Source organism: Enterobacter sp. DC4, assembly GCF_000568095.1.
In the GTDB taxonomy this organism is placed as follows: Bacteria; Pseudomonadota; Gammaproteobacteria; order Enterobacterales; family Enterobacteriaceae; genus Enterobacter; species Enterobacter pseudoroggenkampii.
The window spans coordinates 172,515-229,567 of record NZ_AZUB01000007.1; the positions used below are offsets into that span (position 1 = coordinate 172,515).

General features: G+C 53.5%; 53 protein-coding genes (1 of these 53 only partly in view). 22 read left to right on the top strand and 31 right to left on the bottom strand.

The features are described from left to right. Together sbcD and sbcC are read left to right on the top strand one after the other, a co-directional pair. Nucleotides 1–971: the 3' portion of an exonuclease subunit SbcD gene (gene sbcD, locus P349_RS05175; protein ID WP_032646141.1), read on the top strand. Its footprint begins 235 nt before the window's first position; only the last 971 of its 1,206 coding nucleotides appear in the window; its start codon lies beyond the left edge, outside the window; it ends in the stop codon at nucleotides 969–971. Further along, entirely contained in the window at nucleotides 968–4,099 is a 3,132-nt protein-coding gene (gene sbcC, locus P349_RS05170; RefSeq protein WP_032646140.1) for an exonuclease subunit SbcC, read from the top strand. Before sbcD ends, sbcC begins: the two co-directional genes overlap by 4 nt. Before the next feature lie 146 nt (nucleotides 4,100–4,245). Here the strand turns inward: sbcC and mak are convergent, their stop codons facing one another. Then, nucleotides 4,246–5,151, bottom strand: a complete 906-nt coding sequence (mak, locus tag P349_RS05165; protein ID WP_032646139.1) for a fructokinase — start codon at nucleotides 5,149–5,151, stop codon at nucleotides 4,246–4,248. 123 nt (nucleotides 5,152–5,274) lie between these two features. Here mak and rdgC point away from each other — a divergent pair, with 123 nt between their 5' ends. Next, complete coding sequence (gene rdgC / locus P349_RS05160; protein WP_023310540.1) at nucleotides 5,275–6,189, top strand: recombination-associated protein RdgC; 915 nt, start codon at nucleotides 5,275–5,277, stop codon at nucleotides 6,187–6,189. Nucleotides 6,190–6,237: 48 nt separating this feature from the next. On the opposite strand, the gene ppnP is transcribed toward rdgC, so the two are convergent. From ppnP to P349_RS05135, 5 genes are all read right to left on the bottom strand, one after another. Next, nucleotides 6,238–6,525 carry a pyrimidine/purine nucleoside phosphorylase gene (ppnP, locus tag P349_RS05155; protein ID WP_008503270.1) on the bottom strand — a complete coding sequence of 96 codons (288 nt, stop codon included), beginning with the start codon at nucleotides 6,523–6,525 and terminating at the stop codon, nucleotides 6,238–6,240. A 71-nt stretch (nucleotides 6,526–6,596) separates the two neighbouring features. After that, nucleotides 6,597–7,274 (bottom strand): AroM family protein, encoded by a 678-nt coding sequence (locus tag P349_RS05150; RefSeq protein WP_024906791.1) that lies wholly within the window; start codon nucleotides 7,272–7,274, stop codon nucleotides 6,597–6,599. A gap of 237 nt (nucleotides 7,275–7,511) precedes the next feature. Further along, nucleotides 7,512–7,703, bottom strand: a complete 192-nt coding sequence (gene yaiA, locus P349_RS05145; protein WP_023334675.1) for a protein YaiA — start codon at nucleotides 7,701–7,703, stop codon at nucleotides 7,512–7,514. Between the two features lie 44 nt (nucleotides 7,704–7,747). Further along, nucleotides 7,748–8,272, bottom strand: coding sequence for a shikimate kinase AroL (aroL, locus tag P349_RS05140; RefSeq protein ID WP_032646138.1), 525 nt, complete (start codon nucleotides 8,270–8,272; stop codon nucleotides 7,748–7,750). 143 nt (nucleotides 8,273–8,415) lie between these two features. Continuing rightward, nucleotides 8,416–8,874, bottom strand: a complete 459-nt coding sequence (locus P349_RS05135) for a YaiI/YqxD family protein (RefSeq protein ID WP_010428006.1) — start codon at nucleotides 8,872–8,874, stop codon at nucleotides 8,416–8,418. Between the two features lie 97 nt (nucleotides 8,875–8,971). On the opposite strand from P349_RS05135, the gene proC reads away from it, so the two are divergent. Further along, entirely contained in the window at nucleotides 8,972–9,781 is an 810-nt protein-coding gene (proC, locus tag P349_RS05130; RefSeq protein ID WP_032646136.1) for a pyrroline-5-carboxylate reductase, read from the top strand. 16 nt (nucleotides 9,782–9,797) lie between these two features. Here the strand turns inward: proC and adrA are convergent, their stop codons facing one another. The 6 genes from adrA to P349_RS05100 all read right to left on the bottom strand — a co-directional run bounded on the left by adrA (nucleotide 9,798) and on the right by P349_RS05100 (nucleotide 15,466). Next, entirely contained in the window at nucleotides 9,798–10,901 is a 1,104-nt protein-coding gene (gene adrA, locus P349_RS05125) for a diguanylate cyclase AdrA (RefSeq protein ID WP_032646135.1), read from the bottom strand. 102 nt (nucleotides 10,902–11,003) lie between these two features. After that, on the bottom strand, nucleotides 11,004–11,324 hold the full coding sequence (psiF, locus tag P349_RS05120) for a phosphate starvation-inducible protein PsiF (RefSeq protein WP_023334671.1): 321 nt from the start codon (nucleotides 11,322–11,324) through the stop codon (nucleotides 11,004–11,006). A gap of 89 nt (nucleotides 11,325–11,413) precedes the next feature. Beyond that, nucleotides 11,414–12,829, bottom strand: coding sequence for an alkaline phosphatase (phoA, locus tag P349_RS05115; protein ID WP_032646134.1), 1,416 nt, complete (start codon nucleotides 12,827–12,829; stop codon nucleotides 11,414–11,416). A gap of 99 nt (nucleotides 12,830–12,928) precedes the next feature. Further along, complete coding sequence (iraP, locus tag P349_RS05110; RefSeq protein WP_024906786.1) at nucleotides 12,929–13,189, bottom strand: anti-adapter protein IraP; 261 nt, start codon at nucleotides 13,187–13,189, stop codon at nucleotides 12,929–12,931. Between the two features lie 210 nt (nucleotides 13,190–13,399). Beyond that, nucleotides 13,400–14,614: a multidrug efflux MFS transporter gene (locus tag P349_RS05105; protein WP_024906785.1), complete on the bottom strand. Its 1,215-nt coding sequence runs from the start codon at nucleotides 14,612–14,614 to the stop codon at nucleotides 13,400–13,402. A gap of 168 nt (nucleotides 14,615–14,782) precedes the next feature. After that, nucleotides 14,783–15,466, bottom strand: a complete 684-nt coding sequence (locus tag P349_RS05100) for an extensin-like domain-containing protein (RefSeq protein ID WP_032646133.1) — start codon at nucleotides 15,464–15,466, stop codon at nucleotides 14,783–14,785. A 103-nt stretch (nucleotides 15,467–15,569) separates the two neighbouring features. On the opposite strand from P349_RS05100, the gene ddlA reads away from it, so the two are divergent. Continuing rightward, entirely contained in the window at nucleotides 15,570–16,670 is a 1,101-nt protein-coding gene (ddlA, locus tag P349_RS05095) for a D-alanine--D-alanine ligase (RefSeq protein WP_032646132.1), read from the top strand. On the opposite strand, the gene P349_RS05090 is transcribed toward ddlA, so the two are convergent. After that, nucleotides 16,667–16,903: a DUF2754 domain-containing protein gene (locus P349_RS05090; protein ID WP_032646131.1), complete on the bottom strand. Its 237-nt coding sequence runs from the start codon at nucleotides 16,901–16,903 to the stop codon at nucleotides 16,667–16,669. The two genes, ddlA and P349_RS05090, sit on opposite strands and share 4 nt — an antisense overlap. 247 nt (nucleotides 16,904–17,150) lie before the next feature. Here P349_RS05090 and P349_RS05085 point away from each other — a divergent pair, with 247 nt between their 5' ends. After that, nucleotides 17,151–17,456 carry a DUF2755 family protein gene (locus P349_RS05085; RefSeq protein ID WP_032646130.1) on the top strand — a complete coding sequence of 102 codons (306 nt, stop codon included), beginning with the start codon at nucleotides 17,151–17,153 and terminating at the stop codon, nucleotides 17,454–17,456. Here the strand turns inward: P349_RS05085 and P349_RS05080 are convergent. From P349_RS05080 to P349_RS05070, 3 genes are all read right to left on the bottom strand, one after another. Next, on the bottom strand, nucleotides 17,453–18,550 hold the full coding sequence (locus P349_RS05080; protein ID WP_032646129.1) for a DUF1615 domain-containing protein: 1,098 nt from the start codon (nucleotides 18,548–18,550) through the stop codon (nucleotides 17,453–17,455). The genes P349_RS05085 and P349_RS05080 overlap by 4 nt on opposite strands. Before the next feature lie 14 nt (nucleotides 18,551–18,564). Next, the gene (gene sbmA, locus P349_RS05075; protein WP_032646127.1) at nucleotides 18,565–19,785 is read right to left on the bottom strand and encodes a peptide antibiotic transporter SbmA; all 1,221 of its coding nucleotides are present in this window, start codon (nucleotides 19,783–19,785) and stop codon (nucleotides 18,565–18,567) included. Between the two features lie 114 nt (nucleotides 19,786–19,899). Further along, entirely contained in the window at nucleotides 19,900–20,433 is a 534-nt protein-coding gene (locus P349_RS05070) for an isochorismatase family protein (protein ID WP_032646126.1), read from the bottom strand. Nucleotides 20,434–20,637: 204 nt separating this feature from the next. Here P349_RS05070 and ampH point away from each other — a divergent pair, with 204 nt between their 5' ends. Continuing rightward, nucleotides 20,638–21,798 carry a D-alanyl-D-alanine-carboxypeptidase/endopeptidase AmpH gene (ampH, locus tag P349_RS05065; protein WP_024906778.1) on the top strand — a complete coding sequence of 387 codons (1,161 nt, stop codon included), beginning with the start codon at nucleotides 20,638–20,640 and terminating at the stop codon, nucleotides 21,796–21,798. Nucleotides 21,799–21,800: 2 nt separating this feature from the next. Here ampH and P349_RS05060 read toward each other — a convergent pair whose 3' ends face one another. Then, entirely contained in the window at nucleotides 21,801–22,424 is a 624-nt protein-coding gene (locus P349_RS05060) for a helix-turn-helix domain-containing protein (protein ID WP_032646125.1), read from the bottom strand. 96 nt (nucleotides 22,425–22,520) lie between these two features. Further along, nucleotides 22,521–25,295, bottom strand: a complete 2,775-nt coding sequence (locus P349_RS05055) for an autotransporter outer membrane beta-barrel domain-containing protein (RefSeq protein WP_032646123.1) — start codon at nucleotides 25,293–25,295, stop codon at nucleotides 22,521–22,523. Between the two features lie 451 nt (nucleotides 25,296–25,746). Here P349_RS05055 and hemB point away from each other — a divergent pair, with 451 nt between their 5' ends. Together hemB and P349_RS05045 are read left to right on the top strand one after the other, a co-directional pair. Then, nucleotides 25,747–26,721, top strand: a complete 975-nt coding sequence (hemB, locus tag P349_RS05050) for a porphobilinogen synthase (protein ID WP_024906774.1) — start codon at nucleotides 25,747–25,749, stop codon at nucleotides 26,719–26,721. A 127-nt stretch (nucleotides 26,722–26,848) separates the two neighbouring features. Beyond that, complete coding sequence (locus P349_RS05045; protein ID WP_032646121.1) at nucleotides 26,849–28,549, top strand: lysophospholipid acyltransferase family protein; 1,701 nt, start codon at nucleotides 26,849–26,851, stop codon at nucleotides 28,547–28,549. A 105-nt stretch (nucleotides 28,550–28,654) separates the two neighbouring features. On the opposite strand, the gene tauD is transcribed toward P349_RS05045, so the two are convergent. From tauD to mmuP, 6 genes are all read right to left on the bottom strand, one after another. Continuing rightward, nucleotides 28,655–29,503, bottom strand: coding sequence for a taurine dioxygenase (gene tauD / locus P349_RS05040; RefSeq protein WP_032646120.1), 849 nt, complete (start codon nucleotides 29,501–29,503; stop codon nucleotides 28,655–28,657). Next, nucleotides 29,500–30,327 carry a taurine ABC transporter permease TauC gene (gene tauC / locus P349_RS05035; protein WP_032646119.1) on the bottom strand — a complete coding sequence of 276 codons (828 nt, stop codon included), beginning with the start codon at nucleotides 30,325–30,327 and terminating at the stop codon, nucleotides 29,500–29,502. Before tauC ends, tauD begins: the two co-directional genes overlap by 4 nt. Next, a complete protein-coding gene (gene tauB / locus P349_RS05030) occupies nucleotides 30,324–31,091 on the bottom strand; it encodes a taurine ABC transporter ATP-binding subunit (protein WP_032646117.1) in 768 nt (255 codons plus the stop codon). Before tauB ends, tauC begins: the two co-directional genes overlap by 4 nt. Nucleotides 31,092–31,101: 10 nt before the next feature. Continuing rightward, nucleotides 31,102–32,064, bottom strand: coding sequence for a taurine ABC transporter substrate-binding protein (gene tauA, locus P349_RS05025; RefSeq protein ID WP_001018397.1), 963 nt, complete (start codon nucleotides 32,062–32,064; stop codon nucleotides 31,102–31,104). A 226-nt stretch (nucleotides 32,065–32,290) separates the two neighbouring features. Beyond that, complete coding sequence (gene mmuM, locus P349_RS05020; RefSeq protein WP_032646116.1) at nucleotides 32,291–33,223, bottom strand: homocysteine S-methyltransferase; 933 nt, start codon at nucleotides 33,221–33,223, stop codon at nucleotides 32,291–32,293. Beyond that, nucleotides 33,210–34,610 (bottom strand): S-methylmethionine permease, encoded by a 1,401-nt coding sequence (mmuP, locus tag P349_RS05015; RefSeq protein ID WP_008503244.1) that lies wholly within the window; start codon nucleotides 34,608–34,610, stop codon nucleotides 33,210–33,212. Before mmuP ends, mmuM begins: the two co-directional genes overlap by 14 nt. Nucleotides 34,611–34,962: 352 nt before the next feature. Between mmuP and P349_RS05010 the strand changes: the two genes are divergently transcribed. Continuing rightward, entirely contained in the window at nucleotides 34,963–36,072 is a 1,110-nt protein-coding gene (locus P349_RS05010) for an AI-2E family transporter (protein WP_024906767.1), read from the top strand. A gap of 120 nt (nucleotides 36,073–36,192) precedes the next feature. Next, on the top strand, nucleotides 36,193–37,977 hold the full coding sequence (locus P349_RS05005; protein WP_024906766.1) for a diguanylate cyclase: 1,785 nt from the start codon (nucleotides 36,193–36,195) through the stop codon (nucleotides 37,975–37,977). 31 nt (nucleotides 37,978–38,008) lie between these two features. Here the strand turns inward: P349_RS05005 and P349_RS05000 are convergent, their stop codons facing one another. Next, on the bottom strand, nucleotides 38,009–38,518 hold the full coding sequence (locus P349_RS05000) for a hypothetical protein (protein ID WP_032646115.1): 510 nt from the start codon (nucleotides 38,516–38,518) through the stop codon (nucleotides 38,009–38,011). A 16-nt stretch (nucleotides 38,519–38,534) separates the two neighbouring features. Continuing rightward, nucleotides 38,535–39,434: a LysR family transcriptional regulator gene (locus P349_RS04995; RefSeq protein WP_032646113.1), complete on the bottom strand. Its 900-nt coding sequence runs from the start codon at nucleotides 39,432–39,434 to the stop codon at nucleotides 38,535–38,537. Between the two features lie 109 nt (nucleotides 39,435–39,543). Here P349_RS04995 and P349_RS04990 point away from each other — a divergent pair, with 109 nt between their 5' ends. Further along, nucleotides 39,544–40,749, top strand: a complete 1,206-nt coding sequence (locus tag P349_RS04990) for an L-dopachrome tautomerase-related protein (protein WP_032646112.1) — start codon at nucleotides 39,544–39,546, stop codon at nucleotides 40,747–40,749. On the opposite strand, the gene P349_RS04985 is transcribed toward P349_RS04990, so the two are convergent. Together P349_RS04985 and P349_RS04980 are read right to left on the bottom strand one after the other, a co-directional pair. Further along, nucleotides 40,746–41,150 (bottom strand): helix-turn-helix domain-containing protein, encoded by a 405-nt coding sequence (locus P349_RS04985; protein ID WP_023326759.1) that lies wholly within the window; start codon nucleotides 41,148–41,150, stop codon nucleotides 40,746–40,748. The genes P349_RS04990 and P349_RS04985 overlap by 4 nt on opposite strands. A gap of 123 nt (nucleotides 41,151–41,273) precedes the next feature. Further along, nucleotides 41,274–41,918, bottom strand: coding sequence for a TetR/AcrR family transcriptional regulator (locus tag P349_RS04980; RefSeq protein ID WP_032646111.1), 645 nt, complete (start codon nucleotides 41,916–41,918; stop codon nucleotides 41,274–41,276). A gap of 179 nt (nucleotides 41,919–42,097) precedes the next feature. Between P349_RS04980 and P349_RS04975 the strand changes: the two genes are divergently transcribed. From P349_RS04975 to P349_RS04935, 9 genes are all read left to right on the top strand, one after another. Further along, the gene (locus tag P349_RS04975; protein WP_152540052.1) at nucleotides 42,098–43,594 is read left to right on the top strand and encodes an efflux transporter outer membrane subunit; all 1,497 of its coding nucleotides are present in this window, start codon (nucleotides 42,098–42,100) and stop codon (nucleotides 43,592–43,594) included. Between the two features lie 48 nt (nucleotides 43,595–43,642). Beyond that, nucleotides 43,643–44,785 carry an HlyD family secretion protein gene (locus P349_RS04970; RefSeq protein WP_032646109.1) on the top strand — a complete coding sequence of 381 codons (1,143 nt, stop codon included), beginning with the start codon at nucleotides 43,643–43,645 and terminating at the stop codon, nucleotides 44,783–44,785. A 13-nt stretch (nucleotides 44,786–44,798) separates the two neighbouring features. Beyond that, on the top strand, nucleotides 44,799–46,343 hold the full coding sequence (locus P349_RS04965; protein WP_032646108.1) for a DHA2 family efflux MFS transporter permease subunit: 1,545 nt from the start codon (nucleotides 44,799–44,801) through the stop codon (nucleotides 46,341–46,343). Between the two features lie 488 nt (nucleotides 46,344–46,831). Beyond that, nucleotides 46,832–47,905, top strand: a complete 1,074-nt coding sequence (locus P349_RS04960; protein WP_032646107.1) for a catalase family peroxidase — start codon at nucleotides 46,832–46,834, stop codon at nucleotides 47,903–47,905. After that, on the top strand, nucleotides 47,902–48,489 hold the full coding sequence (locus P349_RS04955; protein ID WP_050597516.1) for a cytochrome b: 588 nt from the start codon (nucleotides 47,902–47,904) through the stop codon (nucleotides 48,487–48,489). Before P349_RS04960 ends, P349_RS04955 begins: the two co-directional genes overlap by 4 nt. Nucleotides 48,490–48,889: 400 nt before the next feature. Next, complete coding sequence (locus P349_RS04950; protein ID WP_024909477.1) at nucleotides 48,890–49,384, top strand: molybdopterin-dependent oxidoreductase; 495 nt, start codon at nucleotides 48,890–48,892, stop codon at nucleotides 49,382–49,384. A 17-nt stretch (nucleotides 49,385–49,401) separates the two neighbouring features. Beyond that, on the top strand, nucleotides 49,402–51,333 hold the full coding sequence (locus tag P349_RS04945) for a putative bifunctional diguanylate cyclase/phosphodiesterase (RefSeq protein ID WP_032646104.1): 1,932 nt from the start codon (nucleotides 49,402–49,404) through the stop codon (nucleotides 51,331–51,333). 63 nt (nucleotides 51,334–51,396) lie between these two features. Beyond that, on the top strand, nucleotides 51,397–52,065 hold the full coding sequence (gene catA, locus P349_RS04940) for a type A chloramphenicol O-acetyltransferase (protein ID WP_032646103.1): 669 nt from the start codon (nucleotides 51,397–51,399) through the stop codon (nucleotides 52,063–52,065). A gap of 122 nt (nucleotides 52,066–52,187) precedes the next feature. Continuing rightward, complete coding sequence (locus P349_RS04935; protein ID WP_032646239.1) at nucleotides 52,188–53,006, top strand: DUF4225 domain-containing protein; 819 nt, start codon at nucleotides 52,188–52,190, stop codon at nucleotides 53,004–53,006. A 5-nt stretch (nucleotides 53,007–53,011) separates the two neighbouring features. On the opposite strand, the gene P349_RS04930 is transcribed toward P349_RS04935, so the two are convergent. Continuing rightward, on the bottom strand, nucleotides 53,012–53,368 hold the full coding sequence (locus tag P349_RS04930; protein ID WP_238550714.1) for a hypothetical protein: 357 nt from the start codon (nucleotides 53,366–53,368) through the stop codon (nucleotides 53,012–53,014). Nucleotides 53,369–53,779: 411 nt separating this feature from the next. On the opposite strand from P349_RS04930, the gene P349_RS0124585 reads away from it, so the two are divergent. Continuing rightward, the gene (locus tag P349_RS0124585; protein ID WP_050597517.1) at nucleotides 53,780–54,250 is read left to right on the top strand and encodes a hypothetical protein; all 471 of its coding nucleotides are present in this window, start codon (nucleotides 53,780–53,782) and stop codon (nucleotides 54,248–54,250) included. A gap of 599 nt (nucleotides 54,251–54,849) precedes the next feature. Here P349_RS0124585 and drt3b read toward each other — a convergent pair. Together drt3b and P349_RS26885 are read right to left on the bottom strand one after the other, a co-directional pair. After that, entirely contained in the window at nucleotides 54,850–56,850 is a 2,001-nt protein-coding gene (drt3b, locus tag P349_RS04925; RefSeq protein ID WP_032646102.1) for an antiviral reverse transcriptase Drt3b, read from the bottom strand. Beyond that, nucleotides 56,851–57,053, bottom strand: a 203-nt coding sequence (locus P349_RS26885; protein ID WP_238552260.1) for a hypothetical protein, incomplete at its 5' end; no start/stop codon positions are given. It abuts the gene before it with no gap.

Consider the following 57,053-nt stretch of genomic DNA (forward strand, 5'->3'; position numbering starts at 1 on the left):
TTGTCGCCGGCAACCATGATTCCGTCGCGACGCTCAATGAATCCCGCGATATCCTGGCATTTCTCAATACCACCGTGGTCGCCAGCGCCGGGCACGCCCCACAGATCCTGAAAAAACGCGACGGGTCGCCGGGGGCTGTGCTGTGTCCGATACCGTTTTTACGTCCGCGGGACATCGTGCAAAGCCAGGCGGGGCTGTCGGGTGCAGAAAAGCAGCAACATCTCTTACAGGCCATCACCGACTATTACCACCAGCAGCACGCCGAAGCCTGTGCCCTGCGGGGTGACCAGTCTATTCCGGTGATTGCAACCGGGCATCTCACCACCGTCGGGGCCAGTAAAAGTGACGCCGTGCGTGACATCTATATCGGCACGCTGGATGCCTTTCCGGCGCAGAACTTCCCGCCAGCCGACTACATTGCGCTCGGGCATATCCACCGCGCGCAGGTTATTGGCGGCAGTGAGCACATCCGCTACTGCGGCTCCCCCATTTCGCTCAGCTTTGACGAAACGGGCAAAGCCAAATCCGTGCATCTGGTGAGCTTCAGCGAGGGAAAACTCCGCGCCGTCGAGACGCTGGAAGTACCGGTCACCCAGCCGCTGGCGGTGCTGAAAGGCGATCTCGATGCCATCACCGCCCAGCTGGAACAGTGGCGCGGTGCTGAACAAGCTCCCCCCGTCTGGCTGGATATCGAAATCACCACCGATGACTACCTGCACGATATGCAGCGCAAAATCCAGGCGCTGACGGAGGATTTGCCCGTCGAAGTCTTACTGGTCCGCCGCAGCCGCGAGCAGCGCGAGAAAATTCTGTTAAGCGCTCAACGTGAAACGCTCAGTGAACTGCGGGTTGAAGAGGTGTTTGAACGCAGGCTCTCGCAGGAAGAGATTGACGACGCGAAGCGCGCAAGACTCAGCGAACTGTTCAGCCATACCCTGCATGCGCTCAATGATGAGGAAGAAAACGCATGAAAATTTTGAGCCTGCGCCTGAAAAATCTCAACTCACTCAAGGGCGAGTGGAAAATTGACTTTACCGCGGAGCCGTTTGCCAGCAACGGGCTGTTTGCCATCACCGGCGCGACCGGAGCAGGAAAAACTACCCTACTCGACGCCATCTGTCTGGCGCTTTATCACGAAACGCCGCGACTGCAGAAGGTCTCTCAGGCGCAAAACGATCTTATGACGCGCGACACCGCCGAATGCCTGGCAGAAGTGGAGTTCGAGGTAAAAGGCACCGCCTATCGCGCCTTCTGGAGCCAGAACCGGGCGCGCAACCAGCCGGACGGGAACCTGCAGGCGCCGCGCGTGGAGCTGGCGCGCTGTGAAGATGGCAAAATCCTGGCCGACAAAGTGTCGGATAAGCTGGAGCAAACCGCCGCGCTTACCGGGCTGGACTACGGGCGCTTTACCCGCTCGATGCTGCTCTCACAGGGGCAGTTTGCCGCCTTCCTTAATGCCAAACCGAGCGATCGTGCCGAGCTGCTGGAAGAGCTGACCGGCACCGAGATCTACGGCCAGATTTCCGCCATGGTGTTTGAAAAACATAAAGCCGCCCGCAGCGTGCTTGAAAAGTGCGAGGCGCAGGCGGCGGGCGTCGTGCTGTTGAGCGAAGAGCAACAGCAGCAGTTACAGCAAAGTTTGCAGGCACTTACTGACGAAGAGAAAACCCTGCTGGTTCAGCAGCAAAGCCAGCAGAAAGATTTTCAGTGGCTTACGCGTCATGATGAGCTCGTGCGCGAGCAACAGCGCGTCACCGCGACGCAGCAGCAGGCGCAACAGGCGCTGACGAACGCTGCGCCAGAGCTGGCAAAGCTCCAGCTTGCTCTGCCCGCCGCCCAGCTTCGACCACTCTGGGAACATCAGCAGGAGCAAACCGCGCGTCTGGCACAGACACAGCAGCGAATTATCGAAGTAAATACTCGCTTACAAGCCAGAACCGCGCTGCGCTCACGTATCCGCAATACCGCCCTGCGTAACCACGAGCAGCTTCAGACCGAACTGACGGCGCTGGCGCAGTGGCTGGCGGAGCACGAGCGCTATCGGCTGCTGGGCCAGGAGATTGCCGGCTGGCGCGCCCAGTTCTCGCAGCTTAACCGCGATAAAACGCAGTTAGCCTCGCTTGCTGCGCGGATGAGTGAATTACGCAACAGGCTGGCCGAGATGCCGGAAAATGCGCTGACCCTGACGGCGGATGAGGTCAGCGCGGCCATGGAGCAGCAGTCCCGGTCACGCACGCTGCGCCAGCGGCTAACGTCGCTGCATGCCCGCTATCAGCCGCTGCAAAAGCGCCTGCGCCAGAGCGGTGAAAGCGTGCAGAAGGCCCAGGCCGAACAAAATAAACTCAATGAAACGCTGACGCTGCGCCGCCAGCAGTACAAAGAGAAACACCAGCACTATCTGGACCTGAAGGCCCTGTGCGAACGCGAAGCGACGATTAAAGACCTGGAAAGCTATCGTGCCCGGCTTGAGGCCGGCAAACCCTGTCCGCTGTGCGGTTCCAGCGAGCATCCCGCCGTTGAGCAATACCAGTCGCTTGAGCTGACGGATAACCAGCGCCGCCGTGATGCCCTGGAAAAAGAGGTCGCCGCCCTTAAAGAGGAAGGCCTGCTGGTGCTGGGACAGGTTAATGCCCTGGCTCAGCAGATCCAGCGCGAGACAGACGAAGTTCAGACGCTCTCTCAGGAAGAGCAAGCACTCACAAAAGAGTGGATAGAGGCCTGTGCTTCCCTGAATATAGCGTTGAATATTCAGGAAGATATCGCGCCATGGCTGAACGAGCAGGAACAGTACGAGCGCCAGCTTTATCAGCTCAGCCAGCGTCTGACCCTGCAAAACCAGTTGAACGAGCAGGAAGCGCAGGAGCGACAGTATCAGCAGCAGCTGACTACCGCGCGCCAGGCGCTGGAACACGCCCTGCTCTCGCTATCACTCAACGTACCTGAAAACGGTAATGAAGCCGCCTGGCTGCACGCCCGCGAAGCGGAATTCTCGCAGTGGCAGGAGAAGCAAACGCAGCACGGCGTGCTTCAGGAACGCATAAACGCCCTGAAGCCGCTGCTCGACGCGCTTCCGGCAACGAACAGCGCAGACGCCGAACCGGTTATTCCTGATAACTGGCGCGACATCCACGACGAGTGCGTGTCGCTACAGAGCCAGCTGACCGCGCAACAGCAGCAGGAGACGCTGGAGCAAGAGCGTCTGCAGCAGTCGCAGACGCAGTTCACCGCGGCGCTCTCGGCAAGCTGCTTTGCCGATCGGGACGCGTTCCTTGCCGCGCTGTTGGATGACGACGCTATTCGCCACCTCGAACAGCTGAAACAGTCGCTGGAAAGCCAGATACAGCAAGCCGCGGCCCTTTCTGGCCAGGCTAACCAGCAACTGCAGGCTCATCTGGCGCTGCGGCCGGAAGGGCTCGACGCCGATGCACCTGCGCTGCAAAGCCAGCTGCAGCAGCTGGCGCAGCGGCTGCGCGAGAACACGACGCATCAGGGCGAGATCCGCCAGCAGCTTAAGCAGGACAGCGATAACCGTCAGCACCAGCTGGCGTTGATGCAGCAAATTGAAGAGGCCGCGCGCCAGGCGGACGACTGGGGGTACCTGAACGCGCTGATCGGCTCCAGCACCGGCGACAAGTTCCGTAAGTTCGCCCAAGGGCTGACGCTGGACAATCTTGTCTGGCTCGCAAACCAGCAGCTTAACCGTCTGCACGGGCGTTATCTGCTGCAGCGTAAGGCCAGTGACGCGCTGGAGCTAGAAGTGGTCGATACCTGGCAGGCGGATGCGGTTCGCGATACCCGTACGCTCTCGGGCGGTGAAAGCTTCCTGGTCAGCCTGGCGCTGGCGCTGGCCCTTTCCGATCTGGTGAGTCATAAGACGCGGATCGATTCTCTGTTCCTGGATGAAGGGTTCGGCACGCTCGACAGTGAGACGCTGGATACCGCGCTGGATGCGCTCGACGCGCTGAACGCCACCGGGAAAACCATCGGCGTGATCAGCCACGTTGAGGCGATGAAAGAGCGCATTCCGGTGCAGATCAAGGTGAAGAAGATCAACGGCCTGGGGTATAGCAGGCTGGATAAGGTGTTTGCGGTGGAATGAATGGGGGTGGGTGCGGTCTGATGCCCTCACCCTAGCCCTCTCCCACAGGGAGAGGGTACAAACACCAAAAACAGCAACTTGAGTTGCTGTTTTGCTTTTACCTTGCCTCACCCTGGCCCTCTCCCACAGGGAGAGGGAATAAACGTTTATTCTGGCCATAACCACGCCGCGCCGCGCACGCCGCTGGAGTCCCCGTGCAGCGCTTTGCGGATCGGGGTTTCGCATTCACCGCCGAAGACCCACTGTTTCACCAGGTTCGGCACCGTGGTGTACAGCCGATCGACGTTGCTCATGCCGCCACCCAGCACTATCACGTCAGGATCGAGAATATTCACCACGTGAGCCAGCGATTTCGCCAGCCGCATTTCGTAGCGGCTAAGCGCCAGTTCGGCGACAGGATCCTGTTCTTCGACCAGACGCATGATTTCGTTGCCCTTGAGCGGCTGGCCGCTCAGACGGCGGTAGTCGGTCGCAAACCCGGTGCCGGAGATAAACGTCTCGATACAGCCCTGTTTTCCGCAGTAGCACGGGACTTCAGCGCGGTATTTAAGCTCGTCTTCATCCATCCACGGCAGCGGGTTGTGTCCCCACTCGCCCGCCGTGCCGTTGCCGCCGATATGGGCGCGCCCCCCGAATGCCACCCCCGCGCCGCAGCCGGTGCCGATAATAACGGCAAACACGGTCTGGGCACCCGCTGCCGCGCCGTCGATGGCCTCAGAGACCGCCAGGCAGTTGGCGTCGTTGGCCAGACGCACGTCCCGGTTCAGACGCGCGCTTAAATCTTTATCAAACGGCTGGCCGTTGAGCCAGGTGGAGTTAGCATTTTTAACCACGCCGGTATACGGCGAGATCGACCCCGGGATCCCCATCCCGACGCTGCCGGTTTGCCCAGTCGCCTGCTCTGCCATCTCAACCAGCCTGGCAATCGTCTCGATAGTCTGGTGATAATCATCGCGCGGCGTCGGCAGACGATGGCGGAACAGCTGTTCCCCCTGCTCGCTCAGTGCGATAACTTCTGTTTTGGTGCCGCCCAAATCGATCCCAATACGCACAAGACTCTCCTCATTATTTTGATTATCAACAGAGTAGAAGCACGCTTCCCGATTAGCAATGCAAGCGATGCGACAATTCGTTATCATGCCCGCTGATTTAACGACAAGGCCGTGGAAATTATCATGCTGTGGTTCAAAAATTTGATGGTTTACCGTCTCAGCCGCGACGTTTCGCTGCGTGCAGAAGAGATGGAAAAACAGTTAGCCGCTTATACCTTTTCCCCTTGCGGTAGCCAGGATATGGCGAAAACCGGTTGGGTTCCGCCAATGGGTTCACAAAGCGATGCACTGACCCACGCCAGCAGCACGGGTCAAATCATCGTCTGCGCCCGTAAAGAAGAGAAAATCCTGCCGACGCCGGTGGTTAAGCAGGCGCTCGAAGCGAAAATTTTCAAGCTGGAAGCCGAACAGGGCCGCAAGCTGAAAAAGACCGAAAAAGATTCGCTGAAAGACGAAGTGCTGCACTCCCTGCTGCCGCGCGCCTTCAGCCGCTTTAGCCAGACCATGATGTGGATCGACACCGTCAACGGGCTGATCATGGTGGACTGCGCCAGCGCCAAGAAAGCAGAAGATACGCTGGCCCTGCTGCGCAAAAGCATCGGCTCGTTACCGGTCGTGCCGCTGGCGCTGGAAACGCCAATTGAGTTAACGCTGACCGAGTGGGTACGCAGCGGTGCTGCGGCACAGGGTTTCCAGATCCTTGATGAAGCCGAGCTGAAAGCCCTGCTGGAAGACGGTGGCGTGATCCGCGCGAAGAAGCAGGATCTGGTGAGCGACGAGATCGCCGTACACATCGAGGCGGGTAAAGTGGTCACCAAACTGGCGCTCGACTGGCAGCAGCGTATTCAGTTCGTGATGTGCGACGACGGCTCGGTGAAGCGTCTGAAGTTCTGCGATGAGCTGCGCGATCAGAACGAAGATATCGACAGGGAAGATTACGCCCAGCGTTTTGACGCGGACTTCATCCTGATGACCGGCGAGCTGGCCGCGTTGATTCAGAATCTGGTGGAAGGTCTCGGCGGCGAAGCGCAGAGATAACGGGCAAAACGTAGGCCGGGTAAGCGTTAGCGCCACCCGGCTAATTTTTTATTTCAGGTAGCGGCACAGATAAGAGGTAGGCTCAGCCACCTGCAAATGAAATTCGCTGTGGCCAGGGACGTTGAAAACTTGTCCGGCAGCGTAAACTTTCCATTCCGTTTCACCCGGCAGCAGGACGTTCAGCGCGCCGCTGACCACCGTCATTTCTTCCGCTTCCGCGGTGCCAAAGGTGTATTCCCCTTCCGCCATTACGCCGACACTGGCGCGGCCAGTGCTGCTGCTGGTAAAACCAATGGATTTCACTTTACCGGAAAAGTATTCGTTACTCTGAAGCATGAACTGGCCCTTATATTTTTAGATAAAAATTCACTATAGGGGCCATGCTCATCACCTGTCACGCAAAATCATTACATGAGGAGTTCCGAGGCCAGGCGAGCCATCAGAACGTTGGATAACAGCACCGGCACATCCAGCGCTTTTTGCAGCAAATCACGATGATGCTGGTGGAACCCCAGGCAGTCCAGGATCAAGACATCTGCCCCTCTCTCCAGCAGTTCCTTCCCGGCAGCAATGAGTTTAGCGTCACTGTCCCAGAACGGATTTGCCAGCGCATACAAGGGCACTTTTTCCAGCACGTGCCATTTTGCCTCCTGGTTATCCATGAGCTCCTCAATGGGAACAATCACCCCCACCTGATGACCATCAACGATAGAGGCCACCAGCGGTGGAATGATCCGCATCGGCTCCAGCAAAATCGCATTACGCGCCGTGAGACCTTTAATGGGGGCAGTACTCATCAGCAAAATAACGTCATAACCTTGATTATCGAGAACTTCTATCACGCCCTGCAGCGAGCGCTCGATTTTCTGGCGTGAAACGTGCGCCAGTTTACCGTCACTTAATAACGTCGCCAGGGGATCCTCCCCCGCCTCGACAGCGTAGTCTTCCATGACCTCTTCCCGACTCATCTTCCCCAGCAGGCTGAGATGCGTTATCTGTTGTTCAGATACGTGCTCGGTTAAGAGCGGTAACACTTCGCTTACAGGGACCACACCAATGGTGAGGATCGCCAACGTTGCCTTCATTTTTATCGCCTTCCATTACTCCAACATCGTGTACACAGGTACAGGCTCACTACGCTGCACAGTTCATTTTTTCAACAAAACAGCACCAAGCGTAGCAGGTGATCCCGACATCGAAATGTAAAGATCGCCTGCCAATACCGGAGTTACTTGTAATAACTAAATATTAACTCCTGCTTAACTTTCCCGATGAGTAAAAAGTGTGATTCAGGCACGATCCTGGAGCGTTTAGGAAAACATTCAGGTTATGTCGGGATCTTCATAGCGCCGTTTCGCATCCAGCGCTTCCTGCTCAGTCTCGTGTTCACTGATCAGCGAGTCCGGTTTTGGGTGATCCGCACGCAGTTGATACCAGGTCACGGTATGACCCGTATGGCCTTTTTCAACGGTAACAATGCGCGCTTCACGCGGATAGGGAGGTCTGGTTGGCATAGCTCATCCTTTTTTTATGTCTGAGCTATAAGTATAGACGCCGCTTAGCTGGCACACGCCAAACGCAGGGCGGTAATAATCTGAATCACAACGTCTTCGGGAGTGGCTGACGCATCCACCACGTGGTGAGCCGCTTCGCGGTATAACGCATCGCGTTCGGCCAGCACTTCACTCACCTCTTCGTTGAGTGGCCTGGAGGTCAGCGCAGGGCGTTGCCCCTCTTCCGGAAAAGCTTCCAGACGCCCTACCAGAGCCGACACCGGCGCGCTGAGATAAATCACGATCCCCTTTTCGCGCATAAAGTGACGATTACACTCCGCCAGAACAATGCCACCCCCGGTGGCGATCACGGCAGACGGGGAAGTGACCGCTTTTAGTGCGGCGGTTTCGCGTGCGCGAAAGCTTTCCCATCCCTCTTGCTCAACGATCTCAGCGATGGTTTTTCCGGCCTCGGTTTGCAGCCAGTGGTCGGTATCAACAAACTGGCGATGACACACGCGTGCCAGCTCCAGGCCAACGGTGGTTTTCCCACAGCCGCGGGGGCCAACTAAAAAGATGGGTTGGGTCATGCCAGGTGTTCCCCTTGATGCCGAATGGCTGAAGAGTGTAAAGAAATAATTGCAGAAGATGTTTCGATTACTTTACTGCAAAGCGGTACGGGATGACAACCCTGTGGAGGCCACACTGTACCACAAATTGACAATAATTATCATTACGCTGTGCGGCGCTTCACTTCCAGCAGCCATTTATCCAGTTCGGCAGCGAACTGCTGGCGATCGCGCTGGGACAAGCTGTCCGGTCCACCGGTCTGCACGCCGCTGGCCCGCATCGTATCCATAAAATCGCGCATGGTGAGCTTTTCCCGAATGGTCGAAGGCGAGTAACGCTCCCCGCGCGGATTGAGCGCCGCCGCCCCTTTCTCGAGCACTTCAGCGGCCAGCGGAATATCCGCCGTGATCACCAGATCCTCCGCACTGCACAGGCGAACAATTTCGTTATCCGCCACGTCGAACCCGGCCGGCACGCGCAAAGAGCGGATGAACCGCGAAGGCGGCACGCGAATGTTCTGGTTTGCCACCAGCGTCAGCGGCATCTGAACGCGCTCGGCGGCGCGAAATAAAATCTCTTTAATCACATTCGGACACGCGTCCGCATCAACCCAAATCGCCATATTGTCTCCCCATAATGACTCTGTCGACTATTGTCGCCTGCATTTCGTTGTTAAGCTATCAATCAGAGAAAACAACGCATAATGACGGAGAATCGTGATGGACAAGAAAATCGGGTTTATCGGCTGCGGTAACATGGGCAAAGCCATCCTGGGCGGTCTGATCGCCAGCGGGCAGGTGCTGCCGGGTCAGATTTGGGTCTATACCCCGTCACCGGACAAGGTCGCCGCATTGCGCGATCAGTACGGGATCAACGCTGCCGAAAGCGCGCAGGAAGTGGCCCAGGTCGCCGATATCGTCTTTGGCGCCGTCAAGCCGAACATCATGATCAAAGTGCTGAGCGATATCACCTCCAGCCTGAACAAAGAGACGCTGGTCGTGTCGATTGCCGCGGGCGTCACGCTCGATCAATTGGCGCGCGCGCTGGGTCACGATCGTAAAATCATCCGCGCGATGCCCAACACCCCTTCGCTGGTCAACGCCGGCATGACCTCCGTCACGCCTAACGCGCTGGTAACCACAGAAGAAGTGGCCGATGTGCTGAATATTTTCCGCTGCTTCGGTGAAGCTGAAGTGATTGCCGAATCGATGATCCATCCGGTGGTCGGCGTGAGTGGCTCAGCCCCTGCCTATGTTTTCATGTTTTTAGAAGCGATGGCCGACGCCGCCGTGCTTGGCGGAATGCCGCGCGCGCAGGCGTATAAGTTCGCCGCGCAGGCCGTCATGGGCTCCGCCAAAATGGTGCTGGAAACCGGCAAACACCCGGGTGAACTGAAAGATATGGTCTGCTCCCCGGGCGGTACCACCATCGAAGCGGTGCGGGTGCTGGAAGAGCGCGGGTTCCGCTCGGCGGTCATTGAAGCGATGGCAAAATGCATGGAAAAATCAGAGAAGCTGAGTAAATCTTGATACTCTCCATCGGGCGTCAGGCCGCCACTTCGGTGCGGCCGCGCCCGGCATTTTTCGCCCTGTACAGCGCCACGTCAGCCGCCTTCAGCCATTCCCGATAATGTCCAAACTGCGGTCCCCAGGGGGCAACGCCTACGCTGATGCGCAGCGCTTCTTTTGGCGCGCACGGTAACGTCAGGTTTTCCAGCCGCTCATGCAACCGCGACATCACGGCGATGGCGCTTTCCGCTGCTGTCTGGGACATGATCACCGCAAACTCATCCCCACCAAACCGGCCGATAGCATCGCCTGACCGTACTGACCGCTGGAGCTGGCGCGTAATAGCAATGATCGCCTCGTCGCCCACGTCGTGCCCCCAGGTGTCGTTGATGTTTTTAAAGTGGTCGATATCAATCAGCAGTATCGTGGCGGTGCTGTGGTCGCGCCGACAATGCTCAAATTCATTTCGCAACAGCATTTCCCAGTGTCGGCGGTTAAAGACCCCGGTCATGCCGTCGCGGGTGCTCATCATTTCCAGCCGCAGCTTGTGCTCCGCAAGCCTGACGGCAGTGCGGTGGCTGAGCCAGGCAAACAGCATAGGATAAAATACGAGAACAGGCAGCGTTAAGCCCCACTCCAAGGGGTCGGGGTTGAAGACGGCCACCTTCCCGACGAGTGGCAGGGTCACCAGCGCGGAGAGCAGGGTCAACAGGATCCCCGGAATAAACAGACGACAGCCCCCGGAGCCCATCATATTCATCCCCACCATCATCACCAGCGCTGCCGTGGGTAACGCATTCATCCCCATCACGCCGATCCAGAGCCCGGCAATAATGGCATCTATTTTAAGATTGAAAGTTTCCTGCTGATGAGGTGACGTGGCCCGGCAGGATAGCTGCCAGGCGAAATGGGGCCAGACGAACGCCCAGCCCACCAGTAAAAGCCACCAGCCTCCGGGTAAAAAATGGGTGACCAGCATTCCCGCAACCGGGAAAAACATCGCCGCCAGCCCCACGGCGCGCGCCAGCCTAACTCGCCGGGCAAACTGAATGCCGGCGCGGTGAGGGTCATCCTGAGAAAGGGTTAAATTCCACTCTTCCCGAATGCGCTTTTTGTTGTAATACGTTTCATCATTCATCATTTTTGGGAATATTCTGAAACATTTTCCCAAATTATAGAGAGGGGGTCTGCGGGGAAAGTATGAAATTTCGGGTGAGCCGCCGGAGCCGCTCACCCGTTAGAACTACACTTTTTTCTTCAGGCAGGCACTCATGAACTTGCTGCGGTCGTCCCCTTTCAGGGACTGTTCGGTTGCCTTCGCATTACACTCGCGCATTTTTTGCTGCTGCGGGGTCAGGCTTTTTTCAGCTGGCTTCGCAGCGCCGTTTTTGAGGCAGTCGCTCATGTAGGTCTTGCGAGCATCGCCCTTCAGACTCTGAGACGTCGCCTGTTGATTACAGGTGGTCATACGCTGCTGCTGCGGCGTTAACGTTTTCTCTTCCGCGTTCGCCGAGGCGACCAGGAACAGGCCGGAGAGCAGAGTAACCAGTAATGTTGTTTTCATTGCACCATCCTTTTGTGAACATTCCCTGTAAGTCTGGTTCTTGACAGGAAAAAAACCAGCCGACAGATGTGATTTCCGCCGGGATTTTATCATTTCAGACCCAGCGCCGCCTTCATGGTGTAGAACAGATCCGTTTGATCGGTCAGGCCTACCACGTTGGCCGCATGCGGACCGTAGGCGGCAATGCGCAGCTGGGTGCCCGTGTGCTCCATGGACTCTTCTTCAGAGTTGCCGTAGCTCATCACCATGACGGAGCCATCTTTGGTGTTCAGCGCCTGCGTCAGGCCAGGGGCTTTGGTATCTGGCGGAATGATCTGGCTGGCGTGCGCGTGGTCCGCGGTGACGATCACCAGGGTGTTACCGTCTTTTTTCGCGAACGCGAGCGCCTTCTGCACCGCTTCGTCCAGATCGACGGTTTCACCAATCTGACCGCACGGATTCGCAGCATGATCCTGTTTATCAATCGACGCGCCCTCAACCTGCAGGAAGAACCCTTTTTCGCTCTTGCTCAAAAGAGAGATCGCTTTATCGGTCATCGCCGCCAGCGTCGGTATGCTGTCCGTACGTTTCGGGTTCGGCGTACAGGTCACCGCAGGCTTATCAATATTACCGTGATACGAGGCTTTTGGTCCTTCCCAGCGCACGGGCATGTTGCCGTCAGAGAACAGCCCCAACAGCGGTTTGTCCTGGCTCGCCTCGCTTATCGCCGCCAGAGCATTTGCATCACTCACCAGCTGATAGCCGCGAGCCTGCGCCTGCTCGCGCAGCGTTTTGCCCTGCCACTCGCCCGCCGTCGCGGTTTCCGCGAAGGTTTTCGCGCCGCCGCCCAGGGTCACGTCAGGACGCGCGTTCAGCAGCTGTTCCGTAATCGAGCCTTTGCCGCCTTTTTCCAGCGCATTCGTTGGGCATTTTTCGCTGGTCACTGACGGGCCGTAGCATTTACGCGATGTAACGTGCGCCACCAGCGCCGCGGGCGTTGCATCCTGGAGTTCAGCAGTGGAGACGTTGCCGGTCGCCAGGCCCGCCGCTTTTGCTATCTCCAGAAGGGTTTGATGATCTTTTTCGTGAATATCCACGCCCAGCGCACCATTATAGGTTTTCACGCCGGTGGACCACGCCGTGGCAGAGGCCGCGGAGTCCGTTACGTAATCCGGTTTACCGGTTTTTTTATCCAGCGCGTAATGGGTATATTGTCCGGTCAGCGGTAAGGCATCGATACCTTTAAAAAAGCCGCCCGCTCCCTCGGCATAATTTCGCGCCGCCGTGATTTCGGAATCGCCCATTCCATCGCCAATCAGCAGAATAATATTTTTCGCCGGCTTATCATTCAGCGAAGCGCGAATAGCGGCAGTTTGATCTTCTGATAAACGGCGCGCGCCGCCAGGCTGGGTGATATCCCCTTTTGCCGCACGATTATCCAGCACGCTGGTTTGCGTCGTATCAGCATAAATGGCAGGGGTAATTAACAGGGGAAGTAATGCAATGAAAAGTGCGCTCTGTTTCAATTTATTTTCTCCATGTACAAATACATAAAAATAAAAACAGAGCGACTATAGGCATCCTGCATGACAATTCTATGACACGTCGTTACGTCCTGTGACGGTTTAGCTGCGCGGATGCCTTAACAGCTTCTTTACGTACTGGTGGAGCATCTCGGCATCCTCAACCGGAACCTGCGATTCAGGCCTGACGCTGTCCAGCGCACCTTCCACGCTCTCTATCAACGCCTGTTGATCGGTTTTTGCCATTTGTCGCAGCAGCGCGGTGACGACAATTTCAAGCGCTTCGACCTGAGCCACCAGCTCTTTTGACTCTTCTTCCTTTTGTGCCAGCTTAACCAGCAATTCAGCAATGAGGTTTTTCATCGTGCCAGTTCCTTTTTCAGTTTTGTCTGACGTTATCACTCTGAATCCATATTGCAAAGAGAAGAAATTAATTATGGTATGCAAAAGTGACACAGGAACAGAAATAAAGAGGTAGCGCCGTGATCGAAACGTTTTTCTATAAAAAGACGCCGCATTTTGTTATATAAAAATGCGGCGACCATAAGAATATATAATACATCTGCGAAAGTGTTATCTCGCCGATTTGGCCTCCGCCATTTGTCTGCGGCGTCGCAGCGCAATAGCCAGCTGGATAATATTGATTAAAACAACAATCGCTGTCGCCGCAAATACCCAGCGAAAACCGGCCATCGCGGAAACGGATGCGCCAATAAGCGGACCGGCAACATTCCCCAGATACATAAATGACTGGTTATATCCAAAAATACGCCCCGTCACCTGGTCGCTGGAATATTTAACCAGCAAGGTCTGCACCGCAGGCAACATGGCGCCATCAGCAAACCCGAGCAGAAATCGCAATACGCCAAGCTGAAGCGGAGAGGTGACAAACGACATCGCGAAGAAGAGTACCACCGCAAAGATCAGCGTCGCCATCAGGATGCGCGCCGTGCCGATCCTGTCACCCAGCTTGCCCAGACGCGGCGCGGAAATCAGGGCGGATACGCCCGGCACGGCGGCAATCATGCCGCTCAGAAAAGCGATATTGGTGCTATCCGGCTCCATCGACTTGATAAACAGCGCCAGAATCGGACCGACCGAACCGTTACAGAGCTGGATCACCATGGTGGTCACAAACAGGCTGATCATCAGTCCCGGATAGGGCAGCGAGGCGAAGACGGCCTTGCCGCTGAGGCGTTCAGATTTACTGATAACCGGACGGCCGCCCTCTTTAATAAGAAAGAGCGTCACCAGAAAACTGACCACCAGCAGAACCGCAGTGATGATAAATACCGCGCGCAGTCCGACGTGGTCCGCCAGAAAGCCCCCCAGCAGCGGACCGCCGATGACGCCGCTGATCTGTGCCGTGGAAAGCGTACTCAGCGCCCAGCCGCTACGCTCGCGCGGCACCTGAGAGGCGACCAGTGCCATGGCATTCGGAATGTACCCGGATGTCAGCCCCATCACCGCGCGCAGGAAAAACAGCTGCCAGACGTTAGTGGCGAAGGCCTGCAGCAGAATGGCAATCGCCATCCCGAGCGAGGCGCGCAGCAGCATCAGTTTTCGGCCTTTCCGATCCGCCAGGCTGCCCCACATCGGTGACACAATGGCGGAGACCAGAAACGTGACGCTGAACGTCAGACCGGACCACATGGAGAGCGCTTCATGCGAAGTCACCCCCAGCTGCGAGACGTACAGCGGCAGGAACGGCAGGATCTGGCTGATGGCCAACCCGGTGAAGAAGCAGCCGAACCAGACCGAGATGAGATTAACTTTCCAGGATTCCATAAAGAAATAGTCTTCATTTTTAGGCGAATTCGCCGTCAGATTAGCAAGTTACGCGTTTTGACGTCGCACCAGAGATGCGGCTTGACTGACTTTGGTGTTTTATCTTCCCAGTCATCATATTTGTGAAATAAGTCACAATTTATCCATTTTCTGGCGGAATATTATGCTTCACCGACAGAGTCCGAAACCGCGCATGCCCAGATGAAAATGGTTGGCATGCGCCGCGTTATACTCCGGCCCCAGGCCGTTTCCGTAGTAGCCGCAGCTCGCCGCCAGCATGGCCTTCAGCCATGGCTGCGTTGTTGCCGCCTTCCAGCCGTTCAGCACCGTGACGCGTTCACCGTTCGCCAGACGAAAAGCGGCAATATCCAGCGCCTCAGCCGTAGCATGTTCACTGCGTCGCGCGTCAGGGCGGTGGTAAATATTGCGGCAGGCAAAGCTGCCGAGATGATCGATACGCGCCAGGTCGCTGCCCGTATAGCGTTTTGTCAGCGGCCGGGCCTGCTGGCTGATAAAGAGGGCTGAGCTGAGCGCCAGCGGACAGCTGGCGAGAAAACTGCTGTTCAGGCCGACCGGACCGAAGTCACGCACGCGTACAACGTTATTAAGCGGACACGCGCCGCCACTGTCAGCCACCGGCTGGGTGCGGATGAGATCTCTTTGGTTAGCCTGCGAAAGCAGGCTCGCGCACGCCTCGGGGGTTAAGCGCCGAAGCTTATACTGGGTGATTCGACCCGGCGGGTCGTCAAGCGTCAGCGGCATGAAAGGGTTGTAGTAAGGCGGCAACCAGCGGTAACCCACCGTTGCGATGGCCAAAATGATAAATACGGTCAGCAGCGTTTTTCCTTTCACTCTCCCCCCTCAACATTCCCCAAAACATTATGGCAGAAGGCCGCGAAACCCGCCGGGCATCGTGGTATGTTATTGGCTTTTCGTCAGACTGGAAGAGAGTGAGATGGCTAAGCAGCGCGTAGGTATTGTCTTTGGGGGAAAATCAGCGGAGCACGAAGTGTCATTGCAATCGGCCAAAAATATCGTTGATGCGATCGATAAAAGCCGCTTCGACGTGGTGCTGCTGGGCATTGATAAACAGGGCCAGTGGCACGTTAACGATGCCAGCCAGTATCTGCTGAATGCTCACGATCCGGCACACATCGCCCTTAATCCTTCGGAAGTGAGCGTCGCCACCGTACCCGGCGTCGTGAAGGGGCAGCTTATCGACGCCGGCAATGCACAGGCTCTCGCCCAGATCGACGTTGTCTTCCCTATCGTTCACGGCACACTGGGGGAAGATGGTTCCCTGCAGGGAATGCTGCGCATGGCCAACCTGCCGTTCGTCGGCTCGGACGTCCTCGGCTCTGCCGCATGCATGGACAAAGACGTCACCAAACGCCTGCTGCGCGATGCCGGGCTGAACATTGCACCATTCGTGACCCTCACCCGCGCCAACCGCGACAAACACAGCTTCGCGCAAATTAGCGGAGAGCTGGGTCTGCCGCTGTTTGTGAAGCCTGCAAACCAGGGCTCCTCCGTGGGCGTCAGCAAAGTGACCAGCGAAGCTGAGTTCACGCAGGCCGTCCGCCTGGCGTTTGAGTTCGACCATAAAGTGGTGGTTGAACAGGGTATTAAAGGCCGTGAAATTGAGTGCGCCGTGCTGGGCAACGATTTTCCACAGGCGAGCACCTGCGGAGAGGTGGTCTTAAACAGCGACTTCTACTCGTACGACACCAAATACATTGATGACAAAGGTGCGCAGGTTGTCGTGCCTGCGGATATCGATCCGGCGGTTAACGATAAGATCCGGGCGATCGCCATACATGCTTATCAGACGCTCGGCTGCTGCGGCATGGCGCGCGTGGATGTGTTCCTGACGGCGGAAAACGAGGTGGTGATCAATGAAATCAACACGCTGCCGGGGTTCACTAACATCAGCATGTATCCGAAACTGTGGCAGGCAAGTGGCCTGAGCTACCCGGAATTGATCACCCGCCTGATCGAACTGGCGCTGGAGCGTCACGCCGCCGACAGCGCGCTTAAAAGTTCCGTAAACGGTTAATCGGCGCTCTTCGCCGACTCCGCCTCATCCGCTGTCGTCTCTTCAGGACGACGGCGGATAATCAACCCCGCCAGCCAGAAACTGATCACCCAGGTCACCAGCCCAACGGCATACGTTTGCCAGCCTTTTGCCTCAAACCCCAACAGGCCCACAACACCGTTAAGAATAAAGATCAGCCCGATAGCGAAGGCGTAGTAGTGCCAGTCTCGGCGTAGTTTGGACGTGAGCTTCATAACAACTCCGGCAGGAAAAAAAGACATCCTCTCACAGATTTACGGCCAGGTCTGTGGCAGATACGGAAATTCTGAAACGCGACGCAATTTCAGTTAAGTCATGAAATTGTGATGTGCTGCAGAAATCAACAATCCAGGAGGATTCCGGCGCGTAAATTACCACGATTCTGATATTGACAAATGCGATGACCTGTCAAACTCACCCTGTACGAAGCGTATTAACAGAGCGATTTATCCGGAGGTCATCATGGCTGACTTTACATTGTCGAAACCGATTTTTGGCGGAAAACCAAAAACCTCCACGGCGGGTAATATCGCGTATGCCCTGTTTGTCCTGTTCTGCTTCTGGGCTGGCTCACAGCTGCTCAATATGCTGGTCCATGCGCCAGGCGTTTATGAACACCTGATGCAGGTACAGGATAACGGACGCCCGCGAGTTGAGATTGGCTTTGGCGTCAGCACACTGTTCGGCCTGATTCCCTTCCTCGCGGGATGTATGATTCTGGGCGTGGTGGCATTAGCGCTGCGCTTTCGCCGTCGCCGTCGCCGTTAAAGCCCCATACAGCGAGCCCGGCGATCGTCCACGCGTTTTGCGAACCACGCGGTGGTCAGGTTACGCGTGATCTTCGGGCTTTCCAGCTGGATCCCCGGCAGGATAGCCCTCGGTAACGTTTTCCCGCTTTTCTGCTCTGCGAGCGCAAACACCTTCTTGTACAGATCCGTTTTCTCAAAGGCCAGGCTATCGCCTTTCTCTAGCTGGCGGCGAATGTCGCTGTTGCTCAAGCCAAGTGTTGTCGATAATTTCCGTACGGCAAGCTCAGTGCTTCCCGCCTCGCTGCTGCCGTAAGCGATGAGATCGCCGTCCAGCGCGAGCTTAACGCCGCTTGCGCGGCTGACCGCACTCTGGAATGCCGCATTACGGCTGGCATACCAGCCGGCGTTAAAGTCGGCAAAGCGGTACAGCGGCTCATCGTAGTTCGCCGGGTAGTTCAGCAGGTGATACGTGCCGAACCACAGCCCGCCGCGCAGGGAGAAGACCTCCTGACGCACCGTGCCGTCGATTTTCCACGGGTAGCCGTCGGTATGCTTCTCCGCGAACGCGATGCTTACCTGCATTGGGCCTCCGGTGTGGACCGGGTTCAGTGAGCCAAACAGCTTCTGCCCCATCGGGACCATACTGATGAAATCATCAAAGATGGCGCTAAGCTGTTTTTCGGTTTTCACCGTATCCAGCCGCTCGCTGTAACTTTTGCCGTTCGGTGAGGTGATTTTAAGCGCGGTATGCACGAGGAACACCGGGATGTGCAGGGACTCCGCGCGGCGGTCGATCTCTTTCCAGGCGATTTTATTCAGCCCCGGCACAGCCGGGTCTGACTGGTACATCGACTCCTGCTGCGCCACCGCCAGCACCGAACAAATGTTCTCCTCGGTCGGCGCGATCTTTTGGCTTTCAAAGGTTTTTGCCAGCGCGTCTGCCCACGCATTGCGATCCTTCACGCTGGCGGGCATTTTCTGCCGCACAACGCTTGCCACATCGACGGGCTTCTCCCCCTTTTTGAGCGGAGCGGCCCCTTTTTCGGCACAGCCTGCCAGCACAAGAGCGGCCAGCAAGGACAACGGTAACGCGCGCGGTACGGCAAAAGACATAGCAACGTCCTGTATTAGCTAAATGTGTTGGTGACTTCCTGCAGGTCACGATCGTCCAGCTCGCGTTCAAAGCTGCGCAGACGTTTGTAGATAGACATCAATTCTACCAGCGTGGTCCAGGAGCTGATCAGGTACTGGAATGAACTTCTGACCTGATCAAACACGTTGGTAATTTGGGTCATCAGTCCCAGGGTAATTGTCCCTGCAACTATTGACGGGAACAACAGGACTATTCCAAAAACAGTATCGGCCTGAAGATATAAAATACGAGCTATGTTGAAATACATGTAGTGGAAGTAGAGCTTAAAGTAGTTAAAACGGACGTTCTGAAATAACTCTTTTACCGTTGGTGGCGCCGCTCGTGATGGGTCATCCTCACCGTAAACAAGTTCTTTACGGTAAGCCGCTTCCACGCGCTGATTTTTAAATTGTAACCCCGGCAATTTGATCCCCACCACAGCAAGAAGCCCCGTTCCCATAAGAGACCAGACCAGTGCGGCAATAACCAAACCATAGGGTAAATGACCAACAACTGGAAGTTCAGGCACATGGGGTGAAAGTGCAATCAGAATCGGTAAAAAAGCGATAAGTTTCATCACAGCATTAAGCAAGCTGACCCCCATGTCCTCCAGCGTTGAGGCAAAACGCATGGTGTCTTCCTGCACACGCTGTGCAGCACCTTCGATGTGCCGCAGTCGTTGCCAATTTGCCATGTAATATTCGTTCATAGCAGTACGCCAACGGAAAACGTAATGGCTAACGAAGAAATTGTTCAGCACTGCCACTGTTACTGCAATCATGGCAATGCCGGTAAAACTAACGAGACTGGCATAGAGTTCACCAATCGGAACCTTATTCGGGGCGCTTAGTGCTTTTTGGATCAAATCGTAGAAGGGTGCATACCATGCATTAATTGCAACGCTCACTTCCACCATGAACCAGGTAACGAAAATGATCAGTGCAGATCCCAAAATCGACCAAAACTGCCAACGATGCGGAGAATACTTGAACCAGAAGAGTGCAAACAGCCCCACACATACCGTGTAGTAGGCATAAAATACGATAAAGCTCAGCGACCAGAAGCGCGCCGCGCTAATCGGCACCTCGCCTGTTGCCCCCGTGATGCGCGTCAGCCATGCGCCGCCGCCCGCCTGCCAGAAAATGACAGCGATCAGTGCCCAAATAAATGCCGACAGGAAAAAAGGCCCCGGCTTTGGGAAAAAAGACTTAAACATAATGCTTCCTTCTTGTTGTTATGGCTGTTGCTGTGTACAACACGTCACCACACGAAAACCTGCCCGAGCCAGCCTCCCGGCTCCGGCAAAAAGGTCAGACCCGAGCGTTAATTATTAGTTCGCTTTCCAGTTTTCAAGAATTGTTTCGGTGCGTTTCACCGCGAGAGGATTCGCCGGCGCAATGAAGTTACGCCAGACGTCGTTGTGATGGTTAATCAGGATCTGCGCATCTGCCGCCGGGCGATTGGCTGTAGTATGGGCATCTTCCGCCACGGTGATGTGATAACCCCGGCTGACGCCGTTCTTAACCGTCGCATCGACGCAGTAATCGGTGGCGCAGCCGCAGATGACAAACTCGCGAATACCCTGCTCACGCAGCAGCGCCTCAAGCGCGGTGTTGTAGAAGGCATCACAGGCGGTTTTGGTCACATAAAGCGCGTCAGCAGGCTGATGGAGTTCAGGCAGTAGTGCAAACCCCTCACTCCCCTCTTCCAGGCCACCAGCCTCAGTATGCTGAATAAAAATCACCGTGTCGGCTGCCTGCGTAAGCTGGTTGATCAGAGAGACACACTTTTCACGCTGATGACGAGGGGTTTCAAATACCCCGTTCTGCATATCGACAACCATAACCACACGCTTCTCAGACATACCGTTCTCCGTAAGATTGAGTGAAACTGGTGCCTATCATAAGCCCGATGTCACAAAATGGGAGATGGCTCGTAAGTAAATTGTTCATATTTACCCATGGTTACGTTTTTCTCGCTATCGTTATGCAATTCGGGGCATTGCGCGGTTCCGATTAGTAGTATAAATACCCATTACTTTCCTCATTCACTTCATGGATGCTTTTCGTTGAAACGTTGTCTGCTCTCTTTTGCCGCGCTGTGTGCGGTGAGCTTTTCTACCGCCCAGGCAGCCCAACCGCTGACGGCACCCGTTTTAGCTTCAGATATTGCCGATCGCTACGCGAACCTTATCTATTACGGCAGCGGCGCGACCGGGATGGCGATGGTCGTCATCGACGGCAACCAGCGTGTGTTCCGCAGCTTTGGCGAAACGCGTCCGGGAAATAACGTTCACCCGCAGCTGGATTCCGTTATCCGCATCGCGTCCTTAACCAAGCTGATGACCAGCGAAATGCTGGTGAAACTGCTCGACCAGGGCGTGGTGAAGCTTGACGATCCGCTCAGCAAATACGCGCCGCCAGGTGCCCGGGTCCCCACGTATCAGGGGACGCCGATCCGGCTTGTGAACCTTGCAACCCACACCAGCGCCCTGCCGCGTGAGCAGCCAGGCGGAGCGGCGCATCGTGACGTATTTGTCTGGCCAACGCGCGACCAGCGCTGGAGCTATCTGAGTACCGCCACGCTGAAAGCGGCACCGGGCTCGCAGGCCTCTTATTCAAACCTGGCGTTCGACCTGCTGGCGGATGCCCTCTCAACGGCGGCTGGCAAACCCTATACGCAGCTGTTTGAAGAGCAGATCACCCGTCCGCTCGGCATGAAAGACACCACGTTTACTCCGTCCCCGGATCAGTGCCGTCGCCTGATGGTGGCAGAGAAAGGCGCCAGCCCCTGTAATAACACGCTCGCGGCTGTGGGCAGCGGCGGGGTTTACTCCACGCCTGGCGACATGATGCGCTGGATGCAGCAGTTCCTTTCTTCAGATTTCTACGCTCGCACCAGCCAGGCCGATCGCATGCAGACTCTGATTTATCAGCGTACTCAGCTGCACCGCGTCATCGGGATGGACGTGCCGGGTAAAGCCGATGCGCTCGGCATGGGGTGGGTCTATATGGCGCCGAAAAATGGGCGTCCGGGTATTATTCAGAAAACCGGCGGCGGCGGTGGATTCATCACCTATATGGCCATGATCCCGCAGTCAAACGTGGGCGCGTTTGTGGTGGTCACCCGCTCCCCGCATACGCGTTTCGTCAATATGAGTGACGGGATTAATAACCTGGTGGCAGAACTGAGCGCCAATAAAGCCCAGGTGCTCACCGCGTCTAACTGATCTTAATATTCCGTGGGCAAGCGGTTGATGCTGACCAGCTTGCCCCGGCTCATATTGATGTAGTTACCTTGCCGCAGGGCAGCGAGAACCTCAGCAACCACTGAACGTGAAATACGCGTACTTTGTTGAATATGATTCATCACACCAATTTTTGAACGCAACGTTTCATCCCACTCCGCCATATTCAACAGCATGGCGCGGATCTGGTGATAGGAATTATTTCCCACCAGCTGCATATCGCGTTTCTCAAGAATGTAGTTTATCCAGGACAACCAACCGAAGGCCTCTTTCCATAGCGCGTTCTGTTGTATAAGTTGACGGGTGGTTTCAGTGGGCAAATAAAAACCCGTGCAGGATGTTTTGGCTATCACTCTATATTCCTGGCAGTGATTAATCATCACTGTGGACAAACCCATAATAAACGGCGCTGTCGCGATGCCCACAAGCAGTTCATCTGAATGTCGATAGATTTCGATAACACCGGTTTGGAATACGATGGTGCGGCACTCATTACATTCACCGGATATAATTAATTGTTTTGGAGCAGATTTAAAAGGGGTACTGGCTGATTTCAAACACTGTTCGAGCCGGCGTAATTCAGAAAGTGGTTTCGCATTAACCTTCATGCAGACCTCAAGGCATCCGTATTTGTCGGTTCAATATTATTTTTATTACTTCTGTAAAAAGCGGGGGGAGGTAACGCCTCCCCCCGCTTTTATTTATTACCAGGTATATTTCACACCCAGGTTTGCGCCCCAGTTCTGATCAACGTCGCCGCCGCCCAGATAAGTGGCATCAGTGTAAGCACTGAAGTTCTTCGTGAAGCTGAACTGGGTGCCCAGCCCTACGCGCACAGCGGAGCCTTTAACGCCGTTATCAATGCTGTCACCGTTAATGTCGGCATTGTTATCAGCATCGTCATAGACCCAGGCCAGTTTGAAGTAAGGCGTCAGAGCCTGATCGCCGCCGTAGTTGAAGGTGTAACCCGCATCAACACCGAGTTCATAACGCAGGCTATCGTAAGATTGCCCATCCATGCGCATGTCATTGCTGAGGCGATAATCATCGCCAGACTGGAACAGGCCAGACACGGCTGCGTATGGTGTGACGTAGCCGGACAGGTTTGGTTTCCAGTCATAGCCCAGTTTCAGCCCAAAACCAACCGCGTCATTGGTGGTGTTGCCGTCAACATACTGGCCGTTGCTCATGTTAGCAGAGAGATCGCTGTTGAAACGGGTATAACTCAGGGAGCTGTCGAGGAAAAGATCGTTCATGAACTTCGCAGACGCGTAGATCATCGCCGTCTGGCTGTCCTGATCGACCTGACCGGTACGATCGCTGATATCCCCCTTCGCGAAACCTGCCGCACCACCGACGATCCACTTCGCATTATTACCGTCAATCTGGGTATCCAGACCGACCATAATACCGCTCACGTCCTGATCGTAGCTAAGAACGCCATTGTCGCCGTCGAAGTTACCGCCGAAGTAACTCACCCACGCCCCGCCGTTATCCGCCAGGCCGTGACGGCTGTTGGTCAGACGCGTACCAACGGTATCCTGCTGCAGATTCCAGATGTTGGTGTTGGCAGATGGGATGCTCAGCGCCATATTGGCGTAGTCGGTCAGCGCTTTCTGCTGGAGGACAACGGCGTCACCCTGCTGCTGCGCCTGGTAGGTGTAGGCACCTAAATCGGCTTTGTTTGCGGCAGTAAAGCTGGCTGCAGTATCCGCGTTATTGTCATAGACGCGAATAATCTCTTTGTTTTTGTAATCGGCGACGGAACCGGCTCCGGTCGCGTTGTCGATACGGACCTTGTAGTTACCGGCGACGTCACCGTTCACTGACAGATGGCCATCAGAATTAATCGCCACAACGCCGTAGTCGTAATCGGCATTGTGCTTATCGTTGGTGATATAGCGTGCGTTGTTCAGATCGCTGTTCAGCACGTAATCACGGCTGGCAACGTTCAGCACACCACCATCGGTCAGTACCATATTGTGCGTATCAACCTGTCCCAACCCCAGCGCCAGCTCTGCACCGTTATCCACGGTGATGGTGTTGGCATACAGATCGGCCGTTTCTTCCGTCAGTGCCGCACGGCTATAGCTGTCCAGATACAGATGGTCGGTGGCCACGCCGCCGCTGTCGCCGATATTCAATGAGGAAGCATTGGTCAGGGTGATGGTATCCGCCAGCAGACCTGAGTTTTCAACATTGACCTGAGACTGGTTGTTGACCGCCAGCGTGTCGATGTTAGACACCTTGCGGGTATCCCACTCGGAGCCGTTATCCAGCGTGATGTTAAAGAGACCGCTCTGATACACCGCTTCGCCCGCAACATGTCCGTTGCTGTCATAGGTGGAGTCCGGCCAAATGCTGTTTGGAGACAGAGCGCTCCAGTCTACGTTGCTGTAGCCCAGGCCATACATCTGCGCCGTGCCGATAGCCTCGACGCTCGACTGCGCTGCACCAACCCATTTGCTACCATTGGTCAGAGTAACGTCAAGCTTATCGGTACCGTCCCAGCCGTTGGTGGTTGGGTTATAGACACCGTCTGCACTGGTATCCGTTGCCGAATCACCGTTCGGGTAGAAGTTGTTGTCGAAGGTACTGGAGAAAAGAATGTCGCCAGTCACGGTGGAGTGATCGAACGTGGCGCTGGTCTGCATCGCGTTATCAGACGCGCTGGCGGCCACAATCAGCGCCGCATCATCTGCCGCTGTCGCGTTGGTTTCACCATAGTCGCTCGGCTTCGCGGTTTGACCGTAGAATCCGCTGGTACCTAAATCGCTGTACGCACCAGAAGTCAGTACCGAATCTTTCACCAGTAGCGTGTCAGTAAAGACGTTGCTGCTGTTGGCTACGCCTTCAACACCGTCGTACGGGGTATTATCCAGCTCCTGATACCCCTGCGTCAGGGTAATACCCGCGACGTGAGAGTTATTCTGGATAACAATATCCGATTCAACATCCAGGGTAATTGCATTGCCCAACCCATAGGTATCAAGATAGTGGGTTTCGGTGTTATCGCCATTTACCACATTGTAAGCATAATGCTCATAGGTGTCGTTAATGGTGGAGTGATCAACGGTCAGGCTAAAACGATCGTACTGAGAATGGGTCGTGCCGTCGGTGTCTATACCATCAGCACACGAGGTGGTCATACACTCAGAGGTAATCATGCCATTAATGGTACTGTTGGAAATGCTTAATGCATTAGCCCGACCATTGATACCATCATCCAGATAGTATGTTGAAATAATACCATTCACGGTGGATTTATTAATCACCGGATAAATATCACCGTCGTGGGTAACGTCTGAGTAATCCCAGTCGGCATAGCCATAATACCAGGGTGTGGACGCTGTATTATCGTATCCGAAGGTATTATAAGTTGTACCGGAAATATCCTTCGCATTGGCCTGAGAAGCGATAGCCAGGGTGCAGGCTAATGCAAGTTGAGATACAACGAGTTTCTTTTTCCATGTTTGCATTGGGTCATCCCTCCTCAGGGACGTAAGCAAGTTTGTCCATCAATGAATTTGCAACATTTAATTGCGGAGGGAATTATGCAGTTTCATTTCGAAAAGGTTCAATGAATGTTTCCATTAAGTCCGTATCCAGACCAATAACACATCGAAAACAACAAACACAGGGGTCACTCAAGATAAACATTATAAAAACAAAACGTTAAAATACAGACGAGTGAAGGAGGATTATATAATAATAAATAATGGATTATTTTTAATGATGCATCCCACTTAATATAGAAACAACACGAATACCTCACCCCCTATCAGTAATATACTAACCTGTATTAGATATTGATGAAATGAAACCTGACCTGCCGCATTTCGCAAAAAGCAAAATGCCCACTTTAGTAAAACACCCGTCTTCACTTTGAGGTACACTAGCCTTCTTTGTTCCACAAACATCAGGCATACCATGACCGATTTAATTGCACGCCCACGCCGCCTGCGCAAGTCACCTGCACTGCGCGCTATGTTTGAAGAGACAACCCTGACCTTAAACGATCTGGTGTTGCCGATTTTTGTCGAAGAAGAGATCGATGACTACAAAGCCATCGAAGCCATGCCGGGCGTCATGCGCATTCCGGAGAAATATCTGGCGCGTGAGATTGAACGCATCGCCAACGCGGGGATCCGCTCGGTGATGACCTTCGGCATCTCACACCATACCGATGCCACCGGCAGCGACGCGTGGAAAGAAGATGGCCTCGTCGCTCGCATGTCCCGCATCTGCAAAGAGACCGTGCCGGAAATGATCGTCATGTCCGATACCTGTTTCTGCGAATACACCTCACACGGCCACTGCGGCGTGCTGTGCGATCACGGCGTGGATAACGATGCCACCCTGCTGAACCTTGGCAAGCAGGCTGTCGTCGCGGCCGCGGCAGGTGCGGACTTCATCGCCCCATCTGCGGCAATGGACGGACAGGTTCAGGCGATTCGTCAGGCGCTGGACGCGGCGGGCTTTACCGACACCGCCATCATGTCTTACTCCACCAAATTCGCCTCCTCCTTCTACGGCCCGTTCCGTGAAGCGGCGGGCACGGCGCTGAAAGGCGATCGTAAAACCTACCAGATGAACCCGCTGAACCGTCGGGAAGCGATTCGTGAATCCCTGCTCGATGAAGCCCAGGGCGCAGACTGCCTGATGGTGAAACCGGCTGGCGCGTATCTCGATATCCTGCGCGACATCCGCGAGCGCACCGAGCTGCCGCTGGGCGCTTATCAGGTGAGCGGCGAGTACGCGATGATCAAATTCGCCGCGCTGGCGGGTGCGATTGACGAAGAGAAAGTGGTCCTCGAAAGCCTCGGCGCCATCAAACGCGCAGGCGCGGACCTGATCTTCAGCTACTTCGCGCTGGATCTGGCCGAGAAAAAAATTCTGCGTTAATCCGCTTTAGCGCCGGGTGGCGGCTTCGCCTTACCCGGCCTACGCTCTGCTCAAATCTTCACCCAACTGCAATACAACCGACATCTGCTCCTTCTACTGTCTTCGCAAGACGGCAGGAGGAGTAATCATGTTTAGCCTCGATAGCGTTCTCGACGATCTTTGGCCTCAGGCGAGGCCTGCACCCTGGCAAAAAAGTCTGTTAAAAAGACTGTTTTACGAAGACGAATTTCAGCAATTTGCCGCAGCACACCGCCACCTGAAAGGCCTGGATATGGTGGAGCAAGTTCTGGAACACCTTGATATTCTCTGCACCGTTTCCGCCCGCGATCTTGAACAAATCCCCGAACATGGCCCGCTGGTCATTATTGCCAACCACCCGACGGGTACGCTGGACGGGCTGGCGCTGATGTACGCCGTCTCCCGCGTGCGACGCGATGTAAAAGTCGTGACCAACCGGATGCTGACCCACCTTGAGCCCCTCAGCTCGCTGTTTATTCCGGTGGACAATATGGGCGGCAGGACGGCGAAAACATCCCTGGTGCAGATGGAACAGCATCTGCAAAACGCAGGCGTGCTGATCTTCTTCCCGGCAGGCGAAGTGTCCCGCCCCACGCGCAAAGGCATTCGCGACAAAAAGTGGCACTCTGGCTTTATTAAACTCGCCGGCAAGCTGCGCGCCCCGCTGCTGCCGGTGCATATTCAGGCGCATAACAGCCTGCTCTTTTATGCCAGCACGCTGGTCTCCCCGACGCTGTCGATGCTGTTGCTCATGCAGCAGATGTTCCGCCGCCGCCACAGCCAGCTGCCGATCAAAATCGGCCAGCAGATTGCGTGGCATCACTGGCACAGCGCCACCCTTTCGTCGCGTGAGATGGCCGAGCAGTGCCGTCAGCACGTGATGCGTCTTGGCAAGGGAGTGCCCGGCGTCTTTAAAACCCAGTGCGCGATTGCCCGTCCGGAAAACCGGGCCACCCTGAAACGCGCGCTGGCGCAGGCCGAATGTCTGGGCAATACCAGCGACGGTAAAACCATCTATCTTTGGCAGCGCAACGGTCAGGAAGACGCCCCGCTGCTGCGCGAGCTGGGCCGCCTGCGCGAGATTGCCTTTCGCGCGGTGGAGGAAGGGAGCGGCAAGCGCCGGGACACCGACAGCTACGACGATGATTATCTGCACCTGATCCTGTGGGATGAGGACGATCTGGAGATCGTGGGGGCGTATCGCTTTATGCCGACGGCCATGCAGATCGAAAAGCGCGGCGTTGAGGGGTTGTACAGCTATAGCCTCTTCCACTACGACGACAAAATGCAGGACGTGCTGGAGCACGGTATTGAGCTAGGGCGCAGCTTTATTCAGCCGCGCTACTGGGGGCGCCGCGGCCTGGACTATTTATGGTCCGGCATTGGGGCCTATCTGGCGCGTTATCCGCACTACCGCTACCTGTTTGGCCCGGTCTCCATTTCCGGTGGCTTACCGCCTGCCGCGCGGGATCTGCTGGTCGCCTTTTACCGCCTGTGGTTCCCGGCGACGCATCCGCTTGCCGCCTCGCGCCAGCCGTATCCCGCCTCCCTGCCGGACGTGCTGGCGCAGTTTGGCGGCGTGGATTACGTGGACGATCTGACGAAACTGAAGTCCCTGCTCGGCAATCTTGGCTGCGGTATTCCGCCGCTCTACAAGCAATATTCCGAACTTTGCGAGCCCGGCGGCGTACAGTTTATTGATTTTGGCAGCGACCCGGCGTTCAACAACTGCGTTGACGGGCTGGTGCTGGTGGATTTGTGTTACCTGAAGGCGAACCGCTATCAGCGGTATATTGAGGCGCACCTTTAAATGTGCGGTATTTTGTAGGCCGGGTAAGGCGTAGCCGCCACCCGGCAATTGTGCACCGTTTTCGCCGGGTGGCGCTGCGCTTACCCGGCCTACGGGAGCGACGGGTTAAGGACGATAAAACGGCTTATCGCCCAAAATCGTCGCCCGCTGCATAATCCGGCGCTGCGGCAGATAGTCCGCATTGGCATAATGCTGCGTTACGCGGTTATCCCAGATCGCCAGATCGTTCTCCTGCCAGCGCCAGCGCACCTGAAACTCCGGCTTGGTGATATGCTCAAACAGGAAACCTAACAGCGCCTCACTCTCTTTTTCCGTCACGTCCACGATGCGCGTGGTGAACCCTTCGTTCACAAACAGCGCCTGCCTGCCCGTCACCGGATGGGTCCGCACCACCGGGTGCAGCAGCGGAGGATGTTTCGCCACAGCCTCCTGCCAGCGCTGATGTTCCTCTTCCGTTTTACGGTACTTGTACTCAGGGAACGATTTTTTGAAGTCGTGCTCCGCCCGCAGCCCGCTCAGTAGCGTCCGGAACGGCGCGGAGAGCGCCTCATACGCCGCAATCCCGCTGGTCCACAGCGTATCGCCGCCGGTTTCCGGCAGCAGCTTCGCCGCCAGAATGGCCCCGGCAGGCGGCGTCTCGATAAAGGTCACGTCGGTATGCCAGTTATCGTTATCCGGCGGGTTATCGTTGTGGGTGTCCAGGACAATAATCTCCTCCACCCCTTCCGCATGCGGATAGACCGGGTGGATATGCAGATCGCCAAAGCGCAGGGCCAGCGCGCGCTGCTGCTGCGGGGTGATCGCCTGCTCGCGCAGGAACACCACCTGATGGCGCAGCACCGCGTGGTACAGCTGCTCGAACTGGTTATCGCTCAGCGGACGGGTCACATCCAGGCCCGACACCTGTGCACCAATGTACGGCCCCAGCGGGGTGATGGTCAGACGTTCACTCATTGTATTTCTCCATGCCAGGGCGTCAGACGGCGCTGTAACGCGCGCAGCCCCAGTTCTAATCCGAAGGCGATCGCGGCGATCACCGCGATCCCTGCCAGCACCACGTCAGTCGCCAGGAACTCTCCCGCCGACTGCACCATAAACCCAAGTCCGCGCGTGGCCGCAATCAGCTCCGCCGCCACCAGCGTGGACCAGCCCACGCCAAGGCCGATGCGCAGCCCGGTTAAAATCTCCGGCAGCGCGCCCGGTAAAATCACGAACAGCAGCACCTGCGTACGGCTGGCTCCCAGCGACTGCGCCGCGCGGATCCGCACCTGCTGAGCGCTCTTCACGCCCGCCAGCGCCGACATGGCAACCGGGGCGAAAATCGCCAGATAGATCAGCAGTATTTTTGACGTTTCCCCGATGCCGAACCAGATCACCATCAGCGGCAGATAGGCCAGCGGCGGCACCGGGCGGTAAAGCTCAATCAGCGGGTCAAGGATGCCGCGCACCGTCGGGCTTAAGCCCATCGCGATCCCGACCGGTATCCCGATAATCACCGCCGCCAGCAGCGCCACCAGAATGCGCGCCAGGCTGGCACCTAAGTGCTGCCAGAGCGTGGCATCCATAAAGCCCTGCGGCCCGGCGATGGTAATGAGTTTGGCCAGCACCTGTCCCGGCGGCGGCAGAAACAGCGGGCTGACCCACTGCAGGGCAGCAACTGCCCCCCACACCGCCAGCAGCACCAGCAGCGTACCGACGCTCAACGTGATTTGACGTGAGAAAGGCCAGCGCAGCGCCAGACGCGTGCGGCGCGTTTTTTCACTGAAGACGATGCTCATGAGAAGGCCTCCCGCTGTTCAAACACGCGGCTTAAAACGTACTCACGCTGTTCGATAAACAGCGGATCGGATTTGATGCTGCGCACGGGTTCCCCCGCGACGTAGCGGCGGGCGAAATCCAGCGGCAAGCGCTCCAGCACGCGGCCCGGCCCCGGCGAGAGCAGCACCAGCTCGGTGGCCATAAACACCGCCTCTTCGATATCGTGGGTAATCAACAGCACCTGCTTGCCGGTCTCATGCCACAGGCGCAGGAGCAGGGTTTGCATCTGCTCGCGGGTGAAGGCATCGAGCGCCCCGAACGGCTCGTCCAGCAGCAACAGCTGCGGATTCGCTGCCAGCGCGCGGGCAATCCCGACACGCTGTCGCTGGCCGCCGGAAAGCTGCCAGATATAGCGTTTTTCCGCCCCTTCCAGCCCCACTTTTTTCAGCATCGCCCGCGCGGTTTCCAGCCGCTGTTCACGATTGACGCCCGCAAGCTGCAGCCCAAACGCCACGTTTTCCTGCACGTTGCGCCACGGGAGCAGGCCTTCATTCTGGAAGACCACGCCGCGCTCGGCGCCGGGGCCTTCCACCTTTTTGCCTTCCAGTTGAATGGTGCCATGCTGATAAGGGACAAACCCGGCGATCAGATTCAGCAGCGTGGTTTTTCCGCATCCGGACGGACCCAGCACCACCAGCAGTTCACCGCTGTCCAGCGTCAGGTTGATCTCCTCCAGCGCGGGTTTGCCACCGTAATCAGCAGACAGATTTGTAATATTCAGCATGGCGGACTCCTTATTTCACAAAACGATCGGTCACGTACTGGCTGTAATCCGTTGCTACCGCGGGCACTTTGCCCTGCTCTTTTAGGAAGGTGGCGGTATCAACAATCGCTTTGTTTACCGGCCCGGTCAGCTGCTGCACCTGCTGCGCGGGGGTCAGATAGGTATTGCCCTTCACCAGTCCCGGCACGTCCGCTTCCGGCACGCCGCTCAGGCGGGAGAGTTTTTCCAGGTTGGCGGGCTGCTTTAGCCATTCATCCGGGTTACTGATGTACGGCTGCTGGGCGTCAATCGCGCTTTTCGCGAAGGCTTTCACCACCTCAGGATGTTTCTCGGCGAAGTCTTTACGCACGACCCACACGTCGAGCGTTGGCGCGCCCCACTGGCCCACTTTTTCGGAGTCGGTCAGCACGGTACCGTCTTTTTCCAGCTCGTTCACGGCCGGTGCCCACACATAGGCCCCGTCAATGTCGCCGCGCTGCCAGGCCGCGATAATCGCCGGCGGCTGGAGGTTGATAATCTGTACCTGCCCCGGCTTGATGCCCCAGTGTTTGAGCGCCGCCAGCAGGCTGTAGTGGGTGGTTGAGATAAACGGCACGGCGATGCGTTTGCCGATCAGGTCTTCCGGCTTGGTGATGTTTTTCTTCACCACCAGCGCTTCAGAGTTACCGAGCTGCGAGGCGAGCAGGAACACCTCAATCGGCACCTGCTGGCTGGCCGCGACCGCCAGCGGGCTGGAGCCGATATTGCCGATCTGCACGTCGCCGGAGGCTAACGCACGCACGACGGAGGCCCCGCTGTCGAACTTGCGCCAGTCGACTTTCGCGCCGCTCTCTTTGGCAAAGGTGTTGTCCGCCTGCGCGACTTTCGCCGGTTCCGCAGAAGTTTGATACGCGACGGTGACGTCCACCGCCTGCGCCTGAAATGCCCACAGCGCCAGTGCGCCGAGAAGTGTGATTCGCGATGAAATTGCCATAGTGCCTGCTCCCCTTGTTGTTATGAGGGCAGTATTTCCAACGCGAGAATTTTGATAAAGGAATAAAAATGAATCGCTCATAACGATTCGTTTTTAGATAAAAAGCGGGAAAGGATAGTTGGTTTTGTGCGGTTGGTTCATGCCGGGTGGCGGCTGCGCCTTACCCGGCCTACGGATCGCACAATGTGTAGGCCGGGTAAGGCGCAGCCGCCACCCGGCAAAGCACTCAGCGCTGCGCGTTCAGCTCAGCAATATCCTTCGGCGTGGTCCGACAGCAGCCGCCAATCAGCTTCGCTCCGGCGTCCAGCCACTGGGGCAGATACCCTGCCAGCGTCTCGCACGCTTCGCCGTGGTGATGCCAGGTTTTGGTTACCGCGTCATAATGCTCGCCCGAGTTCGGGTAAACCACCAGCGGCAGCGACGTCAGGCTTTGCAGGTGCTTCAGCGCCGCCGTGGTGTTTTCCAGTGCGATGCAGTTAATACCCAGCGCGACGATATGCGGAGAGTTGGCCAGCGCGCTGACCACGTCACGCAGGGGCGTACCGTCGCTCAGGTGCTCGCTGTCGCGCAGGGTAAAGGAGAACCACGCCCGGGCGCGGGGATATTCAGACAGCAACGCCGCCAGCGCCTTAATCTCCTCAAAGGACGGTAGGGTTTCGCAGGCCAGGAGGTCAGCGCCCGCATCCAGCAGCGCTTCCACGCGCGGGCGGTGGAAGTCGGTGAATGCTTCCGCACTGCGCACGTAGTCGCCGCGATACTCCGAGCCATCCGCCAGATAGGCGCCGTACGGCCCAACGGAGCCCGCCACCAGCAGCGTGCCCGCATGCGGATTTTCAGCCAGATACGCTTCGCGCGCCTTACGCGCCAGCTCCACGCTTCTGCCAATCAGCGCCCGGGACTGCGCCTCGTCCAGGCCGCGCGCCGCAAAACCCGCAGGCGTGGCCTGATAGCTGGCGGTGATCGCCACCTGCGCGCCCGCGCGGTAATAATCAAGATGCACTTCGCGGATAAGCTCAGGGTTTTCCATCAGCACTTTGGCAGACCAGAGGCTGTCTGCCAGGTTACAGCCGTGCGCTTCCAGCTCCGTCGCCATCGCGCCATCCAGCACCACAAACGGCTGCTTTTCAAGGAGGGCGGTAAGCGGATTATTCTGCGACATGTTCGGGCTCCTGCGATGTCATATTTCGGGTCAGATAGTAGGCACCATAACACAGGGCGACAAACGGAATCCCGCAATAAAGGGCAATGCGCTGGCTTGGGTCAAACCACAGGCCGACACAGGCCACCACGCAGAGGATAAAACCGAGCACCGGCACCAGCGGATACCACGGCGCGCGGTACTGCAGCGCAGAGAGCGGCTGACCGGACTGCAGATGACGACGACGGAAAACGAAGTGCGACGCGCAGATGCTGATCCAGACGGCCACCACCGCAAAGCCAGAAATCGCCGAGAGCGCGACAAACACCGTGTCCGGTGCCACGACGCTTGAGAATAGCGCCAGCACGCCACCGAGCATAGAGACCGAGAGCGCCGTCAGCGGCACGCCGTTTTTGTTCACGCGGGCAAAGCAGCGCGGGAGCGTTTTCTCATTAGAGAGCGACCACAGCATGCGCCCGGAGGCGTACAGTCCGGAGTTCGCCGCCGAGAGGATCGCCGTCAAAATCACAAAGTTAAAAATATCCGCCGCGTAAGGAATACCGACCTTTTCAAATACCAGCACGAACGGGCTCTTTTCCACGCCCGCCTGCTGCATCGGGATCAGCGCCGCCAGCACAAACACGGTGCCGATAAAGAAGATAATCAGGCGCGCAATGGTGGTGCGGATCGCGACCGGAATCACCTTGTGCGGATTTTCCGTTTCTCCCGCCGCGATGCCGATAAGTTCGGTCCCGGAGAAGGCAAAGTTCACCGCCACCATGGTCATCAGGATCGGCAGTCCGCCGTGCGGGAACCAGCCTTCGGCGGTGATGTTGCTTAAGCCCGGCGCGGGTGAACCGTCCTGCATCGGGATAAAGCCAAAGACCGCCGCACCGCCAAGGATAATAAAGGCGATGATGGTGATGACTTTCACCAGGGAGAACCAGAACTCGCCTTCCGCAAAGAAGCGCGTTGAGATGACGTTCAGGCCAAAAATCACCACGCAGAAGACCACGCACCACGCCCAGACGGGCACCTGCGGGAACCAGTACTGCATGCAGAACCCGGCGGCGGTAAAGCTCGACCCGAGCGCCACCGTCCAGGTGAGCCAGTAGAGCCACGCCACGGTGTAGCCCGTCGCCGGGCCAAGATAGCGCGCGGCATAGACGTGGAACGCGCCGGTTTCCGGCATCGCCACGGAAAGCTCGCCCAGACACTGCATCACCAGCCAGACCACCAGCGCGCCTATCAGGTACGCCAGCAGCGTGCCCGCCGCCCCGGTCGTGGAAATGATGTAGCCAGTATTGAAGAATAACCCTGTCCCAATCACGCCACCCAGCGAGAGCATGATCAGGTGGCGTGTTTTCATGGTGCGCTTGAGCTGCCCATTTTCTTGTTGTGTTTGCATATTACCTTCTATACGTATGGACATCTAAACATCCAAAGAAGGTGTGTTATACCGCGATTGTTAATAAAAAGCTAGATGACCAGACGCAAACGGGCGCGCCGCGCGCTGAGTCTGGGATGGGTTGTGAGGATCACATAGAGAATCGGACGCCAGGCCATAAGCACCTCCGCAAGCAGATACTTACAGCATGGTGCGGGAGAAGGCGATCTTCGGTCAGTCGAAAGTGGTATCCGTGAAGCGCGAAGTCATACCGTAACACTGCCCGCAGGACGGGTGCCACCCGATGCAAGGTTGGTAATTCTCACAATCAGTTCTATAGTCGACACAGTTTATGAGTAACCAGGACTGACTGATGCGCTTTAACGGACTGACTAAAGGTTTCTTTATTTTCATTCTCGCCCTTGTGACCTGGGCCTTCTTCGACGTGCTGTCGCCCTACTTCTCCGCGATACTGTGGGCCGCCATTCTGACCGTCATCTTCAACCCGGTAAAAAACAAGCTGCGCGCCGCGCTGGGGGATCGCAACGGGCTGGCCTCGCTGTTGACCATCGGTATTATATGCCTGATCGTCTTTATTCCGCTGATGGTGATCCTCTCCTCGCTCGCCATTGAGCTGAACGTGGTTTACACCAAACTGCAGGAGAACAACACCCAGTTCCCGGAGGTGGTGGCAAGCATCTTCAACCACCTGCCTGACTGGGCCAGCGGCTTCCTCGCGGATCACAACCTGACCAACGCGGCGCAGATCCAGAAAAAACTCTCCGATGTCGCCCTGCAGGGCGGACAGTATCTCGCCGGCAGCGCGTTTCTGATTGGCAAGGGAACGTTTGGCTTTGCGATTAGCTTCGGCATCATGCTGTATCTGCTGTTCTTCCTGCTGAAAGACGGCCCGTATCTGGTGCGCCAGATCCTCGACTCCCTGCCGCTGTCTGATTTCGCCAAGCAGCACCTGTTCGCCAAATTTGTCGGCGTGTCGCGCGCCACGGTAAAAGGGACGGCGGCAGTGGCCGTGGTTCAGGGCATACTCGGCGGGATTGCGTTTGCTATTGCGGGTATTGACGGCAGCGTGCTCTGGGGCGCATTGATGGCGTTCCTCTCTCTGGTGCCCGCCATCGGCTCGGCGATTGTCTGGGTGCCTGCCGCCATCTTCCTGTTCGCCACGCACCAGATCTGGCAAGGGCTGTTTATTGTCGGCTTCTTCGTGATCGTCGTCGGGCTGGTGGACAATATCCTGCGCCCGCTGCTGGTGGGGAAAGACACCAAAATGCCGGACTACCTGATTCTGATCTCCACCCTCGGCGGCATGGAGCTGTACGGCATTAACGGTTTTGTGATTGGGCCACTCATCGCCGCGCTGTTTATCGCCTGCTGGAACCTCTTCTCAGGGCGCGATCACGAAGGTAACGCCGAAGAGCTGGACCCCGATTTCATCGAAGAAGGAAAAAACCCTCCAGATTTGTAAGGACGTGACGATAAAGACCACACCAGGCGGCGCTGTGCCGCCTTTTTTTTACGCCTTAAATCAAACGTTTTCTATAATTTAAAGAACGCCATCCTACTCATGTCGTAAAAGGATCATCTGGTGCGAATCGCGACGATAACAAACTGGGCCTATGGTGCCACGGTCTGCCTGACCATCGCCTCCGGCATTATCATGCTGTTGGCATCCAATGCTGACACGGCAGAGCGCCAAGCCGTTGAGCAGCGACAGCGATTTGATCAGCTCACAGAGGATGTTGAGACAGACGCCTGGGCACAGTCCGATTTAGCACGCCTCTATGTCATCAAAAAAGATCCCCAAACGTTAAAAGAATACAATCAGTCAGAGAATTACCTTAAGAACATTGAAATACGGCTGGAAAAACTGCGGGACAACGGCGCATCGGATGATGAGCTCTCCCTGCTGCGCGAAGGCATAAAAATCATCGATGAGCTGCAGGACGAACAGCAAACCGCCCTCGCCAGCCTTGAACGCGGAGAAGACGCCCAGGCCGTTGCCTTACTCTATGGTCAGCCCTATGAGCAGGAGCTGGATCGCGCGCAGAATCAGATCGATCACTTTCGCCAGATACTGGACAAGCGCGTTATCGGCTCCGTTAAAGATGCGACAAAAAAATCGAAAGCGCTGCGTACCGCCTCTGAGCTGACGGTCGGCCTGACCGCCCTGCTGTTCCTGTTTGTGCTCGGCTTTATATTGAAACGCCGCGTGCTGCGTCCCGTGGTGCGCCTGAGCGACGTGGTGCACCGTCTGGCATCCCAGGATTACGCGGTTGAAACGCCCAATTTCAACCAGATCGATGAGATAGGCGATATGGCCCAGGCCATCAGCATCTTCCGTGAAAACGGCCTGGCACGACAGCGTCTGGAAAAAGAGCGCGATGCCGACTGGGCCATCCGCGAGCTGCTGGCGCGCATGACCCAGCGGCTGCAGGGGTGTGAGAACTTTAACGATGTGATTAACGTGGCGGAGCTGTTTGCCCCCAATATCGCACCGGGGATCGCGGGCCGGCTCTACGTCCTTGACCGCGAGCCGTGGCAGATGCGCTGCGTCGCGCAGTGGCTTTCGCCGGTTGGTGAAGAGACGACATTCCATCCGGACGAGTGCTGGGCCGTGCGACGCGGGCAGAGTCACCCGCCGGTGAACGGTGAGCCGGATATTGCCTGCTACCATCTTCCGGCATCCCAGGCGGAAAGCGCGCTTTGCGTGCCGCTTATCGCTCAGGGCGAGGCCATTGGCCTGCTCTCCTTCCAGAATATCACGGCGGACAATGCCCCTTCCCGCGCGTATCTGGAGCTGATGGCCGAGGCGCTCGGGCTGGCGCTGGCCAACCAGCGTCTGCGCGACGCGTTGCTGGAAAAAGCGTTGTTTGACCCGCTCACCGGCCTGCGTAATCGTCACCATCTGGAAGATACCCTGCAAACCCAAACGGCACAGGCGATACGCACTGGCGTGCCCTTAAGCTGCATGATGATTGATATCGACCACTTCAAGAGCATTAATGACCGTTTCGGCCATGAAGCGGGCGATCTGGTGATCAAAAGCGTGGCGTCAATTGTTCAGCGGGCCGCACATGACAACGGACTGGCATTCCGCTACGGCGGCGAGGAGTTTCTGGTGCTGCTTTCCGGTGCCGATGAAGCAGAAGCGTACGCCTGCGCGCAGAAGATTTACACCGGCGTGCATGAGCTGTCGCTTCGCTACGGGCTGACCGAGATTGGGCCGGTGGACGTGTCGATTGGCATTGCCAGCTACCCGCAGCATGCCCAGACCGACAACCTGCTGCGCGCTGCGGATGTGGCGCTATACCGGGCAAAAGAGCTGGGACGCGCGCGGATTGTGAGTTTTGGGATGCTGGAGGCGGGCTGACGCTGATTCTCGCGCCCTGACTTTCCCTGGTTCAGGCGCGCGTGATAGCCCAAAGCACCACAATCCCCAGGGCATTGCTCCGCTTTTCCACATACAGGGTGGTATCGGAATAAACGTTACCCTGCGGGTTACAGATGCGGATCTCCTTCTTTAATTCCGGCTCGTAGACTTCCGCACCCGAGCAGCTGTGGCGGGTACTGGACTCATACCGGTAAGGTTTGCTCCAGGCCGAATAGTCCCCCTCCAGCAGCCAGGCCGTTGTAAAGACCACGAACATGGCAACCGGCAGACTGCAAATAAAGAAGCCGAGGTAGATTTTTACCGCGCCAGCAAGATGCTTACCTTCCAGTCTCCCCTTTCTGATGAAATAGACCATCGGCACCAGCGCCAGCAGCAACGCCCCACAGGCAAGGTACTGCTCCCCGCGGATAGAAAGGTATGTCACGCGGTAAATGTTGACTGACCAGACCACAAAACCCGATAGCAGTGCTATCCCGCTCGCGATGAGTGGGATCCAAAAGGAAAAACGCGCTTTTTTCATGGTGGACTCGTCCTTGTCATTCTTGTCGGGTCAGAAGGTCAATCATTGCCCGGGTGGCTGCTGACTGACGCCGGTGCGGGGCAAACAGCACGGAGAAAGGTCGCGATCGTCCCCGAAGGTGCGGCAGCACCTCAACTAACTGGCCGCCCTGTATTCTGTCGCGAACGATAAATTCATAGCTCTGGCAGATCCCCATCCCCTGCTCCGCCAGCGAAACCACGCCGAGTACATCGTCTGATATTTCAATGGTTGAACCCGGCAACCAGTCAATATCGCGCCCTTCATCATAAAATACCCAGGGGGCGATACGACCGGTGCGCGGCATGATAAACGGCAGGCACTGATGGCCCTGCAGCTCTTCCAGCGTCTGAGGCTTTCCTCTCCGATGCAGGTAGTCCGGGGAGGCGACCAGAAGCAATGCCGCGTCTTCCAGCTTACGCGCCACAAGTCCACTGTCAGGCAACTGTCCCAGACGGATCGCCAGATCGAACCCCTCTGCGATCAGGTCAACGTTGCGATTGGTAATGTTCAGCTCCACCTGTACGCGTGGGTAGCGTTGATTATAGTGCGCCAGCAGCGGCGGCAGGCGGTAGTGGGCATAGGTGGTCGGGACACTCATTCTCACGCGACCGGTCAGATCGCCTTCCTGACCCCGGCCAACGCGTTCGGCGTCATCGAGCAGAGAAAACGCTGAGCGCGCCTGCTCAAGATAGACGCGTCCGGCTTCGGTCAGCCCCACCCGGCGGGTCGTGCGCTGTAACAGCTGCCGTCCAAGACGCGCTTCCAGGCGAGTGACCGCGCGGCTCAGTACCGAAGGGGTGGTTGAAAGGGCAACCGCTGCGCCCGTAAATGAGCCGTGTTCAACCACAGCAATGAAGACTTCAACGTCGCCGAGGTAATCAAATTTCCGGCTCATTTTGCTCTCTCAGGAACAAATGTTTTTCAATTTGGCTAATTTATCTCCCGTTGGGCGATGAGTAAAGTGGCCAGCATTCATCACATGAACGTTCCACTGGAGCCTGTCAATGTTCAACCGTCCCCATATTCTGTCCGCCATCGCAATGGCGGCGTTGTTCTCTTTCCCAAGTGTTGTCAACGCGGCGAACCACCCGCCTCTGGAGCGCTGGCGAAGCTACGCCGGTGTGAGCTGGGATACCGCTCAAGACGGAAAGATACCTGCGACGTTTTCCGGTTCGGTCAATGCCCCTATTGCAGGTATCCACTTTGATGCAATGGACCGGGCCTTTGTCAGCACACCCCGGCTGGTTTCCGCCGCAGCACCCGCCACGTTAAGCATTCTGGATACGACGGCGCAGTCTGGCCCTGCCCGCCTGACGGCATTTCCCTCCCGCGAGGGGAATGCGGTGAACACCGATCCCGCTCAGAGCCTGCGCAACGTGCTCGGTTTTTATATTGACCGTAAAAACGGCTGGCTATGGGCGCTGGACATGGGGTTTGTTGCAGGCGAAACAGAGTCCCCCGCGGGGGCGCAGAAACTGGTCGTACTGGATCTCCACTCTGGCCGCACCATCAAACGCATCGCCCTGGACGGCGTCGCGGACCGCAAGGCCAGCTTTCTGAATGATGTGGTGGTCGATGAGAACCGCCGTGTCGCCTATATCTCCGACAGCGGCTCGCGGAGTGCGCCTGAAAACCAGGTGGGACTAATTATCGCTGATTTCGCTACCGGTATAGCCCGGCGCGTGCTCGATCGTCACCCTGCGCTGCAGATTGAGCCAGGCGTTAACGTCGTCTCGCACGGGACTGAAGTCTGGCCTGGTAAACCATTACTGATTGGTATCAATGGCATTGCGCTTTCACCCGATGCGGGCACGCTGTACTGGACGGTGACAACCGGCACGCGCGCCTATGCGGTACCGACTGCGATACTGAGGCAGCCTGCGTCAACCAATGCGCAAATTGCCGGGCAGATCCGCGATCTGGGTCGCGTGGGGGGCAACACCGACGGAATGGTGACAGATGTAAAAGGTAACCTCTACATTACCGATGTCACACGCAATGGTATCGTCAGATACGATCCTGAAACCCATGCCATGTCGCTGATTGCGGCAAGCGAAGAGGTGCGCTGGCCAGACACGCCGGCAATCCGTCCGAACGGGGAGATGGTATTTACCTCAAGTCGCCTCAATGACCACTTCGCGGGAGCCGTTAAACCGGGAGAAGAACGCTATGATTTGTGGCGCTTGCGTCTCGATGCTTCAAAGAATTAGTCGCGCGTCACCTCAGTAATCAATATCGACAATCCATTCATGTCATGACTTTTTTTAGCCATCTCACGGTATTTGGTTGGGGAGAGTCCATATTGATTCGAGAACGCTCTGCTGAACGTTGACGGCTCTTCGTAGCCTAACATTGTAAATATATCTGAAACAGAGAGCTGCGTATGTCTGAGCATATGCGCGGCTTTTTCAAGTTTCCGGCTTCGAATATAGAGACCGATACTTATGCCACACTCCTGGCGAAAGTTTCGTTGAATATAAGCCAATGAATAACCGGATTTTCGCGCCACATCCAGAACGGTAATAGGTCTATATAAATTCGAGTCAATCCAGTGAGTCAGGGACTTAATTACAGTTTCACGATCTTTTAAGAGAGTAAACTTTATACACATAAGTATCCACGAAATTTTATTTACAAGAAGGCCGCTGGCAACGTCATCCAATGACAATTGAAAATAATATTTCCTAAAAGAAAAATCACCCTAATAATAGGGTGAGAGAATGCTTACTGTATTTTAGTGAGATGTCTTTGCAACATCCTCATTTTGTTCAGGACCATACAGTTTCATAAACGCATTAACGGAGGCCTGCGCTTTCATGACAATTTCACTTTCGTCTGGCTGATCCTTTCGCGCTTTTAAAAGCAAGGGTTCAAGGATACCGGCCTGGAGAAGAGAGCGAAAATACTCAGCGGCCAGCACAGGGTCATCTTTTCTTAAGATATTTTGATTCATTAAATCGGTGAAAAGCGCCGATACGTTTGAACGCAGTTTTTGCATTCGCTCATAATATAACTCTCCGATTCCCGACCTTCCGGCTTCGGAAATCATTAATCTTTGCAAATCCACAATATCCGGTGAACAAATATAGCGTAAAAAGGCAACGGCAAATTGCTCGATGACCAGCTGTGGTGATTTTCTGAAAAGGCGCACCTGCCCTGCAGTTTCAATAGTCATGCTCTTTATATACTGTTCAGTTTCTGAAGACATGCATTCTACAAATAGCTCTTCTTTCGAAGAAAAGTGACTGTAAATTGTCGATTTTGAGCCACCCACAATCGCATTAATCTCTGAGATAGACGTGGCATCAAATCCCTTTTGTCGAAACAGCCCGGATGCGACTTCCAGAATCTGTTGCCGTTTAAGCGCTCTTTTATCCATATGTTTCCTCGTTAGTTTAGGTGTCTGACCGGGGCCAACACTTTTTGTTCTCTGATTTCGGAATCACGTCTGGTAGTAGGGTTCGTAATCGTACTGACGAGTACATTTTCATTTGACGACGCTCAGAAGTCAAGATATAAAGTGTACCGTACTGTACGGTACTGTATTTGGACTTCTCTATGAACAGCATGACGAGCGTACTGATGAAAGGTTTTCAGGAGACACTACTGGGATGTCGTATTTCCGGTTTAACCCGGTCCAGGATAGTGATGGGCTGTGTTGTCATTTCCGCCATCAGTATGAGCGGATGCGCCATGATCCCCGACCTTGGCACCCCACCGCCTATGAAGACGGTCACACAACTTAAAAGCGATCAAAGTTTCCCACATCAGAACGGCCAGTGGCCGAAAGATGACTGGTGGAAGAAATACGGTGACGAGCAGCTCAACGGGCTGATTGATGACGCGCTTAAAAATTCCCCTACGCTTAACATCGCCGAAGCTCGCGTGAAACAAGCGCAGGCGATGACGCAAAGTGCGAGCGGTTCGCTTTTCCCTGAGGTCACCGCAAACGCCAGCTTTATGCGGGACAAAATGAGTTACAACTATGTGACGCCTGAAAGCGCAACGCCTCAAAACTGGAACAGCTATGGTCGTACCACGCTGGATATGAGCTGGGAAATAGATTTTTGGGGTAAAAACCGCGCCGCGCTCGCGGCTGCAACGTCAGGAGAAATGGCGGCTGTCGCGGAAAAAGCGCAAACAAGGCTGGTGCTCTCTTCGTCTGTTGTTACCGTTTATGCGGAGCTGGCGCATTTATACACCGTACGCGAAACGCTTAACGATACCCTCACTATACGAACCAGTACGCTCGCGTTGTTCCAGCAACGACATGATGCGGGGCTAGAAGATTTATCCAGCCTTCAACAGGTTGAGACGCGTCAACTCAACGCAAAAGCAAATCTGGTGGCAATAGAGGAAGCGATTGCGATCAAAAAACATGCCCTCGCTGCATTGATCGGTGACGGGCCCGACAGATCGCTGGCCATAACCGCGCCAAAGGCATCGCTTTTAGCGCATGAGGAACTTCCTCCCAATATTGCGCTGGATCTGATTGGTCGACGTCCTGATATTGTCGCGGCACGTTTACGCGCAGAGGCTGCAGCAGAGCAAATCAAACAGAAAAAAGCCGGTTTTTACCCCAGCGTTAATCTGGTTGCCTTTGCCGGGTTCCAGTCACTGGGTATTAACAACCTTACCCGGAGTGGCTCAGCAATTGGCAGTTTTGGTCCGGCCATATCGTTGCCAATATTTAATACGCAAAAGCTACAGGGTGATTTGAAATACGCCAGCGGTGAATATGATATTGCGGTGAACGTTTATAACGCCACGTTAACGAATGCACTTCGTGAAGTGAGCGATGCACTCACCAGCAGAGCCTCTCTGAAAGACGAGATGCTTTATTCTCAGGGTGCAGTCACGTCGGCAGAAAAAGCGTATTCGCTCACCAGACAAAGGTATGAAGGAAAGGTCGCTGATTATCTCGACGTTTTATCCTCGGAAGATGAGCTGGTTGCGGCCCGCAGAAAATTAGCCGATGTAAATTCCCGTGCCTTTACGATTGACGTCGCATTAGCGCGTGCATTGGGCGGTGGATATACCTCGAGCAAACAGTGATTTTTAACACCAGGTTAATTACTAAATAGTGGAAAGAAAGGAAATAAAATGAGTCATTCTGCAGCTATTGAAAATCAAAATATTGAATCATCCGATATCAAAAAGAAAAAAAGAAAACGTTTATTCTCTTATCTTGCATTAAGCATCGCGCTGGCTGGCGCAGGCTCGTTCGCATATTGGGAATTAGTGGGTTCTCGCTATGTTGAGACCGATAACGCCTATACCGATGTCGAGTCCGCTCAGCTCTCTTCCGCGATCACCGGTACGGTAAGTGCCATCCTCGTCACGGATTCTCAGGTGGTAAAAAAAGGCGATGTTCTGATCCAGCTGGATCCTACTGATGCAGAGTTAGCCCTTAATCAGGCAGAAGCAAACCTGAACCTGTCTATTCGGCGGGTCAATGGATATAAGGCTACCGACACAAAACTCGGCGCTGAAGTTGTGGCAAATGAAAAAGAGCAAAAACGTCTGCTGGCCCAGGTTGATGCCGCAAACGCTGACTTCCAGCGCGCGACGGTTGACCTCAAGCGACGCGAGGCGCTCATGCAGACAGGCGCGATTTCAGGCGACGAACTGACGCGTATTCAAAACGTTTATGCTTCCGCTCTGGCAAACCTGAATGCCGCTAAAGCCGCCGTGGCGCAAGCCGATGCAGCAAGACAGGCGGCAGTGGGTGCAAGACAGGCGAATGCCGTAATGATTGAGGATGCAAATACCGAGACCAACCCAGAAGTCGCTCTCGCCAGAGCAAAGCGCGATCAGGCCAGACTGGATCTGGAAAGAACCGTGATCCGTTCGCCAGTTGATGGCGTGGTTGCTCGTCGCCAGGTCGAGCTTGGGCAACGTGTCCAGCCTTCCACGCCGTTATTGTCCGTGGTGCCGGTACAGCAAATTCACGTCAATGCCAACTTCAAGGAAGTTCAGCTCCAGCATGTGAAAGTGGGGCAGAAAGTGGAACTGGTGAGCGATCTGTATGGCGACAACGTTCCTTTCCATGGAACGGTAGAAGGCTTTGATGGCGGTACCGGCGCAGCGTTTTCAGTTATTCCTGCGCAGAACGCAACGGGTAACTGGATTAAGGTTGTTCAGCGTTTGCCCGTGCGCATCAAACTCAATGCTGATGAGCTTGCAGCACATCCGTTGCGGGTTGGGCTGTCCATGAAAGCGACAGTTAATTTAAAAAGTGAATAACGGAAACCAGGCCATGTCTACATTCGTTATCGATAACCAGCCGCCTTCGCTGAAGGGCGGTATGTTATGGGTGGGTGCCCTGGTTCTTGCAATGGCAAACTTTTTAGCCGTACTCAATATGACCATTGCAAACGTGACTCAACCCAACATGGCTGGCGCCCTGGGCGCAGGAACCAGCCAGGGAACCTGGATCATCACGGCCTATGCCGTGGCTGAAGCCATAACGGTGCCGCTATCAGGATGGTTAACCACCCGGTTCGGCGGCGTGCGCGTTTTCTGCATTTCCGTGTTCATGTTTGGCATTTTTTCTTTGCTTTGCGGCCTTTCCACTTCTCTGGGAATGCTGCTGCTGATGAGGGTTTTTCAAGGCATGGCGGGAGGCCCCCTGATGGCCTTATCACAAACGTTGCTCCTGCGTATTTTCCCGAAAGAAAAATCCATGCAGGCGACGGGATTATGGGCAATGACCACATTGCTGGCACCCGTTATAGGCCCGGTTCTCGGTGGCTGGATTTGCGATCATTACAGCTGGTCGTGGGTGTTTATCATCAACGTTCCGATGGCCATCGCTTTTTCAGTCATCGCGTGGTCAGTATTAAAAATCTTCGAAGATGAGCTGGTTAATAACGCTATTGATATCGTTGGGTTTGTTTTACTGGTTATCTGGGTTGGTGCACTGCAGATCATGCTGGATGAAGGGAAAGACCTTGACTGGTTTGCCTCAGAAGAAATTTGGGTTCTGGCGATTGTGGCCTGTATCGGCTTTTTAAGTTTCTGCATCTGGGAGCTGACCGCTGACCATCCGATTGTCGATATCAGCGTTTTTCGCCATCGTGGTTTTTCGGCCAGCATGTTTGTTCTCGCACTCGCGTTTGGGTGTTTTTTTGGTCTGAATGTCCTCACGCCTTTGTGGCTACAATATAACTTAGGGTATACAACAACATGGGCAGGGATTGTGGTTGCCTGGGGCGGCCTTCTGCAGGTGGTCTTCTCTCCGGTTGCCGCTAACCTTTCCAACAGAATCGATCCGCGCATTCTTATCTTCTTTGGCTGTGCCTGGCTCGGTCTCGATACCTTCTGGCGCTCCTATGCGACGACCGATATGGATTACTGGTCCATCTGTGTCCCTTTGTTATTCATGGGCGTTGGCATGCCGTTGTACTATGTCCCGATTACGGGGCTTGCAATGGGCTCTGTAGATGAAGCGGAAATGCCCTCGGCGGCCGGGTTAATGAACTTTGTTCGAACGTTATCAGGCGCGTTTGCCACATCGCTCGTGACAACGTCCTGGCAGGACCAGCGCTATATTGCGCATGACAGACTGGCGTCCGTCGTTGACCCGACAGGCGATCTTTCACAGTACATCAACTCGGCGCCTCAGCAAGGTGGGCAGTTTGTTAGGGAGCTTTTTGACAAGATGGTTAACAGCCAAAGCATGATGCTTTCCACCAATAATCTGATGATGTCGATAGGCGTCATATTCTTTATCGCTGCTTTTGCTATTGCTTTAGCACCGAAACCCTCTCGCGTTGTTGATGCCGCTTCTGTAGGACATTAATCGTTATTCAGCACAGGGATGTGAGCGTCAAATAAAAGAGAACATTTAATGGAAGAAATACCAGGACTTTCTGTACAGGAAAAGCGTTACTTAATATCAGAAACATATTGTTCAATATATAAAAAAGTGGACGCTTCCCAGTGGAAGAAGCGTCCTAAATCAGGCAATTATTCAGACACAGATTGAAACCGTTAACTGACGATCTCATCGATAATATCGCATACTCCCTACTGTTCATTATTTACATTTTCTGCCATCGCCTACCTGTTTCGCCACTCTTTCTCGCTGGGTCACCGACTCGGTCACAACTTCCGACACGTGAATAAACCGGTCTTTTTGACAGCGGAAAGGTTTAAACTTTTCGTGATATTCTTTCTTTACGCCCCTTAGTTCCTATACTCGAGCCATATTCGCCACTGTATTAACACCTGTCACGCGCAATACGTTGTGTATGACAGATGAAGATATTTTGTTCTGGAAAAACGTCTATGTCGAAACTGGATTTGAGGTCCAAAAAAACCTGGGGCGCGCTGGCTGCAATCGCCGTTGTCGCCGGTACATTAGCATCTGCTTTTGCATGGACGGCGGGCTGGCTTGGTTCACGCACGGTCAGCCAGGCACTGGTAGGGGAAACACCGAAACCCTTCCCGCCGGGTTTTCGCCGCGCGCATGGAAAAGGCATCTGCTTTGCCGGCACCTTTACGCCAAACGGCTCGGCGGTTTCTCTTTCTGCCTCCCGCCTCTTCTCGCAGCAGGAAGTGCCCGTGGTGGGTCGATTCTCTATTGGTACTGGCGATCCGCATGCCCCGGATAGTACGACCAAAACCCTGAGCATGGCGCTGCTGCTGAAGACAGATGACAAGCAACAATGGCGGATGGCGATGAACAACGAGCCTTTCTTCGCCACGCACAGCCCGGAAGGTTTTCTGGCCTTGCGAAAAGCCACGGCCATTGATGCGGCCACCGGAAAACCGGATCCGCAGCGTCTGGCAGACTTTTTGAAAGCGTACCCGGAGGCGGAGAAATACCTTAAATGGGCGGCACAAAAACCTGCGCCCGGCAGCTTCGCGGGCGCGACGTTTTACAGCATTAACGCCTTTTACCTTGTGAACGCGCAGGGAGATCGCCAGGCCGTTCGCTGGATGATGCGTCCGCACGAGTCTTTCCTGTCGATAAGCGATGAGCAACGACAGAAAGCCGATGACAATTTCCTGTTCGAAAACCTGCGTCAGCGCCTGGCGCAGAAGCCACTCTACTGGGATTACGTTTTGCAGCTCGCACAGCCGGGCGATCCGGTGGATGACCCATCCCAGCCATGGCCGGACGATCGCAAAAAGGTGGTAGCCGGTACGCTGGAAGTGACGCGGGTCGAAGCACAATCCACAGGCGCGTGCCGCGACGTTAACTTTGATCCTTCTGTCGTTCCCGCAGGCGTTGCGGTGTCTGATGATCCCATCTTAAACGCCCGCTCCGCTGCCTACTCCCACTCTTTCAGCCGCCGTGAGCGGGAAATCGGCTACGGCAAGGCCACCGAAGCCGTGCAAAAGCAGGAGGTAAAATGAGCTCAAATAAAGATATGCGAGGGCACGCGCCGCAGCATTTCAATACCCTGGCGCGAAGCCTGCACTGGCTGATGGCGGTGATGATCCTGGCCATGCTTTTCATCGGTGCCGCGATGATGACGTCGTTACATCACCGGATTTGGTTAATCGACCTCCACCGGCCGCTGGGTATCGCCATTTTACTGCTGGCACTGGTTCGTCTGGTCAACCGCCTCCTGAGCCGCACGCCCCCACTTCCTGCCGATTTGCCCGTCTGGCAGGTGCTTGCCGCAAAGGCATCACACTGGATGCTGTATGGGTTAATGCTGGCTATGCCGCTGCTGGGCTGGGCGCAGCTGTCGGCTGCGGGCCTGCCAATTGTCATGTTTGATGGCGTCAACCTGCCGGCGATTGTCCCGAACAGTCCAGCACTCTATGCCTGGTGTCACGACGCCCATAGCCTTCTGGCAAAGTTGCTTTTTGCCGTGGTGCTGGTCCATCTCTCCGCCGCACTCGTTCATGCGTGGATCTACCGGGACACAGTGTTTGCCAGCATGGCGAAAGGGGGTAAGTCGGCGTCAGCCATCCGGGATAACGTGAAGTAAGGCAAGCGGTAGGGGACACGCACAATCAGAATGTTCGTGTCCTCGCTTATCATCATCATCCTGAAACAGCGCACACAACCGGGGCGCGTATTTCGTCGCCAGATTCGCGCGCCAAAAAGCCACGGACACCCCGCAATTATCGTGGAAGATAATATCTCTCAATTAAAGCGGTTATTTTTTAAACAGAAGAGCATTTATGCCCGCAATTTTAGCTTTTATCAAAAAGTTAAGCGTCGCTCTAGTATCAAACACCCTGACACTCGCAACACCTAACTCATTGATTAAAATGAGTTTACATCAATAAAAACGATAAAACCCCCTACTCCCCAACAAAATATATCAACTCGTGTGATATCTAAATTATAATTCTTATACTTCTGTTAAAAAGGTGGAGGTCAAAATGCGATTAACCCTACTGCTGTTATGCTGTCTGGTACAAAGTGTAACCTGGGCTGGCGACCTGCCAAAACCAGTTGGTAAACCCATTTTAACGATTTACGGTAATATAGAAAATACCAATGAAAATGGAAAAGCAGTGTTTGATCTCGCCAGCCTTGAAAAACTCGGAGTAGTGAGTTTCGAGACGACTTCCCCCTGGTATAACGGTCGTACGAAGTTTGAGGGTGTCCCCATGAGCAAGCTCATGGATTATGTGGGTGCAAAAGGTACGAACGTTAATGTTATTGCGCTCAATGATTACTCAACCGTCATCCCTCTCAGCGACTTTAAAAAATACAACGCCATCCTTGCCTTAAAGGTCAATGGCGAATATATGCGCATCCGCGATAAAGGCCCATCGTTCATTGTATACCCCTATGACAGTCTTCCTGAGTTGAATAATCAGATTTATTACTCACGATCAGCATGGCAGGTAAGCAAAATGAAGATTGAGTAGTCGTTCAGGAGAACATAATGAACAGGATACTGGTTGGTATCATTTTTTCTCTTTTTATCACGACAGGATATATTGCATACCTTGTTTATGATCGACAGCAGGAATTGCAAAAACTGACTCAATACACTGAGTCCTGGTCCGTGGCACAACTGGTATCAGAGTATTACCGTTTTGAATCATGGCTTGGTCTATACGCAACCGATACTGATGACGTTACGATAGACCAGGTCCGTATGCGCCTCGAAATTATGCTCAGTCAGGGCGATTTAATGAAGGGGGGCGATTTAGGTCGCTACATTGACAGCGATAAAACGCATCAGGAGCTCGCTTTACGCTTAGAAAAAATACTGGCCTATCTGGATAGCCATCTTGAAAAAATGAGCCATCCGGAGTTACAGGCATACCTGACAAATATGCATGAGCTCGACGCACCGCTCAGCCAGCTGTCTGCAACAGCATTAACAAAAGATATTAACACTGTTAATGAATCCAACAACAAAATACAAATCCTGTATTATATTTATTCCGCACTTTCTTTGCTTCTGGTGATTTTAAGCTTTATTCTTGGCTTCTTAATGATCTACCAGAATAAAAACATTCTGAAAGCACACATGCAGGTTAAAAGCCTGGCTGACGAACTTCAAATATCAAAAGAAAAACTGCAAATTCAGAACTCGAAGCTGGAATATGATGTTTATCATGACTCCCTCACCGGCATGAAAAACCGCCTTTTCTTCTGGGACGATCTCAACAAAATTAATCTTCAGGCAGATAAAAACCACGTCCCCGTCACGGTGATGTTATTTGATTTAGACCGCTTCAAAGAGGTCAACGATACCTATGGCCATGATACGGGAGATTTGCTGCTGAATCAGGTATCCCGACGGCTGACCTCGATGAGCAGCGCAACGGATACGTTTTACCGTTTGGGCGGCGATGAATTCGCCCTTCTCTCCAGCGGACTCACGGAAACCGCCGCCGTTTCGCGCGCCAAAGAAATCAGCGATCATATCAGCCAGCCCTATACGATTAATAATCAGCTGATAAAAATTGCCACCTGCGTGGGCATCGTTTTATCAGATAATGAACGACGCTCTGATTATCTTTACAAATTTGCCGACCTGGCCCTCTACGAAGCGAAAAAAGAAGGTTCGCAGCAGATCAAAGTCTTCCGGCAGTGGATGCTGCAAAGACTGCAGGAAAGCAGGACCCTTGAACATGATATGGCTCTGGCGATCGATCACAATGAATTCGTTGTGTATTACCAGCCTATTGTCGATGCATTCAGCAATGAAATTTACGGCTATGAAGCGCTTATTCGCTGGATACACCCGGTGAAAGGGATACTCGCGCCAGATTATTTTATTTCCGTCGCTGAAAAAACGGGGATGATCAATGAGATCGGCAAGTCGGTGCTTGAGATGGCCTGCCGGGAAGCGGTGTCCTGGGCGGTGCCGGCCAGGATCTCGGTGAACGTCTCACCCGTTCAGCTAGGCACTAAATCGTTTACCACGATGGTACAGTCCATTCTGAAAGAGACGGGGCTGCCGGCCAACCGACTTGAGTTAGAGGTAACAGAGTCTTCGCTCTTCAGTGACAGCAACATGCCGATCACTATTCTCAAAAAGCTCCGGGCACTGGGCGTAAAAATTTCCATCGATGATTTCGGAACGGGATATTCCTCGCTTTCACGACTGAGTGAACTTAATTTTGATAAAATTAAAATCGACAAATCCTTTGTGAACCCGATATCCACGCAGGATGATGCCCTAAATATCGTTAAGTTAATTACCGGCATGGCGAAGAGCCTCAATATGCGGGTCATTGCTGAAGGTGTTGAAACCGAAGCGCAGCTTGAACGTCTTCAGGCGCTTGGCTGCGATCTCGTGCAGGGATACCTGTTCGGAAAACCACAGGCTGAGATTGACAGGAAGATTAGATACGGTTGAAATGGTTGTGCGGTTGTTTCTGGCCCTAAATCATGTAGACGATTGATAATCAAAGGTTAAACAATGAAAAAAACAGCCCCGGCCTATACGCCTGTTGATTTATCTCGTTGGCCAAGGAAGGAGCATTTTGAAGTCTTCCAGTCATTTGCTGAATGCACAATTAACCAAACCGTTCTGATCGACATTACCGCGCTGCGAAAACATATCAAAGCGGTGGGCTGGAAGTTTTACCCCACTATCATTTTTCTCCTGTCTAACATCATGAACCGGCATCCTGAGTTCCGCATGGCCATGAAGGACAATGAGCTCGTCGTCTGGAATGAAATTCATCCAAGCTATACGATTTTCCATCCCGAAACGGAGACGTTTTCGTCGCTATGGAGCCATTATGACGGCAATATTCATCACTTTCAGAACACGTATGCAGAAGATACGGCCCGCTATGGCAATAACCTTTCTTACTGGCCCAAGGAAGAGTCACGGGAAAATGTCTTTTTCGTGTCGTCGATTCCTTGGGTAACGTTTACGAACTTTAATATGAACATTGCGCACATGAAGAACTTCTTTTCGCCTATGTTCACGTTTGGAAAATACTACGAGCAGGATGGAAAAGTGCTGTTGCCTATGGCGGTGCAGGTTCATCATTCGGTGTGCGATGGCTTCCATGTGGCAAGGATGTTTAATGAGTTGCAGGAGATGTGTGATGGTTTGTTGGGGCTGAAGGAAGAATGAAATGGCTAATGCACTAAAATATTTTGATAGGTAGCTGGCAGCAAGGGATACTGTTATAACGGCTGTCCGAAATGCATGTGCTACCCTATGTTCTCAGTTTTATTACGATTCGAGGGAAGGAATTGGATATCTATACAGGTGGTAATCGCTTTTCTGGCTATTTCCTGACAATGGCCTCATTAGAAGTGAATCAACTAATGAATACAGCGCTCGCGGTATCGGGATTTCATATTAAAGATGCTCTGACACGCATGCGTTTTCAAGACAATGTGCGTGATTTTGGAAAATATCAACTGGCAGCCATCAGGAATGGCGCGACGGAACAGGAATGTCAGCTGTGTATCCAGAATATTCGCGAGGAAAATAATAATCTGAAGATTCAGGACAGAATGCTCAGAACAGGTGAGTCTGTTCTCACGGCATCAGTCAGGATCTATGAAGAGAATGGTAAATACTTTGGTTATGCCATCGATTTTATCGGTGTAGTCATTTCCGGTTTGCAGGTTGCAGGCGGTATTGGAGTTATTGCCTCATCCGTTCCGGTCGGAAATATGCTTGGGATCATAGCTGGCGCAACGCTGGTACTTAATGGCGTATCTTCAGCAGCAGAGAGTGTCCAGAAGTTGGCGGGAAAGGCGTCACCCATCAATTTTATGCGTGATGGCTTTGAAGGTTCGGCAGAATTTCTGGGCTTTGACCGCAAAGTGGGTTTACTTGCTTATCAGATGGTAGATCTAAGTACGTCCTATTATGGCATGTTCAAACTCACTCTGAAGCCCGATGCCTGGCGTCTGTACCGTTATCTCGCCCCGGACTTCATGAGACAGGTAAACACCATGAGCCGGACGGCCCTGGCGATTAAGGGCGCCGGAGCAACGTTGAAAGGCGCCAAAATTGGGCATACTCTTTACCAATTGCAGAGTAACGATAAAACGCAGTGAGACCCCTACCGGCCTTTCATCATTTTATGCGCTTTCCATGAAAGGCCTAGCGGTATCAGATACCAGACTGCAATCACGCCAAAAACTGCAACAGGTAGGTAATATACCAGCATAGAGGGAGTATAAAAGACGGGAAGGAAAATCAGCGGTGCCAGGATAAGGATCAGACAAATCACTCCACCATAAAAACGCTTACTTAGATCATCCACTAAAGTTGAAAGCGTTTCGCCAGCATTTTCATTCCTGCTTAATACCTCTTTCAGACGAGATAATTGCTTACGCGAAAAACCATTATCTAGTAGATCTTTTTCCGTCAGTTCACTGGCCACTTGCTCGCCTATCTTCATGATTGGTATGTTCATGCAAGGATACCTTTAAGATGAGCTTTTTTAAACACTAACCTTTCTAACGAATTTCTGAGATAGCAGGCAGGTGAAAATAAACCAGCATTATCTGTAAGATTATAGGCTTTCGTTCTGGATTTCACTTCATCTCTCTAGTGTACATTAAGCTTCAATGTGGGCATCACTCTCGACCTTACTCTGAATGTCCCAACTTATGCCCCATACAAAATAGCCCACCAGACGAAAACACTGACAAAAGGCTTATCCTCCGGCTGCCAATCCCGGATTATCAACCTCTACCAAAAAATTGAGGCCTGGATGGAAGCCAGACGGGCCAAAGAAACAGCCATTGAGAACCTCAGGGCTCTGCGCCAGCATCAGACCTAACCTGAACAGGTCAGTAAAGATAATCGGGAGTAGGTCAGGGAATTGCTAGACCAGAAAGGCGGCATCGTAACGCCGGAGATGAAATCTCTTCGGGCTGAGTATCTGGAACAACAGGAAACAGCTACAGAAGTAGCCGGACTGATTACTGAAAAAGAAGAGCTGCTGCCGGTACTGGTTGACGCGACCGCGCATAAGGCAAATGTCTATGTGAACTGCCATCATGGCATCACTCAGGAGCGTATCGATGAGCTTTACGAGTCTTACAGTGCCGAATTGAGCAACCTGCTCAGGATGAAGTACAGACAATTTGAGTGGAATAGCTTAGAGCATAAACCGGGCATTATTGAAGGGGCAAATGATGCAGATAAGCTGTATCGTGAATTTATCCTGAATCTAATGTTGAAGTCGACGAATGAAATATTGCCGTTGAGAATCCGTGAAGACGTGATGAGTCTGACCGGTTCAGCACCGGTATCAGGATCACATGACGACCGAAAAAAAAAGCTGTTCTGACCTGAACAGAAAAGCTCACTTAAGCCTGGCCAGTGCCGGGTTTTTTGATGTCTGTAGCATGAGTGCATGCCTATACTGCATGAAATCGCATGACTATATGCACTTGCATTTTTACTTCTCAGGCCCGATAAGGCGCGCTTAAGAGCCTATCATGCAACTGCATGAAAGCCACTCCATAAAGCGGGCAGTCGTGGTGGGGTTACGAGCGCGCGTTAATGGGTTAAAGTGAGTTTCACATCTTCGTTAGATGTGTGTGGTTTTATGCTTACGCTGGAGGTCCATATTTACCTCGGCTTTGGTGAGGTGATGTGTTTCATCATGAGGTCTAGGCGATAAGAGAATGTGCTAATAGAAATTGCAGCATGAAAACAATGTTTAATTCACGAACTGTGGCGCCATTAAGGGGCAATAAGGAAAGGGCCGCTTAGCGGCCCACCTTAGCTTCAACGTATAGTGTGTCTGATTAGCAGCAGAGACCAAACTTATCGCGAACGTTTGTCCTCGTTTGTTTCAAAAGCCAATGCTGAAAGCATTGTGATTCATTAATTTTTGAAATTTTCAAAAATCAACTTCGCAGTTAAAGCATAAAAATACTACAACTATTCATAGGGGGTTCGCAACTCTTTTCTGTAAAGAATTTGCTCGAGGTTTTTATTTCCTAGCCAGTTAAAAAACACCACCTTACCTCTGAAGAAATTGATAGTACGCTGTATTTCAGCCGTTGGCTTCGATTTTTTCCCTGAAGGATAAAAAGCTCTATAGGCTTTAATTTTATATTTATCATCAAGAACAGGACAAGATAACACATCGGATATCAACAATGTCATTTCGCAATCATTTTTATTGCTTGCATTATCTTTGAATTTATCAAGTATTATATTCCCAACCCTTTCAATAAGCGCTGCACAATCATTCCGCCCATGGATATAGTACAAAATACTGCAAATTACAAAATAACTTAACCCCTCGGAGTCATTCATTTTAGAATCAATGAAATCAATCAAATAACTTTGATCGAAATAATATTCACCGCCCAATTCCTTTAAGGCGATAAGAATATTAGAAAACTCGACATATCCACCACCTGAATAACTAATAACATTCTTCAAAGACAATGCAACTTCATCCAAAAGATTTTTCTTTAATACCTCTTTAATATCATCATCGAATCGCTCAGCAAATGCATTCACTTCCAATATTATTTGACATGCTACATATGTCGGCCTAACTCTATTATCCATCGAATAAACAAAGAAAATCACTTCTAATTGTACAGATACGAACCTCATTAGTTTTAGATACCGTTTTTCATCATATGAATAGATAGATAATATCTTCAACAATGAAAATAATTTTTTCTTCAATGCCATTAATAGATAACTCGAAACTTGATCAAAAGTTATCTCGTTTCTTTTAATAACAACCTTTATAGATTTTATAATTTCTCCAGCACGGCTGAATTTTTTCTTTCTTTTATCTAACAAAAAAACACTATCTATTTTCCCTAAGTCATCTCCCATATTTTTTCTAGAGATCAAACTATTAATTTCATACATTGACTCGACATCTACAATATCACTATATACGTCGTCAATAACTTGCTTCAATTCATATTTTGCTATCGTTAACCCTGTAATAAATGGTCTTGCAGTCGTTTCTTTTTTCGATTCATTCAAATAAAGCTTATAATGTTCGAGTTCAGAAGATAGCACCATTTCAATCTTTGAGAGATGCATCTCATCGGAAACAAAGATAAAATAGTCATCAACATATCTTTTAATTACATAATCGTCATTGAAATTAAGATTAAACAATTTGCTCAATTTCTCAATGATGTTTAAATCTATTCTTTGCAAAATGATTTCCGCATAGATTCTTGAAACTTCAGGGCCGATTAATATTCCATTCGTCTCCCCATGATTAAAATCTCTGAAAAGTTTATCAAGAGCTCCCTCAAAATGAGTACTGTCCGTATTCTCTTTTGCATATTTTTTATTTTTAACAGCCCAAGCTAAACTATGAGTGTAAATATGTGAAAAACATTTAGATATATCAAATTTCACCATGTATTCGTACTTCCTTTCAAGGCGGTGAAATTCAAAAGATTCATAAAATTTATAAAGAAAAGGATATTTCCTATAAGAGAAATATGATGAAGCAGTCTGACTTTGCAAATCGAAGCCGTCAACCACTAAATCAACCCCCCCATCTTTTAATCTAACCCTATCCTTTAAGAAGTCTTTTTCATAATAGTAGGTCCCGATCTTATTAGGATATCTTAGAGAAATATCACTTATCGAACATAAATGAATTATAAGGTGTTCATACTGCTTATAAAAATGACATATTTTGAGTTGATGCGCTGGATGTATAATTGCCAAACTACGGAAACTCGCTTGGCCTTTTTTTATTTTGTATGTGTACGGAACAGTAGTTTTAAAATTTTCAAATGAGAATAATTCCTTGAATTCGCATGGCAAATCATCCCTGCTTATAATATGATAAAAATCTTCATTAGAAAAAAGGATAGGTACTTCATAAGGTAATACGTCGGTTAGTAGAACCCTGTTATAATCACCTTTTTTTATTTTTATTTTCATTTACCAACATCTCCTTATGTCATTTATCTCTTTAAAAGTAAAACTTACTTTTCTCCTATTATTAAAACCACTCAAAAAAGAGTACTTCCTTAATGTTCTTAATAATTCCCTATCTTCCTTTATTATTAATTGACTGCCTAAGCTACAACGGCATGAAAATAACATTTTATTTTTAATTAAATCTAAAACTTTAAGTTGATCAA

Excerpts from the sequence above, each read along its gene's own strand:
- aroL (WP_032646138.1), bottom strand. The coding sequence starts at position 8,272 with ATGACCCAACCCATCTTTTTAGTTGGCCCCCGCGGCTGTGGGAAAACC.
- P349_RS04990 (WP_032646112.1), top strand. The coding sequence starts at position 39,544 with ATGTTCAACCGTCCCCATATTCTGTCCGCCATCGCAATGGCGGCGTTG.
- P349_RS04985 (WP_023326759.1), bottom strand. The coding sequence starts at position 41,150 with ATGTGTATAAAGTTTACTCTCTTAAAAGATCGTGAAACTGTAATTAAG.
- P349_RS05055 (WP_032646123.1), bottom strand. The coding sequence starts at position 25,295 with ATGCAAACATGGAAAAAGAAACTCGTTGTATCTCAACTTGCATTAGCC.
- P349_RS04950 (WP_024909477.1), top strand. The coding sequence starts at position 48,890 with ATGCGATTAACCCTACTGCTGTTATGCTGTCTGGTACAAAGTGTAACC.
- rdgC (WP_023310540.1), top strand. The coding sequence starts at position 5,275 with ATGCTGTGGTTCAAAAATTTGATGGTTTACCGTCTCAGCCGCGACGTT.
- P349_RS04955 (WP_050597516.1), top strand. The coding sequence starts at position 47,902 with ATGAGCTCAAATAAAGATATGCGAGGGCACGCGCCGCAGCATTTCAAT.
- P349_RS04975 (WP_152540052.1), top strand. The coding sequence starts at position 42,098 with ATGAACAGCATGACGAGCGTACTGATGAAAGGTTTTCAGGAGACACTA.
- ddlA (WP_032646132.1), top strand. The coding sequence starts at position 15,570 with ATGGCTAAGCAGCGCGTAGGTATTGTCTTTGGGGGAAAATCAGCGGAG.
- P349_RS05090 (WP_032646131.1), bottom strand. The coding sequence starts at position 16,903 with ATGAAGCTCACGTCCAAACTACGCCGAGACTGGCACTACTACGCCTTC.
- drt3b (WP_032646102.1), bottom strand. The coding sequence starts at position 56,850 with ATGAAAATAAAAATAAAAAAAGGTGATTATAACAGGGTTCTACTAACC.
- tauD (WP_032646120.1), bottom strand. The coding sequence starts at position 29,503 with ATGAGTGAACGTCTGACCATCACCCCGCTGGGGCCGTACATTGGTGCA.
- P349_RS05150 (WP_024906791.1), bottom strand. The coding sequence starts at position 7,274 with ATGAAGGCAACGTTGGCGATCCTCACCATTGGTGTGGTCCCTGTAAGC.
- yaiA (WP_023334675.1), bottom strand. The coding sequence starts at position 7,703 with ATGCCAACCAGACCTCCCTATCCGCGTGAAGCGCGCATTGTTACCGTT.
- tauA (WP_001018397.1), bottom strand. The coding sequence starts at position 32,064 with ATGGCAATTTCATCGCGAATCACACTTCTCGGCGCACTGGCGCTGTGG.
- mmuM (WP_032646116.1), bottom strand. The coding sequence starts at position 33,223 with ATGTCGCAGAATAATCCGCTTACCGCCCTCCTTGAAAAGCAGCCGTTT.
- sbmA (WP_032646127.1), bottom strand. The coding sequence starts at position 19,785 with ATGTTTAAGTCTTTTTTCCCAAAGCCGGGGCCTTTTTTCCTGTCGGCA.
- P349_RS05060 (WP_032646125.1), bottom strand. The coding sequence starts at position 22,424 with ATGAAGGTTAATGCGAAACCACTTTCTGAATTACGCCGGCTCGAACAG.
- adrA (WP_032646135.1), bottom strand. The coding sequence starts at position 10,901 with ATGATGAATGATGAAACGTATTACAACAAAAAGCGCATTCGGGAAGAG.
- P349_RS04965 (WP_032646108.1), top strand. The coding sequence starts at position 44,799 with ATGTCTACATTCGTTATCGATAACCAGCCGCCTTCGCTGAAGGGCGGT.
- P349_RS05070 (WP_032646126.1), bottom strand. The coding sequence starts at position 20,433 with ATGTCTGAGAAGCGTGTGGTTATGGTTGTCGATATGCAGAACGGGGTA.
- P349_RS04930 (WP_238550714.1), bottom strand. The coding sequence starts at position 53,368 with ATGAACATACCAATCATGAAGATAGGCGAGCAAGTGGCCAGTGAACTG.
- proC (WP_032646136.1), top strand. The coding sequence starts at position 8,972 with ATGGACAAGAAAATCGGGTTTATCGGCTGCGGTAACATGGGCAAAGCC.
- P349_RS05080 (WP_032646129.1), bottom strand. The coding sequence starts at position 18,550 with ATGTCTTTTGCCGTACCGCGCGCGTTACCGTTGTCCTTGCTGGCCGCT.
- ppnP (WP_008503270.1), bottom strand. The coding sequence starts at position 6,525 with ATGCTTCAGAGTAACGAATACTTTTCCGGTAAAGTGAAATCCATTGGT.
- P349_RS05000 (WP_032646115.1), bottom strand. The coding sequence starts at position 38,518 with ATGAAAAAAGCGCGTTTTTCCTTTTGGATCCCACTCATCGCGAGCGGG.
- P349_RS05010 (WP_024906767.1), top strand. The coding sequence starts at position 34,963 with ATGCGCTTTAACGGACTGACTAAAGGTTTCTTTATTTTCATTCTCGCC.
- P349_RS05135 (WP_010428006.1), bottom strand. The coding sequence starts at position 8,874 with ATGGCGATTTGGGTTGATGCGGACGCGTGTCCGAATGTGATTAAAGAG.
- P349_RS04945 (WP_032646104.1), top strand. The coding sequence starts at position 49,402 with ATGAACAGGATACTGGTTGGTATCATTTTTTCTCTTTTTATCACGACA.
- hemB (WP_024906774.1), top strand. The coding sequence starts at position 25,747 with ATGACCGATTTAATTGCACGCCCACGCCGCCTGCGCAAGTCACCTGCA.
- mmuP (WP_008503244.1), bottom strand. The coding sequence starts at position 34,610 with ATGCAAACACAACAAGAAAATGGGCAGCTCAAGCGCACCATGAAAACA.
- catA (WP_032646103.1), top strand. The coding sequence starts at position 51,397 with ATGAAAAAAACAGCCCCGGCCTATACGCCTGTTGATTTATCTCGTTGG.
- iraP (WP_024906786.1), bottom strand. The coding sequence starts at position 13,189 with ATGAAAAACCTCATTGCTGAATTGCTGGTTAAGCTGGCACAAAAGGAA.
- psiF (WP_023334671.1), bottom strand. The coding sequence starts at position 11,324 with ATGAAAACAACATTACTGGTTACTCTGCTCTCCGGCCTGTTCCTGGTC.
- P349_RS05045 (WP_032646121.1), top strand. The coding sequence starts at position 26,849 with ATGTTTAGCCTCGATAGCGTTCTCGACGATCTTTGGCCTCAGGCGAGG.
- sbcC (WP_032646140.1), top strand. The coding sequence starts at position 968 with ATGAAAATTTTGAGCCTGCGCCTGAAAAATCTCAACTCACTCAAGGGC.
- P349_RS05085 (WP_032646130.1), top strand. The coding sequence starts at position 17,151 with ATGGCTGACTTTACATTGTCGAAACCGATTTTTGGCGGAAAACCAAAA.
- P349_RS04980 (WP_032646111.1), bottom strand. The coding sequence starts at position 41,918 with ATGGATAAAAGAGCGCTTAAACGGCAACAGATTCTGGAAGTCGCATCC.
- tauC (WP_032646119.1), bottom strand. The coding sequence starts at position 30,327 with ATGAGCATCGTCTTCAGTGAAAAAACGCGCCGCACGCGTCTGGCGCTG.
- P349_RS04960 (WP_032646107.1), top strand. The coding sequence starts at position 46,832 with ATGTCGAAACTGGATTTGAGGTCCAAAAAAACCTGGGGCGCGCTGGCT.
- P349_RS04995 (WP_032646113.1), bottom strand. The coding sequence starts at position 39,434 with ATGAGCCGGAAATTTGATTACCTCGGCGACGTTGAAGTCTTCATTGCT.
- P349_RS04970 (WP_032646109.1), top strand. The coding sequence starts at position 43,643 with ATGAGTCATTCTGCAGCTATTGAAAATCAAAATATTGAATCATCCGAT.
- tauB (WP_032646117.1), bottom strand. The coding sequence starts at position 31,091 with ATGCTGAATATTACAAATCTGTCTGCTGATTACGGTGGCAAACCCGCG.
- P349_RS05105 (WP_024906785.1), bottom strand. The coding sequence starts at position 14,614 with ATGGAATCCTGGAAAGTTAATCTCATCTCGGTCTGGTTCGGCTGCTTC.